52 protein-coding genes and 1 tRNA gene (1 of these 53 running past the window's edge) are annotated in these 57,671 nt (G+C 37.4%); 19 read left to right on the top strand and 34 right to left on the bottom strand.

Translation table 11 applies throughout. The features are described 5' to 3' along the window. The 3 genes from BFL47_RS14390 to BFL47_RS14380 form a co-directional block, all read left to right on the top strand. On the top strand, window positions 1-1,234 hold the 3' portion of the coding sequence (locus tag BFL47_RS14390) for an AsmA family protein (RefSeq protein ID WP_139125827.1). Its footprint begins 410 nt before the window's first position; the window shows 1,234 of its 1,644 coding nt (coding positions 411-1,644); its start codon lies off the left edge, out of view; the stop codon is at window positions 1,232-1,234. A gap of 23 nt (window positions 1,235-1,257) precedes the next feature. Continuing rightward, window positions 1,258-2,274, top strand: a complete 1,017-nt coding sequence (locus tag BFL47_RS14385) for a Gfo/Idh/MocA family oxidoreductase (RefSeq protein ID WP_069660496.1) — start codon at window positions 1,258-1,260, stop codon at window positions 2,272-2,274. A 232-nt stretch (window positions 2,275-2,506) separates the two neighbouring features. Further along, window positions 2,507-3,109, top strand: a complete 603-nt coding sequence (locus BFL47_RS14380; protein ID WP_069660495.1) for a DUF4142 domain-containing protein — start codon at window positions 2,507-2,509, stop codon at window positions 3,107-3,109. A 3-nt stretch (window positions 3,110-3,112) separates the two neighbouring features. On the opposite strand, the gene BFL47_RS14375 is transcribed toward BFL47_RS14380, so the two are convergent. Both BFL47_RS14375 and BFL47_RS14370 read right to left on the bottom strand, forming a co-directional pair. Beyond that, window positions 3,113-3,997 (bottom strand): diacylglycerol/lipid kinase family protein, encoded by an 885-nt coding sequence (locus tag BFL47_RS14375; RefSeq protein ID WP_069660494.1) that lies wholly within the window; start codon window positions 3,995-3,997, stop codon window positions 3,113-3,115. A 35-nt stretch (window positions 3,998-4,032) separates the two neighbouring features. Next, window positions 4,033-4,368 (bottom strand): MerR family transcriptional regulator, encoded by a 336-nt coding sequence (locus BFL47_RS14370; protein WP_016194627.1) that lies wholly within the window; start codon window positions 4,366-4,368, stop codon window positions 4,033-4,035. 111 nt (window positions 4,369-4,479) lie between these two features. Here BFL47_RS14370 and alaS point away from each other — a divergent pair, with 111 nt between their 5' ends. Next, on the top strand, window positions 4,480-7,113 hold the full coding sequence (gene alaS / locus BFL47_RS14365) for an alanine--tRNA ligase (protein WP_069660493.1): 2,634 nt from the start codon (window positions 4,480-4,482) through the stop codon (window positions 7,111-7,113). A gap of 407 nt (window positions 7,114-7,520) precedes the next feature. Here alaS and BFL47_RS14360 read toward each other — a convergent pair whose 3' ends face one another. From BFL47_RS14360 to BFL47_RS14300, 13 genes are all read right to left on the bottom strand, one after another. Further along, window positions 7,521-9,431, bottom strand: coding sequence for an OmpA family protein (locus tag BFL47_RS14360; RefSeq protein WP_069660492.1), 1,911 nt, complete (start codon window positions 9,429-9,431; stop codon window positions 7,521-7,523). 175 nt (window positions 9,432-9,606) lie between these two features. Further along, window positions 9,607-10,230, bottom strand: coding sequence for a 7-carboxy-7-deazaguanine synthase QueE (locus tag BFL47_RS14355; RefSeq protein ID WP_069660491.1), 624 nt, complete (start codon window positions 10,228-10,230; stop codon window positions 9,607-9,609). Window positions 10,231-10,610: 380 nt separating this feature from the next. Then, entirely contained in the window at window positions 10,611-11,492 is an 882-nt protein-coding gene (locus BFL47_RS14350) for a bifunctional 5,10-methylenetetrahydrofolate dehydrogenase/5,10-methenyltetrahydrofolate cyclohydrolase (protein WP_069660490.1), read from the bottom strand. A gap of 36 nt (window positions 11,493-11,528) precedes the next feature. After that, window positions 11,529-13,316 (bottom strand): translation elongation factor 4, encoded by a 1,788-nt coding sequence (lepA, locus tag BFL47_RS14345; protein ID WP_069660489.1) that lies wholly within the window; start codon window positions 13,314-13,316, stop codon window positions 11,529-11,531. Between the two features lie 300 nt (window positions 13,317-13,616). Next, a complete protein-coding gene (locus BFL47_RS14340; RefSeq protein ID WP_083257200.1) occupies window positions 13,617-13,811 on the bottom strand; it encodes a hypothetical protein in 195 nt (64 codons plus the stop codon). 73 nt (window positions 13,812-13,884) lie between these two features. Then, on the bottom strand, window positions 13,885-14,520 hold the full coding sequence (locus tag BFL47_RS14335; RefSeq protein ID WP_083257197.1) for a DUF3291 domain-containing protein: 636 nt from the start codon (window positions 14,518-14,520) through the stop codon (window positions 13,885-13,887). Between the two features lie 158 nt (window positions 14,521-14,678). Beyond that, the gene (locus BFL47_RS14330) at window positions 14,679-15,212 is read right to left on the bottom strand and encodes a ferritin (protein ID WP_069660486.1); all 534 of its coding nucleotides are present in this window, start codon (window positions 15,210-15,212) and stop codon (window positions 14,679-14,681) included. Between the two features lie 92 nt (window positions 15,213-15,304). Then, window positions 15,305-15,658: a hypothetical protein gene (locus BFL47_RS14325; protein WP_139125826.1), complete on the bottom strand. Its 354-nt coding sequence runs from the start codon at window positions 15,656-15,658 to the stop codon at window positions 15,305-15,307. 535 nt (window positions 15,659-16,193) lie between these two features. Further along, window positions 16,194-17,537: a DUF6600 domain-containing protein gene (locus BFL47_RS14320; protein WP_069660484.1), complete on the bottom strand. Its 1,344-nt coding sequence runs from the start codon at window positions 17,535-17,537 to the stop codon at window positions 16,194-16,196. A gap of 427 nt (window positions 17,538-17,964) precedes the next feature. Continuing rightward, window positions 17,965-18,996: an L-glyceraldehyde 3-phosphate reductase gene (mgrA, locus tag BFL47_RS14315; protein ID WP_069660483.1), complete on the bottom strand. Its 1,032-nt coding sequence runs from the start codon at window positions 18,994-18,996 to the stop codon at window positions 17,965-17,967. A 273-nt stretch (window positions 18,997-19,269) separates the two neighbouring features. Next, complete coding sequence (locus BFL47_RS14310) at window positions 19,270-20,124, bottom strand: ATP-grasp fold amidoligase family protein (protein WP_069660482.1); 855 nt, start codon at window positions 20,122-20,124, stop codon at window positions 19,270-19,272. A 178-nt stretch (window positions 20,125-20,302) separates the two neighbouring features. Beyond that, on the bottom strand, window positions 20,303-21,121 hold the full coding sequence (locus BFL47_RS14305; RefSeq protein WP_069660481.1) for a ferritin-like domain-containing protein: 819 nt from the start codon (window positions 21,119-21,121) through the stop codon (window positions 20,303-20,305). Window positions 21,122-21,131: 10 nt separating this feature from the next. Beyond that, window positions 21,132-21,839: a ferritin-like domain-containing protein gene (locus BFL47_RS14300; protein WP_069660480.1), complete on the bottom strand. Its 708-nt coding sequence runs from the start codon at window positions 21,837-21,839 to the stop codon at window positions 21,132-21,134. A 138-nt stretch (window positions 21,840-21,977) separates the two neighbouring features. On the opposite strand from BFL47_RS14300, the gene BFL47_RS14295 reads away from it, so the two are divergent. Together BFL47_RS14295 and BFL47_RS14290 are read left to right on the top strand one after the other, a co-directional pair. Continuing rightward, the gene (locus BFL47_RS14295) at window positions 21,978-22,526 is read left to right on the top strand and encodes an RNA polymerase sigma factor (RefSeq protein ID WP_069660479.1); all 549 of its coding nucleotides are present in this window, start codon (window positions 21,978-21,980) and stop codon (window positions 22,524-22,526) included. Between the two features lie 3 nt (window positions 22,527-22,529). Then, window positions 22,530-23,357 carry an anti-sigma factor gene (locus BFL47_RS14290; RefSeq protein WP_069660478.1) on the top strand — a complete coding sequence of 276 codons (828 nt, stop codon included), beginning with the start codon at window positions 22,530-22,532 and terminating at the stop codon, window positions 23,355-23,357. Window positions 23,358-23,385: 28 nt separating this feature from the next. On the opposite strand, the gene BFL47_RS14285 is transcribed toward BFL47_RS14290, so the two are convergent. Beyond that, on the bottom strand, window positions 23,386-26,763 hold the full coding sequence (locus BFL47_RS14285; RefSeq protein ID WP_069660477.1) for a DEAD/DEAH box helicase: 3,378 nt from the start codon (window positions 26,761-26,763) through the stop codon (window positions 23,386-23,388). A gap of 104 nt (window positions 26,764-26,867) precedes the next feature. After that, on the bottom strand, window positions 26,868-27,122 hold the full coding sequence (locus tag BFL47_RS14280; protein ID WP_069660476.1) for a putative signal transducing protein: 255 nt from the start codon (window positions 27,120-27,122) through the stop codon (window positions 26,868-26,870). Window positions 27,123-27,605: 483 nt separating this feature from the next. On the opposite strand from BFL47_RS14280, the gene BFL47_RS14275 reads away from it, so the two are divergent. Beyond that, window positions 27,606-27,842 (top strand): hypothetical protein, encoded by a 237-nt coding sequence (locus BFL47_RS14275; RefSeq protein ID WP_069660475.1) that lies wholly within the window; start codon window positions 27,606-27,608, stop codon window positions 27,840-27,842. An 89-nt stretch (window positions 27,843-27,931) separates the two neighbouring features. Here BFL47_RS14275 and BFL47_RS14270 read toward each other — a convergent pair whose 3' ends face one another. Further along, a complete protein-coding gene (locus tag BFL47_RS14270; RefSeq protein ID WP_211480973.1) occupies window positions 27,932-28,690 on the bottom strand; it encodes a hypothetical protein in 759 nt (252 codons plus the stop codon). Window positions 28,691-29,651: 961 nt separating this feature from the next. Between BFL47_RS14270 and BFL47_RS14265 the strand changes: the two genes are divergently transcribed. Together BFL47_RS14265 and BFL47_RS14260 are read left to right on the top strand one after the other, a co-directional pair. Further along, entirely contained in the window at window positions 29,652-30,617 is a 966-nt protein-coding gene (locus BFL47_RS14265; RefSeq protein WP_069660473.1) for a hypothetical protein, read from the top strand. Window positions 30,618-30,746: 129 nt separating this feature from the next. Beyond that, window positions 30,747-30,821: transfer RNA gene (locus BFL47_RS14260), tRNA-Val, on the top strand. Between the two features lie 53 nt (window positions 30,822-30,874). On the opposite strand, the gene BFL47_RS14255 is transcribed toward BFL47_RS14260, so the two are convergent. Together BFL47_RS14255 and BFL47_RS14250 are read right to left on the bottom strand one after the other, a co-directional pair. Further along, a complete protein-coding gene (locus BFL47_RS14255; protein WP_069660472.1) occupies window positions 30,875-31,636 on the bottom strand; it encodes a hypothetical protein in 762 nt (253 codons plus the stop codon). A gap of 78 nt (window positions 31,637-31,714) precedes the next feature. Next, entirely contained in the window at window positions 31,715-32,212 is a 498-nt protein-coding gene (locus BFL47_RS14250) for a hypothetical protein (RefSeq protein ID WP_069660471.1), read from the bottom strand. Between the two features lie 172 nt (window positions 32,213-32,384). Here BFL47_RS14250 and BFL47_RS14245 point away from each other — a divergent pair, with 172 nt between their 5' ends. Continuing rightward, entirely contained in the window at window positions 32,385-33,038 is a 654-nt protein-coding gene (locus BFL47_RS14245) for a TetR/AcrR family transcriptional regulator (protein ID WP_069660470.1), read from the top strand. A gap of 652 nt (window positions 33,039-33,690) precedes the next feature. Here BFL47_RS14245 and msrA read toward each other — a convergent pair. From msrA to BFL47_RS14215, 6 genes are all read right to left on the bottom strand, one after another. Continuing rightward, a complete protein-coding gene (msrA, locus tag BFL47_RS14240) occupies window positions 33,691-34,182 on the bottom strand; it encodes a peptide-methionine (S)-S-oxide reductase MsrA (protein WP_069660469.1) in 492 nt (163 codons plus the stop codon). Window positions 34,183-34,248: 66 nt separating this feature from the next. After that, the gene (locus BFL47_RS14235; protein WP_069660468.1) at window positions 34,249-35,040 is read right to left on the bottom strand and encodes a CHAD domain-containing protein; all 792 of its coding nucleotides are present in this window, start codon (window positions 35,038-35,040) and stop codon (window positions 34,249-34,251) included. Window positions 35,041-35,181: 141 nt separating this feature from the next. Continuing rightward, window positions 35,182-36,354 carry a chromate transporter gene (locus tag BFL47_RS14230; RefSeq protein WP_069660467.1) on the bottom strand — a complete coding sequence of 391 codons (1,173 nt, stop codon included), beginning with the start codon at window positions 36,352-36,354 and terminating at the stop codon, window positions 35,182-35,184. A gap of 8 nt (window positions 36,355-36,362) precedes the next feature. Continuing rightward, a complete protein-coding gene (locus BFL47_RS14225) occupies window positions 36,363-36,890 on the bottom strand; it encodes a hypothetical protein (RefSeq protein WP_069660466.1) in 528 nt (175 codons plus the stop codon). Window positions 36,891-36,933: 43 nt separating this feature from the next. After that, on the bottom strand, window positions 36,934-37,791 hold the full coding sequence (locus tag BFL47_RS14220) for a chromate resistance protein ChrB domain-containing protein (RefSeq protein WP_069660465.1): 858 nt from the start codon (window positions 37,789-37,791) through the stop codon (window positions 36,934-36,936). Next, complete coding sequence (locus tag BFL47_RS14215; protein ID WP_069660464.1) at window positions 37,772-38,224, bottom strand: hypothetical protein; 453 nt, start codon at window positions 38,222-38,224, stop codon at window positions 37,772-37,774. Before BFL47_RS14215 ends, BFL47_RS14220 begins: the two co-directional genes overlap by 20 nt. A gap of 176 nt (window positions 38,225-38,400) precedes the next feature. On the opposite strand from BFL47_RS14215, the gene BFL47_RS14210 reads away from it, so the two are divergent. From BFL47_RS14210 to BFL47_RS14190, 5 genes are all read left to right on the top strand, one after another. Next, entirely contained in the window at window positions 38,401-39,012 is a 612-nt protein-coding gene (locus BFL47_RS14210) for an RNA polymerase sigma-70 factor (protein WP_069660463.1), read from the top strand. Beyond that, a complete protein-coding gene (locus BFL47_RS14205) occupies window positions 39,002-39,955 on the top strand; it encodes a FecR family protein (RefSeq protein ID WP_069660462.1) in 954 nt (317 codons plus the stop codon). The genes BFL47_RS14210 and BFL47_RS14205 overlap by 11 nt, the downstream gene beginning before the upstream one ends. 2 nt (window positions 39,956-39,957) lie before the next feature. Beyond that, on the top strand, window positions 39,958-41,631 hold the full coding sequence (locus BFL47_RS14200) for an LA_2272 family surface repeat-containing protein (RefSeq protein ID WP_069660461.1): 1,674 nt from the start codon (window positions 39,958-39,960) through the stop codon (window positions 41,629-41,631). Window positions 41,632-41,711: 80 nt separating this feature from the next. Next, window positions 41,712-44,075 (top strand): TonB-dependent receptor, encoded by a 2,364-nt coding sequence (locus tag BFL47_RS14195; RefSeq protein WP_069660460.1) that lies wholly within the window; start codon window positions 41,712-41,714, stop codon window positions 44,073-44,075. A gap of 10 nt (window positions 44,076-44,085) precedes the next feature. Next, window positions 44,086-44,919 carry a DUF4249 domain-containing protein gene (locus BFL47_RS14190; RefSeq protein ID WP_069660459.1) on the top strand — a complete coding sequence of 278 codons (834 nt, stop codon included), beginning with the start codon at window positions 44,086-44,088 and terminating at the stop codon, window positions 44,917-44,919. Between the two features lie 50 nt (window positions 44,920-44,969). Here BFL47_RS14190 and BFL47_RS14185 read toward each other — a convergent pair whose 3' ends face one another. From BFL47_RS14185 to BFL47_RS14170, 4 genes are all read right to left on the bottom strand, one after another. Beyond that, the gene (locus BFL47_RS14185; protein ID WP_069660458.1) at window positions 44,970-45,467 is read right to left on the bottom strand and encodes a DinB family protein; all 498 of its coding nucleotides are present in this window, start codon (window positions 45,465-45,467) and stop codon (window positions 44,970-44,972) included. 59 nt (window positions 45,468-45,526) lie between these two features. Continuing rightward, window positions 45,527-46,480, bottom strand: coding sequence for a helix-turn-helix transcriptional regulator (locus BFL47_RS14180; protein WP_069660457.1), 954 nt, complete (start codon window positions 46,478-46,480; stop codon window positions 45,527-45,529). A 4-nt stretch (window positions 46,481-46,484) separates the two neighbouring features. Continuing rightward, window positions 46,485-46,826: a cyclic-phosphate processing receiver domain-containing protein gene (locus BFL47_RS14175; protein ID WP_069660456.1), complete on the bottom strand. Its 342-nt coding sequence runs from the start codon at window positions 46,824-46,826 to the stop codon at window positions 46,485-46,487. A 241-nt stretch (window positions 46,827-47,067) separates the two neighbouring features. Continuing rightward, window positions 47,068-47,529: a hypothetical protein gene (locus tag BFL47_RS14170; protein ID WP_069660455.1), complete on the bottom strand. Its 462-nt coding sequence runs from the start codon at window positions 47,527-47,529 to the stop codon at window positions 47,068-47,070. 247 nt (window positions 47,530-47,776) lie between these two features. On the opposite strand from BFL47_RS14170, the gene BFL47_RS14165 reads away from it, so the two are divergent. The 3 genes from BFL47_RS14165 (at window position 47,777) to BFL47_RS14155 (ending at window position 51,604) form a co-directional block, all read left to right on the top strand. Then, entirely contained in the window at window positions 47,777-49,366 is a 1,590-nt protein-coding gene (locus BFL47_RS14165) for an oleate hydratase (RefSeq protein WP_069660454.1), read from the top strand. A 591-nt stretch (window positions 49,367-49,957) separates the two neighbouring features. Then, the gene (locus tag BFL47_RS14160) at window positions 49,958-50,977 is read left to right on the top strand and encodes a helix-turn-helix transcriptional regulator (RefSeq protein ID WP_069660453.1); all 1,020 of its coding nucleotides are present in this window, start codon (window positions 49,958-49,960) and stop codon (window positions 50,975-50,977) included. A gap of 120 nt (window positions 50,978-51,097) precedes the next feature. Then, complete coding sequence (locus tag BFL47_RS14155) at window positions 51,098-51,604, top strand: 3'-5' exonuclease (protein ID WP_083257195.1); 507 nt, start codon at window positions 51,098-51,100, stop codon at window positions 51,602-51,604. A 598-nt stretch (window positions 51,605-52,202) separates the two neighbouring features. On the opposite strand, the gene BFL47_RS20585 is transcribed toward BFL47_RS14155, so the two are convergent. The 4 genes from BFL47_RS20585 to BFL47_RS14140 form a co-directional block, all read right to left on the bottom strand. Beyond that, a complete protein-coding gene (locus tag BFL47_RS20585) occupies window positions 52,203-52,604 on the bottom strand; it encodes a transposase (protein WP_449371656.1) in 402 nt (133 codons plus the stop codon). Window positions 52,605-52,621: 17 nt separating this feature from the next. Continuing rightward, window positions 52,622-53,185, bottom strand: a complete 564-nt coding sequence (locus tag BFL47_RS20580) for a hypothetical protein (protein ID WP_449371655.1) — start codon at window positions 53,183-53,185, stop codon at window positions 52,622-52,624. A gap of 71 nt (window positions 53,186-53,256) precedes the next feature. Next, window positions 53,257-54,045 carry a carbon-nitrogen hydrolase family protein gene (locus BFL47_RS14145; RefSeq protein ID WP_069660452.1) on the bottom strand — a complete coding sequence of 263 codons (789 nt, stop codon included), beginning with the start codon at window positions 54,043-54,045 and terminating at the stop codon, window positions 53,257-53,259. Window positions 54,046-54,097: 52 nt separating this feature from the next. Next, window positions 54,098-55,969, bottom strand: a complete 1,872-nt coding sequence (locus tag BFL47_RS14140) for a CocE/NonD family hydrolase (protein ID WP_069660512.1) — start codon at window positions 55,967-55,969, stop codon at window positions 54,098-54,100. 1,341 nt (window positions 55,970-57,310) lie between these two features. Here BFL47_RS14140 and BFL47_RS19820 point away from each other — a divergent pair. Next, entirely contained in the window at window positions 57,311-57,553 is a 243-nt protein-coding gene (locus BFL47_RS19820; RefSeq protein ID WP_170827328.1) for a hypothetical protein, read from the top strand. Window positions 57,554-57,671 lie beyond the last annotated feature (118 nt).

Below are 57,671 nucleotides of genomic sequence, written 5' to 3'. Positions count from 1 at the left end.
TGATTATGAACGCCCTAAAAAGGAAACCAGCGTTTATGATGTGGTTCACAAGGAAATTGGGAGCTTTGCATTGAATTCACTTGATCTCAAACATGTGGAATTTATTTATCATCATGTGGCATCCAAAGTGCAAACCAGCTTCAAAGATTTAAACGTCAGCTTGAAAGATATTCTCATCGATTCCAATACTCAATCTGATACTTCACGGTTTTTATATGCTAAAGACGCTACCCTATCTTTAAAGGATTTTAAACATAAAACTGCCGATAGTCTGTACAATTTTAAGCTGGACAGTATCACCATCCTGGCTGCAAAAAATGAGGTGCAGATTCAGTCGCTCAGGATGGAACCCCGGGTTAATAAGGCCAACTATCCTAAAGTGCTAAAGTCCAGGAAAGACCGGTTTGATATCTTAATTCAGCACGTCGTTTTAGAAAATATAAACTGGTGGGCATTGCTTGCCGATGAAGGGATGTATATCGACCATGCCTTCCTCTCTAAAGGCAAGATCGAAGTGTATAGCGATCGTACCATTCCGAGTAATAAAAGTAAGCTAGGCAATTATCCGCATCAGCAATTATTTAAATCAGACCTGCCTATTGGGGTTAAAAAAATTGATGCTACTAACTTTGATATTACCTTTATTGAACGAAGTCCGGAGACGATGAAAACCGGACAAATCGACTTTGTCAACACCGCTGCCACCCTGACAAACGTCACCAATATTCCGTCCTGGATTAAGAAAGATGAGCTACTTAAGATAGATGCCACCACACGTTTTATGAATGAAGGTAAATTAAAGACCAGTTTTCGTTTTAATCTCAAACGCCAGAAAGAGGGTGTATTTACAGTTTTTGCAGATATGGGCCCTATGTCGGGCCTCAAGCTGAATAAGGCCACCATCGGATTAGCAGCCGTTGAGATCAAGCAAGCTAATATCACTCATCTAACGGTAGATATAAGTGCAAATAATGTGGAGGGAAGAGGGAAAATATTAGTAACTTATTCTGATCTTAAAGTGGATGTGTTAAAAAAAGACAACAATGGTAAGTTCAAAAAGCGTGGTTTGATTACCTTTATAGCAAATAACTTTAAAATTAAACGGGAGAATCCGAAGAAAGGCAAAAAAGCCGAACCAGTGGATGCTTATTACAAAAAGCCACCTGAAAAATCGTTTTTTGCTCTAATCTGGAAAACGATTTTTGCAGGAGTCAAGGAGTCTGCTGGATTATAATTGAATTTAAATAAATTAAAAAAATGAGCCAACCAATCATTACAGGAATCATGTCGTATGGCATGTCGGGAAAGGTATTTCACGCTCCTTTTATCCATTCAAATACACACTTTCAGTTACGGGGCGTTACTGAAAGGACAACCAAGAAAGTGAAGGAGGTCTATCCTGATGTAATCAGCTACGATACCATTGAGGAGCTGCTTGCTGATCATAAAATAGAGTTAATTATTGTCAATACTCCCAATAACACCCATTACGAATTCGCCAAAAAGGCATTGGAGGCAGGGAAACATATTTTGGTGGAAAAACCTTTCGCTGCCAGTTCAGAACAAGCAATGGAACTGTTCGAATTGGGCCGGTCAAAGGGATTAAAGGTGCTGGTATACCAAAACAGAAGATGGGATTCGGATTTTAACTCCGTAAAATCAGTATTGGAAAGCGGTAAACTAGGTACCCTGATCGAGATCCATTTTCGTTATGACCGATATAGAAGTGAGATTAGTAAAAAGTCGTTCAAGGAATTGCCTTTGCCGGCAAGTGGCTTAACGTACGACCTTGGCCCCCATTTGGTAGACCAGGTGATTAGTTTGCTGGGTAAACCGGAATCATTCCAAAAGTCTACAGGGGTTTTTAGAAAAGGTTCACAGGTAGATGACTATGTTAATTTTCATTTTAAGTATCCCGGGAGTCTGAATGTTTTTAGTACAGCGAGTCTACTAACCGCAGCACCTTTACCTGCATTTGTGATCCATGGCACGAAGGGTACATATATCAAATCGCGATCTGACGTTCAGGAAGATCAGTTACTGGCAGGAACTTCGCCTACAGTGGTAGATTATGGGGTTGAAAAGGAGGGAGCGGAAGGTCAGTTGACCACTATTAACGATGCAGGTAAAGCTATAGTAGAATACATTCCATCCTTAAAAGGCAATTACAGCCGTTTATTTGATGCAATCTACAATACGATCCGTAAAGATGTTCCTTATCCGATCGCTGAAAATGATATCATTCTGCAAATGCAGATCCTTGAATCTAAATAAAATATACATCCCTGCATTTTATCTTTGTAACAGATTGTATATATTTCTATAATGACTCTATAAATAGTCCATGATAAGTCCATGTTTTAGTACTAATACATGGACTTATCATGGATTTAATATACTTTCATGTTAAATTAGATAAGATTTATATAAGAGTTTTATATTAGAATGAATTAGTGTGAACAATTAACACATTAAAGATGTTACCCGTAAATTAATCCATTTTGACATGAAAAAGCTATCTCCTGTACTTCTTTTTGTGGCTTTAATAGTCACAAGCTGTAGCAACAATTCATCCTCAACCAATCAGGAAGGATCTGATAGTACTGCTCAAAATTCGTCACTGGACCGTAAAGACACTAAGTTTTTAAATAAAGCAGCTAATTCTTCCATGATGGAGTTTGAACTCAGTAAGATGGCATTGGCAAAATCAAGGAATGAACGAATTAAATCATTTTCTTCTATGCTGATGAATGATCATACGAATGCTGAAGAAGAACTAAGGACGATTGCCAGTCAGAAAGGCCTTACGTTGCCCACTTCATTATCTGCAGGCAGTATGAAAGAGGTAGACAAATTGCAAACCAAAGAAGGAGTACAGTTCGACAAGGATTTTATTAAAGTTGTTCTTTCATCGCACCGGAAGGCTGTGAGAGATTTTAAAGAGGCAACAGAAGATACTGAGGACTCGGATGTGAAAGATTTTGCCTCCCGAACACTGCCTATATTAAATATGCATCTTGATTCAGCTAATGCTATAAATAAGGTTGTAAAAACATTCGTAGAGCCCAATAACATTACAGAAGGAATGAAAATTAATCCTTTAAAATAGGACCTATTCTGCCACAGGAGGCGGTACAAGGAGAGTTAAACAGGAAGATATTATTTCAGCCTGTATTTCTCTTACTTTTCCTATTATTTCGCCGTCAATTTGCAAGGTAGTTGATTTGGAAGCATGAATGTGTAATTTGCTGCAACTGTAAACCTGTACATATTCGGAGGTATGGAGGTTATTTGTAAACATCTTCCAGGCGATCGATAGAAGCTTAATCCTTGGAAAGGGTTTTACTACGACGAGTTCAAATTTGCCATCATCAATTTTTCCAATGGGGTTAATTACAGCACCAGTTCCATATTTTGATGCATTGGCAAAGGTTAACGATACGGCATGAAGTTTAATCTTTTTGCCGTCTATCGTGATGATAAACTTGTTTTTCTTGATTAGGAAGACCTCTCTGAAAAGGTATTTTGCGTAAATCCAAATACCTCTTTCCGGATCTTCCTCAAAGCGCTTCACAATCCGGGCATTTAAACCTACATCGGCTAAGTGAATGCAAATTTTATTATTGATTTTCAATACATCAATATGCTGCTCAACTCCATCTGTGAGTAAGCTAAGGGCGTAATCTATTTTATTGCCAATTTTAAGTTCACTGGCCATTCCATTTGCTGATCCGGTAGGGATTATAAGCAGCGGTAAAGGAGTCTTGTGAATTAATGAGGCAATCAGGTTAATCGTTCCGTCTCCACCTGCAGCGGCAAGTACATCGGGTTTATAGAGATTGATTTTTTTAAGAATTTCTTTTTCTAAAATAGGATCCGGGAGGTCGTAAATTTGGTATTCATAGTTTTTATTTTCAGCGTCTGACTGAATAATGGTTTTAAGATTATCTTCCAGACGGCTCCCTGATTTGGTATTGACTACAAATAAAACTTTCACAGCTTGATACGTTATGTTCGACGACGTTGATGTTTTTATAACTGATCCTTAACCTCTAACAGAAACTTCTTTAACTTTTCCAGGGAATCAATTACTTTCTGATTCTCTTTAATTTCAGTTTTGTTTGTTTTTAGGTGGTCCTTTGCGCCAGACAGGGTGTAACCTTTATCTTTCACTAAGTGAAAAATTATTTTAAGATTTTCAACGTCTTCCGGGGAGAACAACCTATTGCCTTTTTTGTTCTTTTTAGGTTGGAGGATTTCAAATTCACGCTCATAAAATCTTATCTGTGAGGCATTAACCTGAAACATTTCAGTAACTTCCCCCATGGTGTAATAGAGTTTGGTGATTTCTCTCTCTTTGTATGGCATATACAAATGTAGTACGATTTAGTAATATTTGATAGGAGTTTTGCCGAATTATGAATTGTGATATTTCAAAATCCAAATCTGCTATTAACTTTGCAAGTAAATAAGTATAGGATGACAACGAAGGAAATCAGAAATGGATTTTTAGATTTTTTTGCAGGGAAGGGACATCAGGTAGTGCCATCTGCGCCAATTGTGGTAAAGAACGACCCTACATTGATGTTTACCAATGCGGGAATGAACCAGTTTAAAGATATATTTCTTGGTGAAGCAGCCGTAAAATATCCCCGTGTGGCTGATACGCAACGCTGTTTGAGGGTTTCGGGTAAACATAATGACCTGGAAGAAGTAGGAATCGATACCTATCACCATACGATGTTCGAAATGCTGGGAAACTGGAGTTTTGGTGACTATTTTAAAGAGGACGCCATTGCCTGGAGTTGGGAATTGCTGACTAAAGTGTATGGCATAAACGAAAATCAAATATATGTTACTGTATTCCAGGGAGATGAAAAGGAAGGCTTGCCTAAAGATCAGGAAGCTTACGATTTCTGGAAGAAGTGGATTGCAGAAGATCGCATCCTGCTTGGTAATAAGAAGGATAATTTTTGGGAAATGGGCGATACAGGACCATGCGGACCTTGTTCAGAAATCCATGTGGACTGTCGTCCTGATGAGGAGCGTGCTTCAGTAGATGGCAAAACGTTGGTAAATGCCGATCATCCACAGGTAATTGAAATTTGGAATAATGTATTCATGCAGTTTAACAGGCTCAAAGACGGTTCTCTACAAACGCTTCCGGCGCAACATGTGGATACAGGAATGGGACTGGAGCGACTGGTACGGATTCTTCAGGGTAAATCATCCAACTACGATACGGATGTATTTCAACCGCTAATTTCGTTTATTTCTAAGGAAAGCGGTATCCCGTATCATCAGGGAGAAAGTTTAGCTAAAACTGATATTGCCATGAGGGTGATGTCTGACCATATTCGTGCTATTGCATTCGCGATAGCAGACGGTCAGTTGCCTTCAAATGTGAAAGCTGGATATGTGATCAGAAGAATACTTCGACGGGCTGTGCGGTACGCATATAGCTTCCTAGAATTTAAAGATCCATTTATCAATAAACTGGTACCTATTTTGGCTGAGCAGTTTGAAGGGGTGTTTCCTGAGTTGAAGGCGCAGCAGGATTTTGTACAGAAGGTGATTCTGGAAGAGGAGATTTCATTCTTAAGAACTCTTGCAGCAGGGATACAGCGTTTTGAAAAATATAGTTCTACGGATCAGGTAGTTGAAGGCAACTTTGCTTTTGAGTTGTACGATACCTTTGGATTTCCTATTGACCTGACTGATCTGATGGCGCGTGAAAATGGAATGACCGTTGATATGGAGGGTTTTTCTAAGGCCTTAGAAGCTCAGAAGGCTCGTTCAAGAGCTGCAACTGTTGTTGATACGTCGGATTGGATTATAGTTAACCAGGGTGATTCAAATGAGTTTTTAGGGTATGACCAGGCAAACTCACCTGCTTGGATTTTGAAGTATAGAAAGATTTCAGCAAAGGGAAAAGAACAGTTTCAGCTGGTTTTAGACCGAACACCGTTTTATGCAGAGAGTGGCGGACAGGTGGGTGATACAGGCGTATTAGTTGCTGAAGACGGACAGCAGATCCTGATTACAGATACCAAGAAGGAAAATGCGTTATTTATCCATTTTACGGATGAACTTCCTTCTTCATTAAACCTGGAAGGGGGCTTTACTGCGGTTGTAGATGCCGATAGGAGGACTTCTATCAAGAGTAATCATTCGGCTACACATCTTTTGCAGGCGGCTTTGCGCCAAGTGCTGGGTACGCATGTACAACAAAAAGGCTCGCTGGTTAATGCAGATACTTTGCGGTTTGACTTTTCGCACTTTGCAAAGGTTACGGATGAGGAGTTGGCGCAGGTTGAGGCAATAGTCAACCAAAAGATCAGGGAAAATATTTTTCTGAAAGAAGAACGAAATGTTCCTATTCAGGATGCTGTTAAAAGAGGCGTAACGGCCTTATTTGGCGAGAAATACGGTGAATTTGTACGGATTATAACTTTTGATGATGCCTATTCAAAGGAACTTTGCGGAGGCCTGCATGTTCAGGCAACTGGTGAAATAGGTTATTTTAAAATAGTTTCGGAGAGTGCTGTTGCTGCTGGTGTGAGAAGAATTGAAGCAATAACAGGTCTGCGGGCAGAGCAGTACTTTATTGACCAGACTCATCTTTTGAACCAGATCAAGGCACTATTAAAAAACCCAAAAGATCTTTCCAGGTCAATCGAATCTTTGTTGGAGGAAAACTCCCTCTTAAAAAAGGAGATCGAGAAAAGTGTATTTGAACGTGTAGCGAACCTGAAAGATGAGTTAGCGGCCAAAGCTGAAAATATTAATGGGATTAATTTTATTGCACAGCGTATTGACTTTGCTCATCCTGATGCGGTAAAAAACCTTGCCTTTTCCTTAAAGGAGATAGTGGAGGACTTATTCCTTGTTCTTGCTTCGGAAGAAGCTGGTAAACCTGGTCTAACAGTCATCATTTCAGATAATTTGGTAAATACCAGGGGTTTGAATGCAGGTAACATTGTTCGTGAATTAGCTAAAAATATTCAGGGTGGAGGCGGTGGTCAACCTTTTTACGCAACTGCCGGTGGTAAGGACAGTTCGGGTTTAGATAAAGCAATCTTACAGGCAAAGGAGCTGATTAGTAAAGTTTAAAGTTTTATAATTAAGTATATTTTCGAATCCTCAAAATTAAATAGCTGTATGGCTTATATTTTGAGGGTTTTTTTATTCTATCCTGTTTTTAAGAAAGATTTTGATTTTATAAAAGGAACAGGTTGCTCAAGATAATTTGAAACTATATCATGGAGCTGAACAAACACATTCAATGCGTATACTGCCCGTTTTTGATCGTTATTTTTCGCTTCCTTAAAATACCTTCTGACATGGACCATGTAGCAGATCAAGGTGAAATCTTCGTTTACGGCAAGAGTCTCAAACAATGGTATTCGTCCAAGTATAGATAGGTCAGTTATATCGATCTGAAAGAAGGTTTGGATTAGTTCAGTCTATGGGATGTTATCTTTGGTTTACTGCCAGAGAAAAATTAACAATAGCTAATATCAATTAATTGATTTAATAATAAACGCGGTTCTCCGGTTTAATTGTCTGCCTGTTTCTGTAAGGTTATCTGCTATAGGGCTGCTTTTTCCATATCCTTTATAGCTTAATCTGGATGAATTTATTTTGTTACTGATCAAATAGTTATAAACTTCTTTAGCGCGATTTTCTGAAAGTAATAAGTTAATTTTATCGGTACCGACGTTATCGGTGTGACCATTTATTTCAATGCTCACTGTTGCATTTTCATTTAGAAAACGAATCAATATAGCTAGGTCAGATTTGGATTCCGGCAGTAAGCTATACTTATCGGTGTCAAAGAATATGTTCTTTAATGTGGCTTCTTCCTGTACCTTAATAGGTTTCAGTTTTACATCTAGAATAAAAGGTGCTCGATCATTCTGAGTTTCCAATGCTAAATTTTCAGAGTATACCATATATCCTTTTTTGAATATAGTCAGTGCATATTTAGAATCCTGAGGTAAGGTGGCCAGGAATTTTCCATTATTGTCTTCGTCATCTTCAAATGCTGGCTTTCCAGTTTTAAGATCGACTATCGTAACCTGTGCAGATAATGCCTTTTGGGTATCAAAATCAGTGATGCTACCCTTTACGTAGGTTACTTTTTTAGGTTTGAATGCATCATTCAATTTGAATGAATAGATATCCATACCGCCATAACCACCTTTAATATCTGAGGAGTAGTAGGCTGTATTTCCATCAGTGCTTACCATAAACCCACTTTGTTCTTTGGCTGTATTGATGGGGTATCCCAGATTTGTGGGTTGCTTCCATTGTCCGCTATCTTCCTGTACGCTCATAAATATGTCCTGCTTCCCTAATCCAGGCCAACCTTCGGATGAAAAATAGAGGGTTTTATTGTCGGGATGTATATATGGTGAATGCTCATCATAAGGGGTATTGATATTTGGACCCAGGTTTTTGGGTTCAGACCACTCTCCGTCAGGTTTGAGTTCTGCACACCAAATGTCATTACCTCCATAGCCTCCTTTTCTGTTGCTTACAAAGTAGAGCCTTTTGCCATCTGCGTTAAGTGCAGGTTGCGATTCCCAGGACTCTGTATTTAATGGTGAACCGGGATTATAGGTAACACTCCAGTCTTTACCATTCTTTTTGCTGAGGTATATATCGCAGCTTCCTTGTCCGTCGGGCCGGTTGCAAGCAGTAAAAAATAAGTAAACACCATCAGGAGAGATGCATTGAGCACCTTCATTGTAGGACTCTGTATTGATATTGGAGCTTAACGAGGTAGCAGGTTTCCACCCTTCTGAAGTCTTTTCACTTTCATAAAAATCCTCATTGTTTTTGGTTCGCCTGGTAAATATAATTTGTTCATTATCGGCAGTAATGCTGGGAAAATACTCTTGGTTAGGGGTGTTGATACTAGCACCCAGATTGATGGGATCAAAAGGAACGGGCTTGCGGACTGCATTCATCCCGTACCTGCAGTCCTGAATATATTTCTCTATTTGTAATTTGCTTTTGTCTGTCAGTTTGGGCGATTGGGCATATTTAGTAAACCAAGGCAATGCTTCGGCGTAGTTGCCGCTGTAGAAATTGCTAATAGCAAGGCCATAAAAGGTTAACGAATTAAAGTTCGGGTCTATCTTAAGCACTGATTCATAGCTTGCCTTAGCCTCTGTATAGGCTTCAGTAAGCCGGTATATATCACCTAATTGCTGGTAAGCTGATGCGAAGTGAGGATCTTCCTGTACTGCTTTTTGCAGCAGCGTAATCGCATTGCTGTATTGTTTTTTACGAATATGCGAGCCTGCCTGCTCATAGGCTTGCTTAGCGGAACGAACTTGTGTGATTTCTGGTTGCTGCGCATCTATCGTCAGGCTATATAAGACGAAGAATCCTGTTAATAAAAGCTGATGCGAATAGAACATTTCACCTAATATAGGAGAGTTATTTTACATATAGTTAATGAAGAATTAATTTCATATGTTCTCATATCCTGGCAGTAGCTGTAGGGCTGATTTTCATTAGCCGGAATGATGCTTTAAAATTACCAGACAGTACCTGTAGAATGGGAAGCTACACCTTTTGAAGGATCATTTCCCACTAAGGAATGTTCAGGAATTTGTGGGTTTGCAGAGAAATCTCCCATCTTGGGTTTTCTTTCACGTAATCAATAATCAAAGGGATGATTTCCTTCGACTTAGACCACTCGGGCTGTAGATAAAGCTTGCAGCCTTCTGAAACCAGGTCCGCATGAGTTTCCGCCCAGGCAAAATCGCTTTTGTTAAACACGATTACTTTAAGTTCTCCGGCATGTGGGTAAATAGAAGAATCAGGTGATTTGAATTTCTTTGGAGATAAACAAATCCAGTCCCAGAAGCCTGATAAAGGGTAAGCACCTGACGTCTCCACAAAGGTTTTAATGCCTTTGTTCTGAAGTTCAGAGGTCAGATAATCAAGATTATACATTAAGGGTTCCCCACCTGTAATCACTACGGTCTTTCCGGGGTACTTTTTCGCATTGGCTACAATTTGATCTACTGGGGTAAGGGGATGAATTGATGCATCCCAGCTTTCTTTGACGTCGCACCAATGGCAACCTACATCACAACCTCCAAGCCTAATAAAATAGGCTGCTTTTCCACTATGGTAACCTTCGCCCTGTATGGTGTAAAACTCCTCCATTAATGGGAGTAAGGTTCCGTCTTCCGGTACTTTTTGAATCATTTTATTGTTAAGGCTGCAAATGTACTTATTGAAATAAAAGATATAGGCAGTGAAATGTCATTATTATTTTAGTAATGGCGATCCTAGTAAAGTAGACCTTATTTAGATATTCAGGATAACTTAGATATTCATCTATTTATAAGTTGATTGAAGTGATTTTGCTTAATCAAATTGGCTGAACTATATAATAGTATACTATATTGTTGTTTTGTTACACTTAATCAAACCAGCGGAAAGTTAGAATACGTTACCTTGTTTTTGGTTTCTTAAGCTCAATCAAACAAAGGGAACGTAACTTATTATTAGTCTTCCAAGCTCAATCAACCCAAATCCATTAGAGGTAATAGAAGTTTTCCAAGTATCCCTGCTTCTAAAATAAATTAAGGATAGATCTCTTTTTTAGCAGAGGCTAATGTATTTTTCAATAAACCAACAATCGTCATTAATCCAACTCCCCCTGGTACAGGTGAAATCCAGGATGTTTTAGGTGCTACATTTTCAAAGTCTACATCACCATATAACTTAAATCCCGATTTAGTCTTAGTTGATACCTCTGTGTTAATACCTACATCAATAACTACAGCTCCTGGTTTGACCATGTCTTCCGTAATGAAGTTCTTTTTGCCAATTGCTGCAATAATAATATCTGCAGACCGGACAACATCTTTCAGGTCTTTGGTGCGACTATGTGTTAGCGTTACTGTACAATTGCCCGGGTAATCATTTCGGGCCATGAGGATACTAATGGGACTGCCTACTATGTTACTTCTGCCAACTACCACACAATGTTTTCCTGATGTCTCTATTTTATATTCTTCGAGCATCATCAGAATGCCATAAGGAGTCGCCGGAACAAAGCAAGGAAGGTTTCGCATCATTCTTCCCAGGTTAACGGGATGGAAACCATCAACATCTTTTCTAAAATCAATTGCTTCTGTAACTTTTTCAGGGTCAATATGTTTAGGTAATGGTAACTGAACAATCAGTCCATCTACTTCTTCGTCCTTATTGATTTCTTTAATCTTAGCTAATAGTTCAGATTCAGTTACGGAATTATCGTAACGGTAGAGGGAGGATTTAAATCCAACCTTCTCACAGTTCCTCATCTTACTGGCAACGTAAGTTTCACTTCCACCATCATGACCCACTAAAATGGCAACAAGATGGGGTTTCCTGCCAAGGATTGCCAATACTCCGGCAGCCTCAGCTGTTATTTCTTCTTTAAGTTTTTCGGATACGAATTTACCGTCTAATAACTGCATGGTTCAATTATAGAAATGTGCTGAATTTAATATGATCTAGTCTAATTTAAGTACGGCCATAAATGCGGATTGAGGAATCTCTACATTTCCAACCTGGCGCATTCGCTTCTTACCCTTTTTCTGTTTCTCAAGCAGCTTACGCTTACGTGAAATATCACCACCATAACATTTAGCAGTAACATCTTTTCGTAGTGCCTTTACTGTTTCACGGGCAATTACTTTAGCACCAATTGACGCCTGTATAATAATCTCAAACTGTTGTCTTGGGATAAGCTCTCTCAGTTTTTCGCAGATGCGCTTTCCGAAGTCATATGAATTTGCCCGGTGAATCAATGAGGATAAAGCATCAACAGGCTCACTGTTTAAGCGGATATCCAATCGAACCAGGTCTGACTTTCGGTAACCAATCTGATGGTAGTCAAATGAGGCATATCCTTTGGAAATAGTTTTCAGTCGGTCGTAGAAGTCAAATACAATTTCTCCCATCGGAAGTTCAAAGATCAACTCCACACGATCTGAGGTTAGGTAAGATTGATTGATGATGATTCCTCTTTTTTGAATGCAAAGGGACATGATCGGACCAACGAATTCTGATTTTGTAATGATGTTCGCTTTTATATAAGGCTCTTCAACAGAATCTATCTTACTTGGATCGGGAAGATCCGAAGGATTATTAACGTGAACTACTTCCTGACGGGTGGTATGCGCAATATAGGATACGTTGGGGACTGTCGTAATTACAGTCATGTCGAATTCCCGTTCCAGTCTTTCCTGAATGATCTCCATATGGAGCATGCCAAGAAATCCGCAACGGAAACCAAACCCTAAAGCGGCAGATGATTCAGGTTCAAATACAATAGAGGCATCATTTAGCTGAAGCTTGTGCATGCTTTCGCGCAACTCTTCAAAGTCGTCAGTATCCACTGGATATATTCCTGCAAATACCATGGGTTTTACTTCTTCAAAACCTTGAATGGCATCAGTAGAGGGACGATCAACCTTAGTGATCGTATCACCCACTTTAACTTCACGGGCTTCTTTGATTCCAGAGATGATATATCCTACATCACCTGTCCTTACTACATCCCTTGGTTCCTGATTGAGTTTCAAAATTCCAACCTCATCTGCAATATATTCCTTGCCTGTAGCAATGAATTTAACTTTATCACCCTTTCTAATTTCTCCATGCACAACCTTGAAATAGGCAATGATACCACGGAAAGAGTTAAATACAGAGTCAAATATTAATGCTTGCAACGCACCTGTTTCATTTCCTTTAGGAGCAGGAACGCGGCTTACAATCGCTTCCAGTATTTCATGAACGCCTAGTCCGGTTTTACCCGAAGCCGGTATGATGTCCTCTCTCTTGCAACCTATAAGTTCGATGATCTGATCTTTCACTTCTTCAGGCATTGCTCCCGGAAGATCCATTTTATTTAAGATGGGAATAATTTCCAGGTCATGCTCCAGAGCCAGATAAAGATTAGAGATAGTTTGAGCCTGAATTCCCTGAGAAGCGTCTACTATTAATAAGGCGCCTTCGCATGCAGCGATAGAACGGGAAACTTCATATGAAAAGTCGACGTGTCCCGGTGTATCAATCAGGTTAAATATGTAGTCTTCGCCATTAAGGCTATAGTTCATTTGTATGGCATGGCTCTTTATCGTGATTCCTCGTTCACGTTCCAGATCCATATTGTCAAGCAATTGAGCCTGCGCGTCACGCTTGCTGATGGTATTAGTATATTCTAATAACCGATCGGCCAAAGTACTCTTGCCATGATCGATATGTGCAATGATGCAAAAATTACGGATATTCTTCATTCGTAGTGCAAAGATAATTGATTGATGTTACATTTTCGTCAGATGTGACAGAAAGGCGTATAAACTCGTAAAAGGGCCTAATTATAAGAATTAGCGCTGCGAAATTATATTTTGTTTTATTTGTAACTTAATGTTAATGAACATATTGTATTATATTAAATCAATCATCACTTCATGTAGGTATAAAATAGAGTGAGTTTAGAGCTACAATGGCCAAATTAAATTCTGATTTGTGAATTAATCTACTATAATATAATGTTTTATATTAAGATAGGTAAATGATTAGTTTAATGCTATTTACTAGGTTTCATATCGATGCCATGTGTTTGAAAAGTCATCATTCATCCTTTCAAACCTGCTTACTACGGTAGAAATGAACTCTTCATCCAACAGTTCAAAGACTCCGTTTAAGCCATTCAATAAATCTATTTCAGCTAATTTATAGGTTTGCTCCAGATTTCCTTTCTCAAATTTAATGATGAATTTACTGTTCATTGAAAAAATGGTAATCTTACAATCCGGTCTGGGTAACTCAGCAACTACTCGCATAAATCAAAGATATGTATATTTAGATGATGTTCTCCAAAGGATCTTTCCCGGATAATGCACCCATGCTTTTGATGATTTTAAACCTCGCAAAAAGCTCTTCACTATACCAGTTTTCCTCTCTTGTCTTTTTGATTACTTCTCTATGCTCTGCAGATCCATAAGCAAATGCTTTAACGTCTTCCGCAGATTGCCATACCGAAAATGTGGCTTGTTTATAAACTGGCGCTTCTCCAATACCAAAAGAAGTAATATACCCTTTTGCTTTAAGCATGAGCTGAGCTACAGGATCTACATTGGACCAAAATCCTTTCAATTTAGAAAGTCGTATAGTGGCGCGTGTTAACACGGCGATTGGACCATTGTAAGTAGTTTGATTGAAATCTTTTCCAAAAGGTGTTTGGTTATCCCAGGTGCCATGACTGATGAGCGGTTCACATAATACCGTCCATTTCTCCTGAGTGAAATTGGTCCACCAGCGACTTATAAAGGATTTAGAATAAAAGGCATCAAAGTCTTCCTGGTTTTTCCAAACTGCTAAAAGTGCCCATTGCTGCAAATCAGGAGAAAGATCAAACGTTCCATTGCGACCAGAGCCCATTAACCGATAGAAGGTGCATTTTTTATTTAAAGACATTGGAAGCCGGTGTATAGCCATGGCTAAAAAAGCAAAGGGAATATATCGACGGGGGTATCGGATTATAGTAAGAGAGACAATCATCAGGTTTTAAATAAATCTTAAGATTTGGTATAAAAATAGGCATAAAAAAAGGGCCGTAAAGCCCTTTTTAATATCATAATTCTAATTAAATAAATTTATTCACCAGAGATACCAAAACTAACTTTAGGAATATGTTTGTCTATTTCCCATCGGCCGGTTCCTTCTTCACCAATAACTTCGAATAACTCAAGAATTCTACGTGCAACATATTCCTCTTCCACTTGTTCTTTAAGGAACCATTGTAGAAACTGGAAGGTGACATAATCATTCGCCTTCTGACATCTGTCCGCAATTCGGTTAAAATTTGAAGTTACCTGAATCTCCTGTTGAAGTGCCATTTCAAATACTCCTTTAAAGGAATCAAATTCCTGAGGGATATTTATAACTTCGGGAGAAACTGCACTTCCTCCAAGATCATTTACGTATCGAAACAATTTAAGCATGTGCTCTCTTTCTTCTCCTGATTGTTTTTCCAGATAACCTGCGCTGTTATCATAACCATTCCGGTCGCACCATGAAGACATGGCAAGATATAAAGAAGAGGAATATGCTTCCACTTTGATTTGCTCGTTAAGTAAGGTTTCTATTTCTTCTGTAAGAGAAGTTCTTAATCTAAGAAGGTCTTTCATAGTCGTATACTTTTTATCTAATATACAAAATAAAAAGAAAATGTTTTAAAAGTGGGTTGGTATTTGTTATTTGGGGTAAGTCCAAATCCCTGTCAAGCAAATTGCAGCTGACTGGTTTTAAGAAGAGTATTAAGATGAAGGATAGTTTTTGCTCCTCCCAGAATGCGCTGTAAGCGGATTGTATCACTCATCGTTAATAGGAAACAGGTTTCCGTGTACAAAGGCATTAAAATAGCGATATCAGCATGTCGCGCAGTGTTTGATGCCATATCATGAAGATTTATTGCAAACACGCGTTTAGTGAAATCAATGAAATTAGTAGGTTTGAATGCAGTAAACCGCCCAGCATATTCCAATATGAAATGATTGGTTTGATCACATTGATAGATAGATCCAAATTCAGTTTTGAAAATCTCAATAAGATGAGTATTAATTTTGGCTTGCATTCCTGTATACATTAACACAAACTTACTATTAGTTTATAATTGATCCAAATAATAATAGCGCTTTTTTGTAATTATTCTAAATAAAAGTTTTAATTGAATGTTTTGTGGTTTTAAATGATGAGGCATTTACGTCTTACCTTCTTTTATCAGATAGTTTTAATTGAATGTTTCGTGGCTTTAAATGGGATATCACGCTTTTGAAGCTAGACAATATCAACAAAGATACATTATACTCAATGCTTTTGAGAGAAGCTTTGCTTTGGCTTTATTTTGCTAAACTTTTATGAAAGAGGAAAAAGAAGCTGTTTTTAAGAGCATGTATAAAAATCATTAAATAAATGTATCATGCCTATAAATCATCGGTCTACAGATTAAATTAGTTAAACAAATTACTAATTTTCAAATAGAAATCAATTTTTTAAAAAAATATCCTCAAAATACCAGCATATGATCATGGGCATGTTGAGGATATAAAATATTGATTACTAGCTTTCTGCAAGCTCATAGCAGCCAATATCTTGTTTCAATTAAACCACTAATCCCTTGTGGACCTGCTTCCACTTCTGGTAGGTCTGCTATTGGAAGAAGAGCCTCGGCTGTCATTAGATCTTTCGGGACTTTGAACTCTCTCAGCAGGTCGGTTTACCTGAGGCGTTGCCTGACCAGGTCTTTCCTGTGGTTGACCTTCTTGAGTTTGAGTCCTTCTTTGTTGCTCTACCTGCCTTTGCGGAGGAGTTTCTGCAGAAGGTGTACGTTGTGGTGTCCGTGTAACTCTATCTGGAATTTCCCTTGGAGTATTCGTTTCAGCTGGTCTGCTCGTCTGAGGGGCTCGTGTGACTCCATTAGAATTTTTATTAGAGGTATTCGTTTCAGCTGGTCTGCTTGTCTGAGGACTGCGTGTAACCCTATCGGATGTATTATTTGGAGCATCGGTTCTGTCAGTTCTCAATGGTCGGTTTTCCCAGCGATTAGTGGAATTTCCATTTTGACCTCTTGGAGTGGCATCCGTGTTGTTGCCATTCCTGTTGACTGTACTGGGGGTCCTACCGGTAATAGTGCCAGGACGGGTATTCCTGCCATCCCGATTGTCTCTATCATTAGTTGGACGACCATTCCGGTTATCTTCGTATCGGTTCGAATTGTTTCTACCGGTCACTTCCGGACGATAAATGCGTAATGAACCTCTGTCGGCAACTGCTCTTCCCGGTCTGTTAGAGCCATATACCTGATGTACATCTACTCTACGCCTTGTAACCCGTTCCATTTCTCTACGGTCGGGACCTGAAAAATAACGATGGTTATTGTTGACGTATATATTATTAATTACGGTTGTTCTTCCATAGATACCTGAATATCTATGTCTTGGTAAACAATAATTGTAAACCGAACGATTGGTAATATAAAGTTGTGGCACAAAGATCCAGCGAGATAATGGAATATTGATATTGATGTCGATCAAAAGACCAGGACTCAAGGGAGCCCATCCATAGTATCCTCCACCAGAGCGCCAGTTTACCCATGCCGGTCCCCATTCAGATCCTGGAATCCATAACCAGCCATAATAATCGTCAAATATCCAGCGTCCATAATGAAAGGGAGCCCAACCCCAGTCATAATCAGATACCCATGTATTTCCATACTCAGTGACAACCCATTGGCCTCTTGTTCCGTAAGGTTGAAAATCTTCCTCTACATCCGGTACCCAAACCTGGCCGTAGTCTTCGTAATTAACCCATTCTCCATAAGGATAGAGTTCGTCATAAAAAGTTTGGAAAGATACACGGGCACCGGGCTGTGACACCATGCCTGCTGTACCTTTCGTGCTGCCGATTACTGTAATTAGTAATCCTAGCATTAATAAGCGTTTTAAATCTTTCATCTGTGTGTGTTTAAATGATTAGAGAGGAATTGAGTATAAAGGTTTATTCCCAGTTTCCTTTTAACTAATTTGTTACGTGTGTTACATACAAGACGAAAGAAAACAGCATTAGGTTACAAGGTAAATGGGATATATACTATTTAATAAGCGCGAAGAAGCAATTTGATTTTAATCTTTTAATTGGGTATTGGGAAAACATAGTTGTGGCATTCAACAGTAATAAGCAAGTTTAGTTTACTCCGATAATAATATATGAGGAAAATAACGGATTTGAAATTAAGATCAGTATGCAATTCAAGTTTAACCTTGTAATAGGATATCGAACTGTTTTATAATAACTTGCAACAAAAAGAGATATTGAAAAAGCAAAAATAAATGTATTTAAAGCGCCCTGTCAGGAAAATAACCTAACACGGAGCTTTATAAATTAAGCCAGTTCAGCAGATTTTGCCCATAAATTTATAGACGCATCTACTGCATACTGATCAATTTGTGCTAGTTCATCAGGAGTAAAGCTCATATTGTCAATAGCTTTTACACAATCTACTACTTGCTCCGGACGACTTGCACCAATCAGCGCCGAAGTAATGCGCCCATTTCTTAGTACCCAGGCAATAGCCATTTGCGCTAAAGTCTGACCCCGTTGTGCAGCAATTGCATTCAGTGACCTGATATTATTCAAGTTTTTCTCATTTAGAAACTCGGGCTTCAGAGATGAATTTTGAGTCACTCTGCTACCTTCAGGTACTTCCTTTAAATACTTATCTGTCAGCATTCCCTGAGCTAAAGGAGAAAAAACTATCGATCCGATTCCTGCGTCTTCCAGAGTATCCACCAAACCATCCTCTTCAATCCAACGGTTCAGCATAGAGTAACTTGGCTGATGAATGATGAAAGGTGTTTTCAAGTCCTTTAAAATAGAAATGGCCTCAAGCGTACGTTGAGAATTATATGAAGAGATGCCAACATATAAGGCACGTCCCGACCGTACGATATGATCAAGAGCCGTCATAGTTTCTTCAAGTGGGGTATTGGGATCGAAACGATGCGAGTAGAATATATCTACATAATCCAGACCCATCCTTTTAAGGCTCTGATCGCAACTGGAAATAAGATATTTGCGACTTCCCCATTCCCCATAAGGACCAGGCCACATACCATAGCCTGCTTTCGAAGAAATAACCAGTTCATCACGAAGATTAGAAAAATCTTCCTTTAAAATACGCCCAAATGCTGTTTCTGCACTTCCTGGAGGTGGCCCGTAATTATTAGCAAGATCAAAATGAGTAATCCCAAGATCAAAAGCCTGTCTGCATATCGCTTTTTTGTTTCTATGATCAGCGTCTTCGCCGAAGTTATGCCATAAACCCAAAGAGAGGGCAGGTAATTTTAAACCGCTTTTTCCGCAATGATTGTAAATCATTTTGTCATAGCGATCTGGAGAAGGTGTCCATTCCATAAAATAAAACTTTTAATATATTAAGATGCAAATTGACGAAAAGTTTTGTCATTTTAACTTAAAAGGTTCGTCTCTTTATTGATTCGCATTAAACTTTTCTCTGTATTCTGAAGGAGGCATAACCATGTTTTTTCTTAAAGGCCTTTGAATCATTATATTCAGAACTAACAATCACTTCCATCGTGTGCAGATCCGTTTGCACTAAAAGCTTATTAGCCGCTTCCACACGGGTCTACTTTACAAATAAATATAGCATTTTTGTTTTATTGAATTTTAAACTAATCCCTTACAATACGTATCCCAATAACTAATCATTAGCTTTTTTCCGTAGCTACTAAAGTGTCTTCCCATTCCCGGAGTAGGTGTAAACTCGCCAAATACCGCTCCCTTAGAAGAAGCATAGAAGTCTAAACGTACAAAAATACCATATGCTTTGCTTAATATCTTAGCCTGAGAAATAATTTCATCCCAACATTTTGGTGGTTTTTGTCCATCTACCACTGGGTATTTAAGATGCAGGGCTTCCATTTTGTTCCAGTGCTCATCATAGAAATTACCTTGTCCTTTACTGGGACTAAACCTCTTAATCGCATGGCAACTAGCTATTTTACCATTGAAACAAAGAAGCTTATAGTCATCCAAAATAGCGTGCTCTCCATCTTCGTTTTCCAGAAACTCTTCAATAAGAAATTCTAAATCAGGATTTTTAGCTACTTCAGCACTTAGAATACTTCTGATCTCTTCTGCTGTATACCTTTTTTCGTTAAAGAGATTCAATCCATACTCCATCACAAAAACAAGATTTGAAGAGTGACCAACAGTAGGACGTATCACATAGTATGGGGGCAAGGTTTCAAAATTAATCTGTTGCACATCCGAACCTTTCCAATATAAGTCAGCTACTTTGCAGCCATGTTTTATGGCGAACTCTCTTGCATTATACTTATTACTTAATTTCCGCTGCCAGTATGGTACATCTTTCCATTTTTCCATGGAGTCCTGAGCGCGCATAGGCGTGTTCCTAATCCGCTCAGCATTAGTGTCACTCCAAAATATATGGTGGCGATGTTGAATTCTTTTAGGTACTTCTCCAAGATTGCTCAAGTATTTTTTGATAGGTTTAAACATACTAATTGAAACTATGTATTGGTAGATATTGAGGCAAATGCAGATTTATTATAAAATTTATAAATTCAATAACTTATTATAAAACTCAGACATTTAAACGCTTCAATTGTTTTTGTAATCTGAATATAATAATTGCCGCTCTAACGAAGAGCGGCAACTTAACCTCAAAACTAAAAAATTACGCTAAAAAAGGAGTAACAATTTGAAGTACCTGATCTTTGGTTAGTGGCTCATCAAACGCTTCTGAAGCGGCATTTGCAGAAATAGCCTGACCGTTAATATTTGTTATTTCTAGCATAGCCTGCATAGTAGTTTCTTCACCGGCATACACGTTATTGACAACCGCGCCTATACCTGAATTGTTAAGCGTAATCCATGGTTTAACATCAGCTCCTTGAGCTTTGCGCATCTGCCTGATATGAGAAGCATGTCTGGCTTCCACAGAATGAATATTCAAAGCAGCTGTTAACACACCAGCATTACCTTTCAAATTTCCAGCCTGGCCTTTATAAGCCCGTACACCAGTGTCTTCAAAAGCCTGAGCTACCGCTAAAAAGGTATCATAATTACTAAAAACAGTCGGAAATGTTCCCTTAGCCGTAAAATCAAAAGAAGGTTTAGTAACTGGTGTTGTGCCTAAAGAAGTGATCGTATCCTGCAAGAACTTCACATGCGCTTTTTCATGCTGACAGATTGTAGTAATGGCGCCCATTGGTGCACCAGAAGGAATTAATCCTGCACTTTTTAACCCAGTGTCGTAAAAATCAGACTCCAGATATTCCAGTGTTAAGGCAAACTGAAGTACATCAACTATAGTACCAGTAGTCTGTCCGTATGCCTTATTAAACATAGAACCCAATGCCAGCGGTACTGCCGACAAAGCAACCTTAGAGCCAATATTGAAGAAGTTTTTCATTGCTTTTCTTCTCGGACTGATACGATCATAAATGTTTGCATCAACCTTTTCAATTTCATCAATAATATTTTGAATGTTCATAATGGTAGTTTTATCCTGGAAGTGTATTTAAATTTAGTTTAGTAACAACATAAGCGCCTGCAATAGCAAACACTTCTTGGGGAGTACGCGATTTATCCAAGCCCATAGCATCAATTACTGTATTATCAGCAAATGTGCCATTACTAATCAAATCACGAATTAAGGCTGCATGCCTGCCTTCAACCGATACTATTTTGCCTGCAAGTACCAGATAATCACCCAGAGCAATATATTGTCCGGCACCATTATAGGCAGATACCCCTAAATCTTCAAAAGCTTTTGCTGTTCCCAGAACGCTGTCCCGGCTATTGAAATTAATTGTACTAAAATTTACCTTCAGCTCAGGAATAGCATTTGCACCGATAGCAGATTTAAAGAATTCACGATGAGCAATTTCGTGATCACGAATATCTGTTAAAAGTGATTTTTCGTTAGCATTCATTGACTCATACGGAAAATTGAGAACCTGAATATAAAAAGCAGCTTCCAGTTGCTCTAAGGCGTAAGCATAGTTTAAAACAGCTGTATCTCCTGTACCAAAAGATACACCCATATCATCACTGTTCATGTCTTTTTTACAACCTGCAGCCAGTAAAGCAATACTTGCGGCACCGGCACCTGCATATTTTAAAAACGAACGCCGTTGAACATTCGCTGTTAAGAATCCATCCACTTTTTCTGAAAGTAGTTGATCTTCTTCATTCTTTAGGTTTTTCATAATTTGATGTTTTAGTTTATTACATCTACGAGAAATTAACTATGTTCGGTTTTAAAAAATATTTATTTTAAAAAAAAATATGAAAGCTTAAAAACTAATAATTAAATATTTAGTTATTGTGGATGAAGTCATTCCATTTTGAGAAAAGATAATATTAAAATAGCGGAGCATGAGCTTATTGAAGGTATTCGCCGAAAGGACAGAATGGCTGCAGAAGCTTTGTACGATATGTATTCTGCTGCAATCTTTGGGGTGATTATCCGTGTGGTTCAAAATCAGGAATTAGCAGAAGACTTACTACAGGATACATTCGTTAAAGCCTGGAATTCATTTACTTCTTATGATGAATCTAAAGGTAAATTGTTCACCTGGATCAGCAATATTGCACGTAATAGTTCAATCGATAAACTTCGTTCAAAAGATTATCGTAACCATAGTAACATCGATAAGATAGAAAATAACGTATATGCTATTGACGAACAGCAGTTCGTAGAGATAAATTCGGATAGTATGGGCGTAAGAGAACTGGTAGAAAAATTAAAACCTCAAGATAAAATAATATTAGATTTGATTTATTTTAAAGGTTATACGCACGTAGAAGTTTCAGATGAGTTACATTTACCCTTGGGAACAGTGAAAACGAGATTACGGTGTGCAATAAATACATTAAAAAGTTTTTTTAATTAAAGAGTGGAAGATATTAAAGCATATATCGAAAGCGGGGTCTTAGAGCTTTATGTTCTGAGAAACCTGACTGATGCCGAAAGACGTGAGGTAGAAGATATGTGCCTTAAATTTCCAGAGTTAAATACGGAATTAAGTCAAATCGAAAACTGTTTATTACAATACTCAAACGTCTATTCGGTTGAACCTCCGATAGCTTCGCGCGATGAATTTCTGTCTTCAATGAATTTTGAAGTGCAAGCAGAACCGCCACAGGAAACTGCAATTGTTAAATTGCCCTCCAGAGATAAAAGTATTAGGTTTTATAAATTTGCCTTCGCTGCCTCTGTCACCTTATTATTAATCTCACTCTTTACTATAGTCAATTTAAATAAAGAGCTAAAAGAGTCTAAAAATGAAATTATAGCACTTCAGAGTTCAAATCAAAAATACGCTTCTCAGGTTAATTACATCGGTAAGGAATTACAGGATAACAAAAAGTTCCTGCAGGTATATCAAAATCCGGAAGAATATAAGCTGGTTACTTTAAAGGGAACGCCGAAAGCTCCTGAAGCAAGTATGAAGGTTGCCTTTAACAATGGCAAACAAGAAGTGCTGATTGATGTTTCATCCTTGAATTTACCGGCTACTGATGCTAATCACCAGTACCAGTTATGGGCCCTTGTTGATGGCAAACCGATAGATCTTGGGGTATTCGATTATACAAGCGGACAACCAGGTTTAACTCAAATGAAGTCTATCGGCAAAGCTCAAGCCTTTGCGGTAACTTTAGAGAAAAAGGGAGGAAGTAAGACGCCAACCTTAACTGAGATGGTCGTTATGGGAGGTGTTTAAGTTTACTTAAACACCTCATCAAGGTCTGTTAAGCACGTAATAACGCTAGCAAATCCTGTTTATTCAATATCTTAACTCCATTATCTGTACGGATTAGTTCATTCATCAATCCCTTTTTCGATTCCTGCATCTCCATTATTTTTTCTTCTATAGTATCCTTACAGATTAACCTCACAGCTACCACATTCTTTTTCTGCCCAATGCGGTAACATCGGTCTATAGCCTGATTTTCCACTGCAGGATTCCACCATGGATCTACGATATACACATAATCAGCAGCTGTTAAGTTCAAACCTGTTCCGCCAGCCTTTAAGCTGATCAGGAATACCCGCACCTCCGGATTATTCTGAAATTCCTGAATCAGCACTTCTCTGTTTCGTGAGGCTCCTGTCAGATAAGTTAAGCCAATTTTTCTTTCATCAAGTTCTTTTCTAATCAAGTCAAGCATCGTTACAAACTGCGAAAAAATCAAAATCTTGTGTCTGCTTGACTTCGTTTCAATCTGTTCAATCAGCGTATCAATCTTGCAGGAAGCGTCCCCTTTCACTTTTTCACCTTTCAGCAGCAGAGGCGAATCACAAATCTGCCTCAACTTAGTCAACCCTTTCAGCACATGCATGGATTTCCTTGGAAGCTCCGAATGGTCAGTAGCCGAAATAAACTCCCTGAATTCCCGCTCATAATCATCATACACCTTACGCTGTTCAGCTTGCATCTCACAGTAGAGGATCATTTCCGTTTTATCCGGCAATTCATTAGCAACCTCTTGTTTAGTGCGCCTCAATATAAAAGGCTTTACTTTCTTCTGCAGTTCGGCGGCCCGTTTACTCACCTTAAATTTATCAATCGGTGAGGAGTAGATATCCTTGAAATACTGCTTGCTGCCTAATAAACCCGGACAGGCAAATGAAAGTTGACCATACAAATCGAAGGTGTTATTCTCAATTGGCGTACCAGTTATTGCAATCTTATTCCGGGAGGTTAGTAGACGAACAGACTTGTACCGTTGCGATTCCGGATTCTTAATATTCTGCGATTCATCCAGAAAAATGTAGTTAAAAGAATAGTCTTTAACAAAGTTGATATCCGATAGTAACGAGCCATACGAAGTTAATATCACCTCATACTCATCAAACCCATGACTGTTTTTCAACCTGTTGCCCCCATAAAGCGTCAACAATTTTATAGAAGGAGCAAACTTTTCTATCTCTGCCTGCCAGTTAAAGATTAGGGAGGTAGGCACCACCAGTAGATTAGTGTTTTGCTTCACCTTCTTTCTTTGTGTAAGAATAAAAGCAATAATTTGAAGCGTTTTACCTAGACCCATATCATCAGCCAGACAACCGCCAAAACTAAAGTCATCCAAAAAGTTCAACCAGTTTAAGCCTTGCAACTGATAGGGGCGAAGCGTAGCCAATAAACCCGCTGGTATTTCTACAGGAGCAATTCCTTCAAAATCAGGTAGCTTCTGCTGAAATAAGAGTAGCTCATTCCTGGCCTCAGCTGTAAAAGCATCATCATCATACAGTTCGGCAAGCGCAGAAAAGTTAATTTTAGGCGTACGAATGGTCTCATCGTCGATTACTTCGCCGGCATGAAAGTAATTTGTAAATTTTGCTATCCATTCCGAAGGTAAAATGCCCATAGTACCATCATCCAGTTGTACATATTTACTTTTATTCCGGATCGCTTTATGCACTTGTTTCAAAGAAGCCTTTCTTTTGCCATAGCTCACGTTAATCTTACTATTGAACCAGTTGATCCCACTTAAAACCTGTATCGAGATCTTCACCTTATTGGCATTCAGTTTATTACCCTCAATTTCATTAAACCCTAAAATAGTGATATGCCTCTCTTTCCAGTCTTCGAAAACCGTCAGGAACCATTCCTCATCCAGAAAATACCGTTTGTGCAAAAAGTAATATTGCAGGCCATTATCCAATTGTTCCTCAAAATGCGCATGCTGCTTTAACAGGAGGGAAGTAAACTGAAGTTCCGCTTCTTCATCACGCTGCACCAAAAAAGGACGACCTTTCGAATCTTCCCCAAAGATCTGCTTCCTGCTACGGATAGGAATCTCAACTTCCCCATAACGAATTACCGGGATAAGCATCACATGCTGGCCAAAGTCAGACAAAAATATAATCCGTTCAATGTCCGCATTAAAACCCTGTTCCATAATCTGTTCCGGAGAAGCCACCTCGATATCTGTATAATTGATACTTACCCGTTCTTCCAGTTTACTTAAAATGGTGTTTTTGAAATCTTTATACTTAGACTGATGAATTAGCGGATGATTCGCCTTTCTTTTAAGGAAATTGATGATGTCTAATGTATTCAGAAAATCAATCAGGTAGAGCGTATTTTCAACTAGTATAAAATAAGTATGTTTAATAACCAGGTCTTCAATATCATATGTACGGGCCCCAATCTCCAGGCTTCCAGTCACTTCATAAAACTGGCCTTTCTTGCTGACCATTAATTTGATTTCACTTACCGTGGTTGTACTCACCCGTACTGATTGCACAGATAAGGCATTTATGCTCTCCGCAATATCACTGTTATGAATATAAAAAAGGAAGTTGAGCGGATTTTTTACAATAGCCTTTAAGCTGTTGATGGCAGGTTGAGTAACCTTTGAATCGACATTATTCTGAAACCTGGAAAGCGCAGTGAAGAACTTAATTGCATCCGCTTCGTCCGTTTCCCATATTAAATCAAGCGGATTTACTGGTTTTAGTGGATTTTTAATCTTACCATCTTTAGTTTGCTGCGCCTCATAGAGTTCAATAAACAGATGTTTATAATATTTATGCTGCTTGAGGACAACCATTCTTAAACTACCTTCAGCCAAATAATCCTTCGGCATAACAGGCTCCTGTGTGGACGTTAATTGATCCTTTAAAAGAGTCAAACTCTCTTTGGTTACCGGCAGAAGGGTATTTAAAATCGGTCGGATGGCCAATTTTTTATCTATATATTCGATCAGGAAATAACGATCCAGATCAGGATCATGCTCCAAACCATAATCCAAAGCAAATTTTCTTAATTTTTCATGACGTAATGAACGGTCAAAAAATACCCGCAATTCATTGCGCTGTAATACACTAGCTAACACCAGCGATTGATGCTCGCACAAATTAGTTTTTTTATCTGCACAAGTGCAGGAGATGCTCAGTTGATTTAAGCCCTGCTTTAATTTGATTACAGGAAAAGCATCTGCACTATATTGAAGCATAAAAGAACCTTCATCTACAACAAGATACTGGGGAATAACCAGATTGATGGATTGAAGTAGGAAATCCGCATTTACACTATGCTGAGTAATTAGCTCTTCCGACAATGTCGGTAAAGTAAGACCACTAAATAGGTATTCGTCGTCCTGATCTGTTGTTGCTATTCCCAATTTATACCTTTAAATATATTCCTTTATGTGGATCCGTAATAGGTTCCGCTACAAAGATGCATTCAAAGAAACCTCAAAGGAAATGAATCTGCAAATTTATATTGCTAAACTTCTTCGCTTGGTGCAGTATTGTTAAATTCGTCAATAAGGTGTATTGCCCGCTTATAGTCCACATCTGACACAATCAGTTTAAAAGGATTTACACCACCAGCCGAAACTACCCAAGGCTCAATAGTGCCCATTAGTCCGTTTTTGATATAGGACTGAATTTGGTTGTCCTCTAAAACATGCTGTATCATAGTCGCTTTCCATAATTCGCCTTCAAAAACTTCAACTAACTTGGTTTTATCTTGTTCCATTTTAATATTATCTTGTTCCAATATTAAATAAAAAAAACAGCATGATTCAGTTTTTTTCACTTACTTGCCTTTCTTTGTTCTCCTACAGCTTCATTTGTCTAAATCTACCTACTTAAATCTATTATGATGAATAAGAACGCTATAAAAAGCTTTAGCATGGTACCAGGCTACAAGGTTTTGGTAATTTTTGTCTTGTTTTTTTATTGCTTTACCTCCATTGCACAGGAAAATAAGATGGAAATCCGAATATATCATGTAATAATCAAGACAAAATGAAGATCCGTTCGCGGTGATCTTGAGCGATGCACGCCAACGAAAGTTTTTGTTTTAGAGAAGAATGATGTTTATACTGCTGTTAATGCCTCCGAAATAAAAAGCATCAAAATAAAGGAATACCCCAGCAAGCGACGCACAATTAAAATCCCGGTTTTAGAACCCAAGCCTTCAGACTATACATCAGAAGGCCTTTTAAGCAAAGAGTATTTGGATTCAGCGCCATCTGTGGGCGATCAGATCGCTTATACAACAGTGGGTATATTAATTACAGGTATTTACGGTCTTTTATACAATCAGTTTAATAACCTTGCTGTCTTTAAACCTAAATCAAATCTAACGAATTATCAGAAGCAGGTCCATGACATGAGCCAATATGCAATATATAACCAAAATAGCCCGCAATATGACATTGAGTTGCTCAGGAAGGAAAGTTCTGCACTTTAATGGAAAATCGAGGTAACAATAATTCAATCACATTCCTATAACTAATTTGAAAACTTAAAAACAAATGGCAGTTTTTTAATCTAACTATCCTATACTATTATTAGCGTTTCAGGTAAAATTTCATCTGTGGGTTTATTTATACGCTTGAGTCTCCATAACCAATAAATTCCTCCCAATGGTATCCCAAACGCCCAAAATGAACTCAAATAACCCATTAAGCCAAAACTAAATCCAAAGAGAAGCTGAAAATTAAAATAGGTGATTGAAAGTCCACCGACTGCTTTGTATGCTATTGTTGGACAATTTAAAACAATTACTGCTATATATTTGACCCATTTCTTCTTTAACTCACTTTGTTTGATTTGCCTGATTACAAAAATGTTAAAGATAGGTATACATAAAGCTAGCAATCCAAATAACCAAAATTTGACCATAGATGGGATAGGTATTCCCATTTCAACAATGTTGATATTTAATATTTTTTTTGACTTATCATCAAACAGTACCCTGAATACCCCAAATTTGTCTTTATCAGAAAACTGGATAAAAACTAATGTGGTATTAGGAGGAGTGTTATCTTCTCTACCAGATGAAAATGTCTTTTCAGCCTTCATAAATGAATATTCTAGCTGCATACCTGAATTACGAACAAGTAATCCTCTAAAATTCTTTAAGCCATTTCTTAGCGTATTAATTTCAGTCTTTGTGGCCATATCATGTTTCATTGCCATTCCTATGATGCATTTGTTATAATCTCTTTTTAATAAATTATCAATGAAAAGTTTGGTTGTATCTTTATACTTGAAGGTGTTACTAATAAATTCACAGCTTGTCAGTGATAGGCACATTAGCGCAATTAGAAAGATTTGTTTTAATTTGAGCATCGATTTATAATCTTTAATGGGTATGATTTTAGGAGTTAAAATAATTCCAGGCCTTTTAAATAATTAGAATGTAGAATTAGTACTTGCTTTTCAAAGGACGATGTTGTTCTGCAAACATTTAAAGGAGAGATTTTTTTTATAATCTGAAATGTCAAGATTTCATTTGACGAAACTAGATAAATTTCTAACCAACGGGAAAACGCTTCGTAACATTGTTGATACTTATTTTTAATACTAAAGACTCATATACTGTTTATAATGTTTCAATTTAGTATACTTGGAACTAAAGATTAGCTATAGAAATAGGTATCTGGAGCTTTTGGCTATTTAAAAAGTAAAGATCATGTAGCCTTTAACCGGGTCATAAAATCCTTTGTAAGTCAGGGTGGAGAGCTATACTAAACGATTTTAGAGCGGGGAAAGCAACATCCTGAGTTACCTTATAAAACGCACAGAAGCGGAAATAATGCTCCATTTAATTGATTGAAGGAACGGTGCAAATGTTTACTTGTTCAATGAAGGTTTTTAATGCCATAGCCTTAAGCTGATCTCCATTTGTATAGCTCAGTAACTTCATTATAATTCCTTCTAATATGATTGGGATAAGATTCCGGTATAAGTCCAATGATAGCTACTTTAAGTTGGACTCAACCCAGATAATTATTGCTTTGTTTATGCTTACAATAATAATCTGTTTACCAGATGTTCATTAGATAGTTACTTCCTTTCCTGATGCATTTCCTTGGAATATTGGATTAACAAAATATTAAAATTATAGATCCTCCTTATTCTCTATAGCCTTGGTTTGGGTCATGATGCTATGTAAAGGAAATTTATGTCGTATCATGGAAGATTTGAGAAGAATTAGCGTTTATTTCTCTCTTAAGAATCTTTAGTGATTACTTTATGCAAATAATATGAAAGTATGGCAACTATAGACAATAAAGGAATGGTACACGGAACCGCAGGTTCAGTGATTTATCGAGAGTATCGGGGAAAGAACATTATCCAGGGCAAAGCAAAAGCATTTAAACAAACCGAAAAAACGATCAGGAGCGCTACCGAATTTGGGCTTTCAAGTTCTGCTGCAGCAATAATCCGGACTGCATTTGAACCGGCTTATTTTTTCAAGGATGGAACGGCAGCTTACAGGAGCACTCAAATGGTGTATCGGTCGATACTGAATAATGTGAGCGGCGAGAAGGGAAAAAGGGATCTACATGACGGGAATCTTTCTATGCTCGAAGAATTAGACTTTAATACCAACAGTAAACTGCATGAAATGCTGCAGATAAGCCATTCTGTAAGTATAAGTGTGGAAGGTTTAGTAAGTGTTAATTTAGGTTCTTTAAACACCAAAACAGACATTAAAAGGCCTAAAAATGCCAGCGGAGCCTATATGAAACATCGAATCCGGTTGATGCTGGTTGCTTTTAACTTCAGGGAAGAGTATTTTGAAAACCTGGGGGTTCAGGATCTAGATTTGGAAGGTTATCAAACTATCGAAAGTCAAGTGGTCACCTTTACAGAAACAGTTCCTGAGAACTGTCTGGCACTAGTAAGTATGTCTTTAATGTTGTACTCCACTGTTGCCCAGACTAATGAAAGTATCCTATTGAATAGTAGAGAGTTCAGTCCCTGCGCTATAATTGGAACATTTCAATCCGCAAACCCCTGCGATTACCCTTCAATAGAGGTTAACTATCAGCCATTCAATTATCCTGGCAGAGAAGAAAAGATCACAGAGATGTTTTATAAAGGCAATTCACTTATGGTTGGATTAGTTAATAAAATCAGCAAAAAGGCTATTTCAACTAACAAAAAGCAGGAAGTAAAGGAGGTAATTCCTAACCTTTTACAGAAAGGCAGGGTTTCTTTCAAAAAGTTATAACGCTTAAATTTATTTGAATCACTATCTGGATACATCCATTTATTGAAACTATGCTGATTTTTTTTGTTAGCGCAGCATTAGGGAATGTAACATTATCTAAGAAAAAATATTATATTTAGACGATCCTATGGGAATTTAGCTCAGCTGGTTTAGAGCACTACCTCGACAAGGTAGGGGTCGCTGGTTCGAGCCCAGTAATTCCCACTATAAGGAGGAATTGAAAATTATTATCAATTTCCTCCTTAACTTTTTGTTAGTCAAGGAAATAAATTAACTAACTCTGGAAGATACCATTTAATATATTGTGTGATGATGACTTTTTGGATCCCTTTATTCTCTGGATACAAAGTTTTGTAATAAGCCGTTAAATCCTGTTTTAGTCCCAATACATCTTCGTTTTTAACTGGTATTATTTTATATATTTTTTGAGTAGCAGGGAAATTTAACTCTAGAGTAAGGTCATGTAAACTAAAAGTTCCAGCGATGATTACCGAAGGATTGCTAAGCATTAAATGCTTGAAAGAACCAAGTTTATTTCCAGTTGATACTTTGCCAAATTCAATCGCATACGGTGCGTTTGCTTCCAGCAGAAGTTGCTCTTTTAAATTCTGAGCAAAGGTTTGATCATTTGCCTCTACCACCACGTTAGTTTTATAGGTTTCGTTGCTAACCACGTTTTTCCAAATATATCTTAGTTGCTTTACATTAATATCACGTTTTGCTATACGGTTGGACACGTCTGTAATCAAGACATTGGTTGATCCTAAAGCACCAGCTGTTAGCTTTATGTTATTGCCTTGAATTATTGCTTTTACAATCTTATCATCTGATGAGCTAACTTCTATAACTTTGGAGAAATCATTTATAGTGATTATGGAGTCTTGTCCAGGCCATAAAAAGATTAACTCTGCCCAAAGAGGATCTGGTCCAGTAGTTTCAGGTCCCTGGTCATCTTTTAAACAGGACTGTAAGATCAAACAAAAACTTAAAACGATGATAGAAAAATGAAATATTTTCATTAGATTAACATAGAAGCTATGTTTGTTAATTATAATAATTGGATAAGATGCATTGTGATACTGGTAAGGATAAACCTATCATTCCTTAATATATATAACCCTAAAAACGGTTTGAATTTTCTGCTTGCCGACCATATAATAGCTTAACTTGGGTCGTATTTTATATGGACTGTTATTCAATAAATAGTTATCATAAAGATAATATGATCCACATGCACTGTTAACAACAGTAAAGTCATACTTTAAAGAATTTTCCTTGTTCTTTACACTAATTTTTAGTTCATTGGTGCCTAGCTTATCAATGATGGGGATTGAGATGAACCTAGCTTTCGTACCCGTAGAGTCCAGAAACACGCTAAACTTTTGAATGCTTCCCTTATCGTCTTTAATGGAAATATCCGTGGAATCAATAGTCTTATTCTCCAGTAGGTTGGTGCTGTCTGCATCAATAAATGAGAACACCAAAGGTGAATAATCCATTACGTCATTCACATAGTTCGGACAAGGACTTTCTTCTTCATCTCTGAAACAACCTGACAAGGTTGCTAAAATCAATAAACAAAAAATATATTTCATAGGAATGAAATTATTGAAATTACAACATGTATAATTATCTGATTAACAACAAATATATACAAAATTCTCTTTGATGAGAAAATTTTAAAAGCTAAATTTATTGTAATACAGGGTATCTTAAAAAAGGAAATATTGGGTTATTACGTACATTCGTTAAATTAGTAAGTTACGCATGACAAAGAAACCATACCAGGGTCAATTTAATGATAAAGAAAAGTCTAAGCAAAGACTTGTTGAAGCGGTGGGGGAAGTCATAAAATCAAAAGGATATACAGGATTAAACGCTACTAATATTTCAAAGGAGGCCGGATTAGACCGCAAACTAATTTCTCTTTATTTTGGTACGATTGATAATCTGATAGAGATATATGTACGAGGTAAGGACTATTGGATAGCCGCTTCAGGAGATGCCGTTGAAATGATCAAAGAGAACAAAGGTGAAAATACGCAGCAAATATTGGAATTCCTCCTACAAAACCAATTGAGTTACTTTTTTAACAATGAAGAAATGCAAAAAATTGTATTGTGGCAAATCAGTCAGACCACCCAGATCATGAAAGAGGTCTGCGATGAAAGAGAGCTGCTTAGCTTAGATTTTTTTGCACTTTCTGATAAAGAACTTGAAGGAAAAAATATTGACATACGAGCTGTGAGCGCTATACTGGTAGCAGGTATATATTATCTGGTACTTCATGCGAAATCCACTGACTCCCTTTTTTGTGAAATTGACATAAATAAACCTGAAGGAATGAATAGAATAAAAGAGGCTATTCGCTTGATATTAAAAAACACCTACAATAGTCATGTTAATGTCAATGCATCTTAGTTTCCCCTTACCTTTTAGCTGATCAAGGAGATTTTGTTTGCTTCAGTTACGACTGATTCATGAAGGGCAATACCTTTGGGAAATACTACATTGAACCTGATAGGTTAATTATTATCAGGCCTGAGTGAATGATTAATAAAAATATACAGCAATTGTGTTATAGCTGAGCTGATTAACTACTACTCTGGTTTTATTTTTACTATTTTGTTGTCTCTCATTACAACAAGCTCATTTTTTTACACTTCTTAAACTCAATTAGCTTTTCATAGGCCTTTCAAGACCTAGCATAATTTTGTTTCTAAGTTCGATTCGTTTTTCATCTGTGGTCATAATATCGTTTAAGTTTGTTGAACGTTGTTTTGTCAATGAAGTTTAGTTGTCCTTTATCCATTTTTTAGGCCAATAGCTCGTGTTTTCTATTTGAGTTGTTGAATACTATTGCTTCATCAACAATTGGCAAATAATCGTCAATTTTCATTCCGTTACTATAACAACAATTTCGTTCGTTTTAATAGCTGTTATTTTACCCTTATGAGTGATAGATATACGTACGAGGCAATGATTATTGATTGGCCGCTTCACGTGATGCCAATGAAACGATCAAAAAAGAGCGAGATTAATGTAATATAAAAATAGTAGATCATCTTTTAAATTACCCCAGTTTCCAATCAGGTCTTTCAAAATGACAAGTGTATCCGTACGGGTTCTTTTGTAAATAATCCTGATGTTCGACTTCTGCATTCCAAAAATCTGTTTCTGGAACTACCTCTGTAACAATCTTACCAGGCCACTTGCCAGATATATCCATTTCAGAGATTAGTGCGTTCGCAGTCTCGCGCTGACTTTCATCTAAATAAAAAATTGCAGAACGATAAGAGGCACCTATGTCGTTTCCCTGCCTGTTTCGGGTGCTGGGGTCATGGATCTGGAAGAAATATTCCAGGAGTTTGCGATAGGATAATTGTGCTGGATCAAATAAAATTTCTATAGCTTCAGCATGTGTTCCGTGGTTCCGGTAAGTGGCATTCGGCACACTGCCGCCCGTATAGCCCACTACTGTTGAAATAACCCCAGGATAATTCCTGATCAGTTCTTCCACACCCCAAAAGCAACCACCAGCCAATATGGCTTTTTCAGTATTCATATAATATATTATTTAAACAAGACTTAATACGTTACCAATATAACTTTATTATTGATTGAATGGTTTTCATATCGTTTTTTCCAGTGATAGTTCTTCTACAGTGGTTGCACGCATATAAAAATTCTTAACCAATAAAGTGATTTTCCTTTTCAGTTTAATCCGTTCCTTTTTCAGCAGTACCGCAATATCTGCATCGCCGACTTCTTCGCCACAAAAGAGATCAATAGCAATCTGTTTATCATGCCAGTCTCCGATAGTGATTTGCACTTGTTCCAGGTAATCCTCATTGAGGTCTAAGTTTAGCACCGGTTTCACCAGTGCATAATTATAAATCAGTATTTTCAATTGCTTTCGGCAGGCATGTAGTGTTTCGTCAGAATGAGGAGGTTTCAGGTTAAGAGCGATTTGCTCCAATTGCTGCTGGTAATACATTGTCACGTGTTGGTTGCTCAGATGAGGAAGTTTCTTTTTAAGACTCCTCCGCGTTTTGCGCAAGTCGTGTATATGTTTATTCGTGGCCGACCTAAGTTTAGCCGCTGATGTCTTCATTAAGTGCCGTTGAATGCGCACAAAAGGCGAGGATCCTAATTGATGGTCCTTAATCATTTCCAGATTTATATAGGCGTTTCTGATCTCGCCCGCTGCCTTAAAGATTTGGCGTACAGGCTTTAGTTGTTTTTCCAGTTTCGCTGTTTTTTTTTCGCGATCTACCATTATAAGGAAAGCGCGGACTTTCTTTACCTGAATTCGGAATTGGTGCAGCGAATCTTGTTTGCCTTCATGATCAAAAGATTTCAAATGGGCTTTGAGTTTCGTCCATTCATGTTTTAAATAATGCCATTCGACCTTTTTCTTCATCTCTTGCTATATAACAAGCTATCTACCTTTTAGTTTGTTGAACGAATTACTGTCATTTGACCATATACCTGGCTTTTGCTTCAGTTACGCCTTTAATTTAAATTTTACTGAGTTTATTTTGTCTTTGCTATGAAAGAATTTTTATTGAAAGAATGACTTTAGCAATAAACCACAAACTGCTGATAGGAGAATTAAATAGGGTTCTTTTATCTTTTTGATATAGATAAGTGCCAGCATGGAAAGAACAGCAATCAATGCTGTTGGAATATCAATAACAGAACGCATTCCAATAATAATCACCGCACCAACTAGTGCACCGATTACAACAGAAGTAATGCCATCCACAAAGGCCCTGATACTATTGTTTTTCGCAATTTTTTTAAATGATGGAGCGAATGCCACAGTAAATACATAACAAGGTAAGAAGGTTGCAAGCGCTGCGACACAAGCACCAGGAAATCCAGCAACTAAATATCCAATAAAGGCAACAGTAATCACTACAGGGCCAGGAGAAATCATTGCTACGGCAACTGAATCCACGAATTGTTTTTCATTGAGCCAACCAAATTCATTGACTACGCCACCATGCAGGAAAGGAACAATTGCAAGTCCGCTACCAAATACAAAAGTACCTGCTTTAAGGAAGAACCAGCCAATTTCTTCTAAAGTCTCTCCTTTATATTGCCAGAATCCTATTCCCATTAATAGGATTGAAGGAATTACAGACGGTTTTTTTATCCATGGGGGTGGTGCTTTTACGAGCATATACACTAGTCCGCACGCAAGGAATAATAAGATGCTCTCCTGCTGGGTGACTACTGTTACTACAATCCCTGCAATATAAAATATCCACAATAACCATTTAGATTTTATCGCTTCTAAATTTAAGCTGCTGACGGATTTGATAGTTAATTTATAGGCACTTATCGCGATAATCCCAATCACTGAGGCGCTTACACCATAAAAAACGGCTTGCATACCCGGCAATCCGCTATAAATTTTATACGCCATTCCAAGCAGGACCACCATGATAAAGGATGGTAATATAAAAGCAAGTCCGGCAAGTGTAGCACCTAAAAAGCTATAATGTATAAAACCCATATAAATGCCGAGTTGAGCGGCCATTGGACCTGGTGCAAGCTGAGAAAGTGCAAGTCCTTCCTTGTATTCATCCTCTGTAACCCATTTTTTGTTTTCAACAAGGTCACGATGCATATATCCTACCAAAGCAACTGGGCCGCCGAATCCCCATGTGCCCAGCTTTAAAAAATACAGCGTCATTTCACTTAGCGTATAGTTAGGTTTCTCTTTCATAGTAGTTTTTAAAAGGCTAACCCAAATTGAAGGCCTAAGCCATAAGTAGCGGCTATATTATTCCCAAAACGGACTGGCATGGGTAGAGCTATAAAAAAACTGCTACCCTTGTTTTTCTTTACAACTTTATTAATGGCAGGGGTAATACCATATCTGCCGGAAGTTTCAAATGCCAAACGCCCCATAAAGGTAAAGCCATTTCCTAATGCCACTAAAACACCGGGATGAAACAACAAGTTGTTAGTCTTACTTCCGGAAGGAGTGGCTTTGATAAAAGGAACCATCTCAAATGAAAAGCCTATTTTGGGACTTTTCCAGATGTTTATCCCCGTTGGTAATCCTACTATGTAGCTGTCATTGAAATTGGTATGTGTGCCTTCTGAATTGAAGGTAACGATGGGGTGAATAATCGCAACATAGCCCGTGATTTTGGGACAGGTTTGCTTAACTGTTTGTTGTGAATATACTGTGATGGAAGTAAAGAAAACACTTAAAAAGAGTACAAAGAATAGGGGTTTATAAATTGGAGTTTGCATAGTACAATTGTACGCAAGACCTCAAATTAAAAATAGAATGGATTTAACTCTTAGAACGTATTTTACTTTTTAACGTATTCTTTTTGTACTCCGATGGGGTAATCCCTTTTGCCTGTTTAAAAATGCGGGTGAAATGACTTTGATCAGAAAAACCGGTCAGATAGGCAATTTCGGATAAAGAATAGGCACTGGTTTCAATAAATACAATGGCTTTATCGATCCTAAGTTTCCTGATATATTCACCAAATGAAAGATTGTTAAAATATTTGGAAAATTCTCTGGATACATAAGTTGGGTTTACGTTGAGCTCAATTGAAATATCTGTGAGGCTCAGGGTAATATTCGTGTCAATTTGATCCTGAATAATAGTTTTTAATTCCGTTGCCCAGACAGGTATTTTATCATTACTTCCTTTCTTCAGAAACTTTTTGTAAACATCAACTAATAATTGTTCTACAGGACTTTCAGTATGTTTTATATTTTGGAGGTGTTTTGCCCAAGTGTATAAGGCATCATAGATAACGGATCCTGCTTGCACCAACTCTAAATCATCTTTAATATTATGCGCCATTCCAGCCGCTATGGCCCATAAACCAGCGCATTGACTTGCAAGATTGTGTTGATCCGTATCTGCACCTCTGACTATTGGTGCCATAACATGCAGTGCAGGATCAGTCAGCTTATATTTTTTTATTAAGGCATCGAAAGTACACAGATTGTTTTGATGTGTAAGCTCCACACCGGGTACGTCAAAAGGGATCGCTTTCAGTAATTTAGATTTTTCAATAACCTGATCGAAGGGCACGTAAAAAAAACATGCATCCTTATCGATGAATTTCCTGATTAGCCAGGGACAGGCAATACGGTCTATTTTGGGTCTTTCACGTGTGATCCAGTTCATTTCGATAGTTGTTTTTTATCCAGTCAAGTGATTCCTGGTTAGTCTCTTCAAAGCGCCAGTGTCCGGAAATAGGGGTGTACGTTTTGCCTTTATATTCTGTGCTTACCAATAATTCACGGAAGCCTGGTTGTTTGCTGGTGCCAACTTCTAGTTTTCCTTGGCCTTTTTTCAAGGTTATGCTATTTTTTTTATCAGCTGGTAGCATTTCAGGCCCTGTTTCATAGCTGATGGAAACATTGTTCATTGGGACACCAAACTTTAAGACACTGATTGTTACTGAGGCATTTTCATTTATCGTGTAGTTCCAGTCCTTTGCATCAGGTGTGAGTACAAACTCAATTAGTTTGATTGGAGAAGGTGAGTTTTGCGCCGACGTGCTTGCAAAAAACGTCACGAATGGCAATAATAGTAAACAACGGGATATGATTTTCATTTTTATCGCTTAACTATTCTTTTGTTGAATATTTTAAATATTCATAAGATGCCAAAGGTCGATAAATAAAACTATCTAAATAGATCTGGCAAGCTTTTTAAGGTCATAAAGTACAGATAACATGACCCATAATACATAGCTAAATCTTACATTTACAGCGAAATTTAATCCATATTTTGGAGATTACCCCTAAAACAAACATAGAGTTAATTAAAGAAGGCAACGAGATTGCCTTTGAGCAGGTGTTCAAAGAACATTTTAAACAGCTCCATTCCTATGCTTTTTCGTTTTTAAGGGATGAAATAATGGCTGAAGAAATAGTTCAGAATGTGTTTTGTAAAATTTGGGAAAATAGGGATCAGTTGAAGTTAAACAGTTCACTTAAATCTTATCTCTATCGTTCCATACATAATGAAAGTTTAAATTACATCAAACATCATAAAGTTAAAGCGGCATACGAGTTGTATTACATTAATCATGTAGAAGAAGGGTATCATCATACTGAAGAAAAGGTAATGGTTTCAGAATTGGAAAAGCATATTTCGTTAGCACTTTTGACATTACCACAACAATGTCGTACCATATTTCAGCTGAGCAGGAATGATCAGTATAAGTATCGGGAGATCGCTACCCATCTGAATATCTCGATAAAAACGGTAGAGAACCAAATGGGTAAAGCTTTGAAAATTTTAAAAACGAAACTGGTAGAGTTTCTCCCAGCTCTACTACTTTTTATGGTTAAATATTTTGGTGTTTTAGCATGTGAAAGGAGTTGGTATGAAAGATGATTTACTGGTAAAATATCTTGCTGGAGAAACTGATGAAGATGAAAAAGCAACAGTTATTCAATGGATGGAAACGAATGCTGAGAATGAACGCTACTTTAGGCATTTAAAACTGATCTGGGAGAAGAGTGATGAGGTAGCTTACAAAAGTAATGTAGATGTGAATGTTGCATGGGATAGATTCAAAAAGAGAATTATCTTAAGGCAAAAAAGTGGTAATAGGGTTTCTACTTTGCCATCATGGATCAGAATCGCAGCTCTCTTTTTACTTATCTGCACTGCAGGCGCCATTGGGGTATCTAAATATTTCAGCTCAAAAACTGTTCAATTTGTTCATTTAAATAGTCGTCAACAAATTCTTTCAAAAACATTACCTGACGGTTCTATAGTTACCTTAAATAGAAATAGCACGCTCAGCTATCCATCACGTTTCAAGGGGGCTCAAAGAAACATATCTATGCAAGGCGAGGCATTTTTTAATGTTTCAGCTGACAAGGGTCATCCGTTTATTGTCCGCATAAATAAGGTTACTGTTACCGTAGTTGGAACGTCTTTTAATATAAAAAGCAGAAAGGGAAAAACGGAAGTTATCGTTGAATCAGGAATTGTGGATGTACATAAAAATAATGATTATGTGCAGCTAGTGGCTGGTGAAAAAGTGATTGCGAGTCAGGAGGATAGTTTTATAAAAGGAATGAATAGCAGTACTTTTTATAAGTCGTATAAAAATAGGAGGTTTGTTTGCCGCAACACGCCTCTTTATGAACTGGTTGGGGCAATTAATGATACCTATGACGTACATATTGTAATTGAAACGAAAGACCTTGAAATGTTAAAGATCAATACCACCTTCTCGAACGCCTCTCTTGATGATATCTTGCATGTGGTTAGTGAAACATTCAATATTCAGGTTGAGCATAGAGGTAACACTATTATTCTTAAATAAGGATGTTAAACAGAAATTGGAGATTTCTTTTGACTATCATCCTATTTGTATTTTGTTTCCCGCCTAAAGAACTAAGCGCTCAGGGTTTATTGTCTAAGCGAATTTCAGTTCAGGCGCAGCACTTACATCTGGAGGACGTATTGGCTAAAATTGGCCAAAAGTGTGGGTTTAGATTTTCTTATAATAGTGCTATTGTACCCCTTGACAGCATAGTAAGTCTTTCTGTTACCGATGAAACGGTTAGGGATGTTCTTGACCATCTGTTTGGTGATCAATTCGAATATAAAGAAACTGCGGGATATGTAATTCTTCGTTACGCACCACTTAGATTGTCATTAATTGCCGATAAAGTTCAAAATATAAATGGATTATATTTTATCAGCGGAGTAGTGATAGACGACCGTACTGGAAAGAAGATTTCTAAGGCAAGTGTATATGAAAAAAAACTGCTTCGCTCTGCTTTAACAGATAATGATGGAACTTTTGACATTAAAATCAATACACAGAATAACACAATAGCACTCACCGTAAGTAAAGAGAATTATCGTGATACAACTGTCCTTATTCTCTCTTCTGTAAATGTAAATTCAGATGGCTCTATTCATGAAAATGATGAATATTGGTCTGAGAGTGGATCTGTTTCGGATAAAACATTCTTAGGTAGGTTATTGGTCAGTTCTAAACAAAAAATCCAAGACTTGAATGTACCTGGATTTATAACGCAAAGTCCGGTACAGGCTTCTATAGTTCCAGGCCTCAGTTCTCATGGCATGTTAAGCGGGCAAGTTATCAATAATTTTTCCTATAATTTATTGGGAGGATATACTGCAGGAGTGGAAGGCGTTGAAACTGGTGGATTATTTAACATAAATAAGAGATATGTTAAGGGTGTGCAAGTAGCAGGGCTTTTTAATATTGTAGGGGAGTCTGTAGCTGGAGTTCAGGTTGCAGGCTTGGGCAATGGAGTACTTGGTGCTGTTAGAGGAATCGAGGTAGGAGGGGTTCTTAATATAGCTTTAGGATCGGTAATGGGCGTTCAGGTGGGAGGAATTGCTAATTTTTCGAGTAAGAATGTTGGGGGACTGCAGATTGCTGGAATTGTTAACATCGCGGGTAAGGAGATGAAAGGGGCGCAAGTGAGCTTGCTCAATATAGCAAGAAAACAAAAGGGTTTACAGTTTGGTTTGGTCAATATAGCAGATACAGCATCGGGGATTAGTCTTGGTTTAATTAATATTATTCGTAAGAATGGTATCCATTCGCTGTCTGGGTCATCAAATGAAATAAACAGCAAAAATCTAGTTGTAAGAACAGGCACAAATCAACTGTATACGATTATTCAGTTCGGGAAAAATCTTAATGGATTAGGGCTTGGGAAAGCCTATCAGGTTACCAATCATCTATCTATAAATCCGGAGATTCTTAACCTTTACGTTTATCAGGGTAGTACAGACTATACCAATTCGCTCAATAGATTTAATCTGAATTTGTCTTTTAAATTAAACAAATACATCTCTGCTTTTGCAGGTCCATCTTTCAACCTGTTTTATTCTGATCAGGATAAAGAATTCGATGGATATAAGTTGATTCCCCATAAAATAAAAACTTTTAAGATCTCTTCCAATGACCGCGTTCGGGGTTGGGTAGGCTGGAGTGCTGGAATATCAATTTTTTAATTAATCTGCTAAATATTTACAAAGTGCGTAGGGGTAAAGCCTGAAGACGTTGTACTATATGAAAACAATTACTTAAAATTATGAAAATTCTTAAACTGTTCTACTTGGCATTGCTTATATTATCAATGCAAACAACAGCGATTGCGCAAAAGAGCATTACCTTAAGCGGTTATCTTAAAGATGGTGTAAGTGGCGAAAGTCTTACTGGTGCGGTGGTATCTATTGTTGGTATTGCTGCTAAGGCTCCAGCAAATAGTTATGGATTCTATTCATTAAGTATTCGCCCAGGTACATACAAAGTATGGTTCTCTTATGTAGGATATGAGAGGATGGAAATGAATCTTACTTTGAAAAGAGATACTTCTTTAAATATTAATCTAATGCCTGCTTCAAATGTGATGGATGAAGTTATAATTAGCTCAGTTTCAAAACGGGATAATGTAAGCAGACCTGTTAATGTGGCTCCTCTTTCCATGGTTGAAGTAAAACAACTGCCTGCTTTTCTTGGGGAAGCTGATTTAATCCGCTCTTTCCAACTCCTTCCTGGAGTCAGTACAGTTGGTGATGGAGCATCAGGATTTAATGTAAGAGGTGGAGGAGTCGATCAGAACCTTGTTTTGCTTGATGAGGCGCCTCTTTATTTTACTTCACACTTGTTTAACCTCTTTTCTGTTGCCAATCCTGATGCGATAAAAGAGGCTTCTCTATATAAAACCGAGATGCCGGCTAGATTTGGAGGGCGCCTTTCTTCTGTTCTGGATACACGGATGAAGGATGGAAATAATAAAGAATGGAACTTTGCAGGTGGATTAGGGCTTATAGCAAGCCGTTTCACTGCAGAAGGTCCGTTAAAGAAAGATAAAAGTTCTATGATTGTTAGTGCAAGGCGTTCCTATACGGATGTTCTTACCAAACAATCATCAGACCCGAGTATTCGTGATAATTCTATCTATTTTTATGATTTGAGCGCTAAACTGAACTTCGCTTTGTCAGATAATGACCGTCTTTTTGTTTCAGGTTATTTTGGAAAGGATAAAATTGAAGCTGCAAATAGATTTCTTCTTCAGTGGGCAAACGGAACAGGTACAGTTAGATGGAATCATATTTACAGTCCGCGCCTTTTTTCAAATACAAGTCTGATTTATTCAGATTATAAATATCGCTTAGGTGCAATGGAGAATCCTGCAACTAGTTTTAATTGGGATGCATCTATTGTTGATTACACGCTTAAGAACGCCTATAGTTGGTATCAGAATTCAAAAAGTACCGTTTATTTTGGGATAGAAGCTAGTCTTCACGATTTCCGTCCTGGAAAGGCTACACCTCAAAGTGATAATTCCATTTTTAATACTATAGAGATGCCCGGAAATCGTGCTGCTGAATATAGCTTATATTGGGATCATGAATTGGAAATATCTAATGTTTTCTCCGTGGAGTACGGCTTAAGATATACTGCATTTCAAAATCTAGCCAAAGGAACAACTCTAGTGAGTGACTATGAAGGAGTTACTGGTGAACGTAAATTGCCCGTAAATCAAAAGGTTTTTGATGACTGGGCAACCATCAAATGGTACCAAAATTTACAGCCTCGGTTATCCATGAAGATAAAAACAGGGGAAGATGCCTCAATTAAAGCATCTTACAGCCGTACATCTCAAAATCTTCATTTAATTTCGAATACCATTTCGTCAAGTCCACTTGATATTTGGACTCCCAGTTCTTATAATGTTAAACCCGAGACCGCAGATCAGGTATCAACAGGTTATTTCCGCAACTTCTTTAATGATAAATATGAAGCATCGGCAGAGGTTTATTACAGAAAGTTGAATAATCAGATCGATTTTATTGATGGAGCTGAAACCTTATTAAATGAGGATTTGCCAGGCGACATGTTGTTCGGGAAAGGGCGTGCCTATGGTTCGGAGTTTTACCTAAAGAAAAATAGCGGACGACTGAATGGCTGGGTAAGCTATACATTCAGCAAAACGGAAAGACAAATTGAAGGAATTAATAATGCTGCGTTTTATCCGGCTAAGTATGACAAAACACATGCACTTTCTGTGGTTGCGGTATACCAGTTGAAACCAAGAATTCTACTCTCTGGTACCTATAGCTACGCCACCGGAGTGCCCACTACACTACCTGATGGAAGGTTTGAGTTTGATGGCTTGCCGGTTCAGTATAATTCAGGGAATTTTCGAAACAATTACAGGATCCCTGATTACCATCGACTCGACGTATCAGCAACTTTTAAAAAGAAAGTGATACCAGGTCGAAAATTTACAAGTGAATGGGTCGTATCCTTATTTAACGCACTGAACCGTAAAAACGCATTTTCTGTTTACCCCCGTCAGGTTGAAGATCGACCAGCTGATCTGGAAACAATTCGCTTTTCAATGTTTGGATCCGTAATACCATCAGTAACCTGGAATTTTAAATTTTAATACACATACCATGAAAATAGTAAACTTATTAATAGTGATGTTCTTCTCTTCGCTCCTGTTTTCCTCATGCGAAGATACAATAGATTTTAAAACAAATGAAGGTACTCCGGCGCTTGTTGTGGAAGGCTGGCTTACAAATCTTCCCGGAAATCAATATGTTAAATTGTATTTGACAAAAACATTGGCAGAAAAAAACAGCTATCCACCTGTAACTAATGCCACTTTGACCCTTAATGATGACGCTGGTAATAAGGAAGTGCTTAAAGAAGTAAGTCCGGGTAAATATGAAATAGCAAATTTGAAGGGAGTAGAAGGTAGAACGTATACCTTGCGAATACTATGTTCAGAAGGAAGTTATGAAGTAATTTCTAAAATGCCACGGATCTCTATGGCTCCTGATTCTATTCGAATTAAGTACGAAGAAAAATCTATTGTTCATGAAGATGCTGGTTATTATCCATTTATTTACGGACAGGAGCTACCAGGAGAGGGGGACTATATGCTGGTTAAACTTTATCGAAACAATACTTATCTAAATAAAGCAAATGATATTAATTTTTTTTCAGACGAGTTTGTTGATGGGAATTATATTAGCGAAACCGAACTTCAGATAGATACGCCGTTTGTAAAGGATGATGTAATAAAAGCAGAAGTATGGTCACTGACTCGGGGTGCTTTTGACTTTTGGGCTGACTTAAGCACTCAACTTCAGAGTGGTGGGATTTTTGCTTCTCCTCTAACTAATTCACGTGCTAATGTACAAAAGCTGACCGAAAGTTCAAGAAATGTGACAGGCTATTTTGGCACTTCACTAGTGGAATCAGTGGAAAGAAAGGTTGAGTAAGATCTGATAAAATACCACCTCTTGGAAAAGGGAGGTGGTATTTTATTCAGTTAAAAATTCTGATCATCAGCACTTGGGCCATACGAACCGGGGATTGGGATATCCAGTAAACGGAGATATACACCCAGCTGAGCACGGTGATGAATCGTCTGGCTTAGTGCGATACGAATAAGTCCACCCTTTGTTAGTTTCTCTAAAATTTGTTCCCCATTTCTTAAGATCCATTCGGTTGAAAGATCCTCATCCTTGGCATTTTCAAGTTTTGCTTTAGCATTTGCAAAAGAATGTTCAAAGAGATCAAGTAGCTCTTCATTGTTATTCCATGGTGCAGGCGAATAAGGCACTTTTGCAAAGTCCAGTTCATCCGTATCAAAGGCTAAAGGAATCCAGTTGGTTAGATCAGCAATATGTGAGGAAAGCTGTTTGATGGTCATGCTTTTTACATGTGGTTGCCATTCGTATTTATCCGCAGGGATTATTTTCAGCATCTTACGGGTTACTACAGATTCCTGTTCAAGTTCTTCTAAAAAATTTGTTACTATCGACATTTTGTTTTTGTTTATACACAAATAAACAACAGTCCTGTGACAGCCCTATGTCAGCAGTGCTAAATAAAATTAATATTTTTTTTAATGGTATTAAATAATAGCTGTGCTTTTTTCTTAATGGAATCGGGTTGAAGGATAATGGCACAATCTGCGATAGACAGATACCAGCGGCAAAATCCTTCAGGAGATAGAGTCATAAACTTCATTTCTACGCCTTTTGAAGTTTGTTTTTCAGAAACATATCCCTGGTAATATTTTTGTTCACCCAAATGAAATGATGCCTCCTGATCAACAAGAAGGGTAATTTCTATTACTGAATATTCCTTATACTGATCAATGAGGTAGTTTTCCAGACTGATATGAACGTCTTGATAACATTCGTTTGTTATTTCGATACTTTTTATGCGATCAAAGCGAAAATCACGGCAGGCTTTTCTTTCCCTGCAATAAGCAATCAGGTGCCAGTAGTTATCCAGATAAAAAACGCCTATGGGCTCCACTAACCTTAATGTTTGTTCCTGCCGGTAATAGGCGTAATAAGTCATTCGCATCACCTTTTTATCCGCAATAGCTTGCAGTATTATCTGAAGTGGGTTAGCGTGTTCTTTGAACTCAGGATCCCGTTTGCTTTTAATTACTTTTATTCGTGTGTCCAGATCTTCCAGGTAATCCTTGTCGGTTCGTTTAAGCACTGCCCTAATCTTATCCATAGCAAGTGTGTAAGATTTACTGTTTTCCTGATCGGTTAAGGAAATTACCAGTTTCTCTGCTGTAATGAAAGCCGTTGCTTCTTCGCGTGTAAACATAAGAGGAGGGAGGCGATAACCATCAGCAAGGGAATAACCTCTTCCGGCTTCACCAATAATGGGCACTCCGGCTTCTTCGAGTGAACGGATATCCCGGTAAACGGTGCGCAAACTGATTTGGTAACGGTTGGCAACATCCTGCGCCCTTGTGTTTTTACGCGACTGTAACTGAATAAGAATTGCGGAAAGGCGGTCGATCCTGTTCATAGATTTACTCCTCGTTCTTTAGAAATTTTTGATAATTATTCAGTAATGATTCAATTTGCACTTTTGCTACAGGATTGGCTGAATGGACGTTGAACTTTAAGTTTCTGAGATCGAATTCTCTATCATAAACCAACCATTTAGCACAAGCATAACCATCAGGAAGCAGGCATTGTAATTCATCTTCGCCGAGATCATTATCAAAACTAATGAAATCGGGAAGGCCGTTTTCGGATATATAATTTACAAAATCGAGATAGCTTCTTACTATAATAAAATCATGATCGCTGAGGTCTTTATAAACCATATTTACAGATCGTAGGTCATCAAGAAAAAGTTTATATCCCATTTTTGGTAAGTATCGGATTTATTTTGTTTATTCCTAGTTATTAATCCTTTTATAAAAGTTTTTTAGCTTTTTTCTTAATATGCAGATGCCCTGCATACTTTGCTTTCATCATTGTTGCGAATTAAAAATAATGAAAGAATGAAGAAAGCTCTAATTAGCTTTTTAACCTTGCATTGTTTCCAGAGATGTATAAATTGATGATGATAAACAAAGAATACTTAGTTTTAATCTCTTTACTGAATCACTCATTTTCCACCAGATACTTTTCTTTGATAAAATCTTTCAACGCAGTCGGATCATTGCTGCCAATTAAGACTGTTTTCTTCTTGCCATCTAAATAGGATATCTCTACTGCAGATGAGCCCTGGATATTATACAACATTCCTTTGCTGGTGAACCTTATTCCTAAACCATAATACCAAGGCGTATGTACGACCCGAACCTGATAAACTTTTTCAGGTGTAATATTAATATGAATTAACCCTATTCCGAAAATTACGTGAATTCCTGATTGATCTACTTTTACTTGCAATTTATAAAAGCATAAAATGATTAGAATAAATAGTATGGATAAAGCAAGATATGCTGGAAAAGACAAAGGGTTATTGCCTATTTGAGCAAAGTACGCATAAGTTAAATGAACAGGGATTAATAGAAAGATGACCATTATAAACCATCCTATTTGAGTATTTTGATATTTCATAATTTTTATGGATAAATAGCGTAAAAATAAAATCTTTATCTTGTAAATCACTTGTTTATGTTTCTGTTTTAGATAGGGAGAAACAATTAGTAGATCCTGGTAGTTAAGTTAATATACCACAAGCCCGTTTATGCTATCATATTAGCATTCTCCCGACTCTCCCAGTCATTATTGATGCGTTCAAATAGCTGCACCAGATTAATGGACAGGCAGCAAGATGGTTTTATTAAACAAAACGTTTAAAATCATGAATGAAAACAATAAAAACAAACAAGCTTATTTCGTTGGAGGTGGTTTAGGTTCTTTAGCTGGTGCCTTATATTTGATAGAGGATGCTGGATTTAAGGGAGAGAACATTCACATTATAGAAGCCTTGCCTATTCTTGGTGGGAGTAATGATGGTTCTGGCACTAAACAAGATGGTTTTGTATGCCGTGGGGGGAGGATGCTAAATGAGGAGACTTATGAAAATCTTTGGGAGCTGCTTAGCCGGATCCCTTCCTTGAATGTGCCTCATATTTCGGTAAAAGATGAGGTATTGGCATTTGATCATGCTAACCCGACTCATGCTAATGCTCGGCTTATTAATAAAGTAGGTAAAATTCTAGATGTTCATTCGATGGGCTTTGATAACAGGGATCGTTTAAGATTGTTGAAATTGATGCGGATGGATGAGAAAGAGCTTGAGAACCGGACGATCAAGGAGTGGTTTGATGATCATTTCTTCACTACTAACTTTTGGTACATGTGGCAGACGACTTTTGCTTTTCAGAAGTGGTCGAGTCTTCTTGAACTGAAACGGTATATGAACAGAATGATTCGTGAATTTTCACGCATTGAAACTTTAGCAGGTGTGACCAGGACGCCTTATAATCAATATGAATCGATCATATTGCCTATAAAAAAACATTTGGAACAGTTTAATATAGATTATTTGTTGAGGTGTACCGTAACGGATTTAGACTTTATACCGGGGGATGCCATTACAGTCAGCGCCATCCGTTATACGGCTGCAGAGGGGAATTCAGGATCCTTTGTTTTAAAGAAAGGAGATCTTTGTATGGTGACGAATGGCTGTATTACCGATAATGCGAATTTAGGTAATTATCATACTCCGGCCAGGTACTTGCCTAATGAGCCTGTTTCGGGTGTTTTATGGAGTAACATCTCCAGGAAGAAACCTGGCTTGGGAAATCCCGCACCTTTTTTTGGTAAGCCGGATGAAACTAAATGGTACTCTTTCACAGCTACTTTTAAGGATAATAAAATGCTGAAGCTGATAGAGGATTTCTCTAATAATAAACCTGGAAGCGGAGCATTGATGAGTTTCGTCGACTCCAGCTGGCTGATGTCCATTGTTGTTTCTGCGCAACCTCATTTTGCAGCACAACTTGAGGATACTACTATTTTATGGGGATATGGATTGTATCCGGATAAAATAGGAGACTATATTAAAAAACCTATGATTGATTGTACTGGGGAGGAGATTTTGACGGAACTTATCCATCATCTTCATTTTGAGGCTTATGAAACAGAAATCAAGGATACTGTAATCAATGTGATTCCGGTAATGATGCCTTATGTTGATGCTTTGTTTCAGCCCCGAGCTAAGAGTGACAGGCCATTAGTCGTGCCTAAAGGCTCTACTAATCTTGCTTTTCATAGTCAGTTTGTTGAAATTGCAGATGATATGGTGTTTACTGAAGAGTATTCAGTTCGTGCAGCAAAGATAGCAGTTTATACATTATTGGGTATTGATAGAAAAGTCATTCCGGTTACACCACATAATAAAAATCTGGCGGTATTATTAAAAGCGGTATACACGGCGTTTAGATAATTGAGATTGTAAGAAATTGTTGGTTATGATTGAGAGAAGGTTCGAAGAAAATACCTGATGAGCAAGTGCTCATGTTAACCAATTATAAGCCATATTGTGATAAACAAGTATGATTGTCACCCAGGTCATGCTTGACGTACTCCTCGAGGAGGCTTTTTGATCGCTAATGACTGAGCAAAGTTAAATTGTCGCCCAGTACATGCTTAACTCAGTCCTCAAGGGGGTATAAGAGAATTTCAGATCATTAAGCTTTATTTACAACTTTTTTAAACTTTTTTTTAAATATGCAGATACCCTGCATACCTCGCTAGCATCTTTGTTGCTAATCTAAATTAAAAAAAGAATGAAGAAAGTTCTAATTAGCTTTTTAACTGTTGCATTGTTTTTACTTATCTGCGTATTAGTTAATGAATCTACAAATATCAAGAACCCGTCCTACTATTATTTTTTTGCCATACTGTTTTTTTATTGTGTAGGGACGTTGGTAGCTAGAGATATAATCAAAGAGTGACGAGGATCATTTTAAATGTTTTCCTGTGGGCTTCCAGTAATGATATATTTACGGGACTAAATCGGCTAACGATTAGAATTATGCCTAAAAACTTTGATGCCTTATTACGATACCATTCTATAAATACTTGTTTGCAAGAGTATACTCATGGTTGCACCCTCGATTACCTTGCTGAACGATGCACTCAAGATCTGATAGAGAAAGGAGGAAATCCAAATAGGGACACCATAAGTAAGCGTACTATTCAAGAGGATATCAGAAGAATGCGAAGTGATAAACTGGAGTTTAATGCACCTATTGAGGTTAAGAATGGAAAGTATTATTATTCGGATAAGACCTTCAGTATCAATAATGTTTCGTTGACGAATAAGGATATAATCAATGTTTCGGCTGTTGTAAAGATGTTGAAAACATATAAAGGAGCAGTATTTTTTCGTGGAATTGAGTCACTAATAGACCGGTTGGAACAGAAGGTTCATCTAAATAAGTATGAAAAGGTTCAATCTATTGTGGCATTCGAAAATATTCCTGAAAGTTCGGGGAGTGACATTATTGAGCCATTGATGGATGCGATTATTAAAAAACAGGTGATCAAAATTACTTATTTGCGTTTCGGATTGGATCAGACAGAAAGAAATCATCCTTTTCATCCTTACCTACTTAAGGAATATCGTAATCGCTGGTACGTGCTGGGAATGAATGATCAATACAAGGAAATTCAAACCTTTGCTTTAGACAGAATCAGAAATTTTGAGGTGTTAGCTGATATTCAGTATGATGAACAACACAAGCCCGATCCTGATGTATATTTTAAGGATACTATTGGTATTACCATATTCCATAATGCTAAACCTGTAGAAATCAAACTGCGCTTTAACCAATCGAAGCTTCCTTATATTAAAAGTCAACCATTACATGAAAGCCAACTGGTAATAGCGGAAACTGCAAAATATATTATAATAAGGCTTCGACTGACGCTTAACTATGAATTGGAATCGCTAATAATGAGTTTTGCAGATGAAGTAGAGGTGCTTGAACCGGCCTCATTAAGAAAATCGATAAAAAGTAGGATTAAAAAAGCAGGTGTAGTTTTTAATTGAGAGGCGTATTTAATTTAAAGTTGGTATACTTACAATTCAATGATTTTACTTTAAATCTGCTTGAGTCACAAAAAGAGAATACTTCATCTTAAGCTTCTTACTAATCTCTCTTAAATATAAATGAATTCGATCAACACTTTTACTGCAATAGATTTCGAAACTGCTCAAGGAAAAAGGAATAGCATTTGTCAGGTTGGCCTGGTTAGAGTTGAGCAAGGGATAATCACCCGAAAGATCGTGTTATTGGTTAAACCTCCTGATAACTCTTACTCTTACTTCAATACTCAGATTCATGGAATAAGTTCTGAAATGACACGTCATTCCCCTTCTTTTGATCAGATCTGGCCTTCCATAGCTCCCTTCATTTGCAATCAGAATATTGTGGCGCATAATAGTTCATTTGACGTAAGTTGTTTACAGCAAACTTTGATGTATTACCGTTTAGCAATTCCTGGATTTAATTCGTACTGCACCTATAAAATCTATGGACAAAAGTTAAATTTAGTATGTAATAAATATGGAATAAAGCTTCAGCATCATGATGCTTTATCTGACGCTATGGCGTGTGCAGAGTTGTTTATCATTCATAATAAGAAAAATAATATCTTGTCTGGCATACCTCTGTAAAAGATATTTCACATTCTGTCAGAACGGGGAGCCATTGGCTCATTCGTGGGGATTGCTCGTTTTCTGCGTGATATTTTTTTTGATAAAATTTTGTAGTCGGATCATTGCTGCCAATTAAGACCGTTTTGTTCTTGCCATTTAAGTTAAAGATTCCTACTGCTGATGAGCCCTGGATATTATATAGCATTCCTTTGCTTGTGAACCGTATTCCTAAGCCAATTAAGAGGTAATACCAGTTACACAGCATGATAAAAAGATGGCAGCATTATTAAAAGCTGAATATACAATGTTTAAAGGATTAAGAAATATGGGTTGGAAATTTACTTGGATGATTAAATTGAAAGTTTAAAAGAAAACACCTGATGGGCAGGTGCTCATATTAACCAATTATAAACCACATTCATAACTACAAATATGATGCCAATTGCAAATGTTTAGCAAAATGTTGATTTCTTCGCATTTCTTAGCCGCTTTGTTTAAAATGAAGAAATTTTTAGTCTAAATCAAGACGAATCTTAGTACATATTCCTAAATGATATACATCTATCTGTAATCGGGAAATCAAACAAACATTGATATAAATTAACGTGTTGTGCGATTAAAAAGCGAGGGCATATTTAAGCTGATTAATTGGCTTGTTGTTTTTAATATTGATAGACTGTAAGCAAGTAACTGCGGCAAGTTTGGCAAATATTCTCATCGCTAACCCCTTCAAAGATTTAGCATAATTTCTCTTGAGCATGAACTGGTCACATAGCTGAGCGAATAAGGTCTCAATCCTTTTTCTGCATTTCCTAAATACAGGCTCAAATGGCTGTTTGTCTTTTTGATTATTACGCATAGGAGTCTTTAACTGAATTTCAACTGTATTGAATAAATCTAACTGGCTGGTTTTGGATAAATAGCCCCTGTCGCCAATTAGTGTGCAATTATTTAATCCAGAGTGCTTTATGTCATTCAGATAATGGATGTCATGTACGCTTGCTTTACTAATGTCCATAGAGTAGAATACCCCTTTTACAGATTAACCAGATGGAGTTTATATCCAAAATACCAAGCCTTGTTGACTGCGGAATATCCTTTATCAGGAGCCGTATCAAAGTTTTCCCTGCATATCTTAGAGGATTTCTCCCGAACGATTTTACAGATTGGAATAGGAATAGAATCCACAATAAATACATTTTCACCTTCGTTCATTTGCCTGGCCAGGTGTTCATTGAGCTGCTGCAACCAGGGAAAGATTACTTTTCTTCTCCGGTTAAAATTGCAGCGATGTATCAACCGTGGGAATTCAGCTGAATAATCGTGCTTAAGCTTGCCAAACAAGTAATTTTCTGAGTCAATGCCTAAAGCTTCAGCAGTCAACACCAAGGCAATAATCTCACAATCAGATAGTTTTGGTTTTCTGGGATAAAATCGAAAGTTATTGTCCTGATTGATAGAGGATTTAAAAACAGATTTGGTTATTTCTAAAAATTGATTGAAATTAGTCGAAAGGTTGTGCATAAAGAGTAATTTACTTGGTTGTAATTCCTCTTTAAGATACTGATTTTCAGTATTATGCATAACTTTTTTATCCATTTTCTTTTCTTTTTTTTAATCGCACAACACGTTATAAATTAAGTTAATTTAATCAGGGACTTGACCATTATTTAAACATACAGCTTCTTCTTAAACCTTTTTGCCAGGGAGCCTGTAGCAAGATCAAGATCAATGTCAGCTACAATTACTCCTGTTTTGCCGTAAGTTTCGTGGGCTATACAAGTTCCATGAGGGCCAATTAATGAGCTGGCTGATTCAGGGTATTGAAATGCGTAATTAGAACTAGCAAAGTAAATGGTATTTTCTAATGCCCGCATCATCATTGCTTTTTCATAATAAGGATTGTCTTTATTGCCCCACTCTGTAAGTTTTACTCCTTGAATATCGCTACCAGCACAGTGCGGATGAAATACAATTTTAGCCTCACGTTGCGCTGCCCATCTTACCGATTCTGGATATCGAAATCCTGCATGGCAGATTGTAATACCAAATTTAACACCATTGACTTCAAAAATACTGCGTTCAGTACCTGGGATCCATATATTGTCTTCAGTAGGATCCAACTGGTTTTTGGTCTGATAACCTAGTATTTCTCCGGTATTTGAAATGACATGGGCTACATTTAAAAGCCCTTTTGGATGATACCAATCCATAGGTATGATAACAGATATGGAATTTGCAGCAGCCATCTTACGTACTTCATTTAAGGCTGATACTAGCTTTTCTTGTGAATGTTCTTCTACCTTATAGTCTAGCCCTGAATAGCCCGGAATATAGGATTCAGGGAAGCAGATTATTTCAGCTTGTTTGTCGGCTGCTTCAATAATTAGTTTTTCAACCCATTGTAAACCGTCCCAGATAGATTTGGGAAATGGCGGAGATGCTATTGCTACTTTCATAATAGTGTTATTTGCTTGCCTTCATGAATATTCGGCTAAATGAAGTATGCTTTTATTTAAGTACAGAGACGGTTATGTAAGAACTATTAGATGTATCATGGTAAATTCGATGGGTGGCTTTTTGGAAATCCTTAGCTTCTGCCTCGTAGATATTCATAAATTTTTGAGGGTTTCGATCGGCTATTGGGAACCATGAATTTTGAATTTGAATCATGATACTATGTCCTTTTTTAAAGGTATGAGCTACATCGGGCAGTGTGTAATGAACCTTTGTAATTTGTCCGGGTATGAATGCCTCAGGATTTTCGAAACTGTTACGGTATTTACCGCGCATAATTTCTCCGCGAATCAACATTTGATATCCACCCATCACTAAGTCTTTGGGGTTAGGAACGGGATTAGGGGTATCTTCAGGATATACATCAATCAGCTTAACAACATAATCAGCATCTGTACCTGTTGTAGATACTACAAGGTTAGCTAAAACCGGACCGGTTAACGTAATATCTTCTGTTAAGATCGGGGTTTGATAGGTTTTTACGTCCGGACGACGAGCAGCAAAGCGCTGGTCATCGATCATATATTCACGTGTACGTCTTTGTTGTACACCTTCCTGGTAGGGTACGGGGCTCGCTGGATCACTTACATACTCATCCCAACTAGCTGTTCGTGCTTCTTTTTCAAAGCTGAGCATACCATTCGGGTGTAAATATAGGTTTTTGTCTTCTGTATCCTTCGGTGGCCAGGTATTGAACTTTTTCCATTCGTTACTCCCGGTTACAAATATGGTTGCTTCTGCAGGATTAAAATCACCTTGACCTTTTAAGTAATGTTTAAAGAAGGGGAGTTCAAATTTTTCCTGGTAATAGGTGCTTGTTGGCTGACCGAATTCAATATCGCCAAAACTGCTTCCATCGCTGCGTACCCAACCGCCATGAAACCATGGTCCCATAACCAGAATATTGTTGGTGCCTGGGTTTTGTTTCTCGATGGATTTATAGGTAGCGAAAGTTCCGTAAGCATCTTCGGCATCAAAAAAGCCGCCTACAACCATCACGGCTGGTTTAACTTCCGTTAAATAAGGCTGAATATTCCTTGCTTTCCAAAATGTATCCAGATTAGGATGAGCAAACAAATTGTTCCAGAATTGGATGCTATCTGCAAAATACTTTTCCTTCAAGTCTTTAACGCTACCTGATTTGAGAAAAAAACTATAATTATCTGTAATGGAATACTGGAAGCCTTTAGGTCCTTTTTCCACTGTAATGGGCTTTAAACGGGGAACTCCGAACGTAGACATGAAGCCAAAGGCATCGGTTAAAAATAAAACACCATTATGGTGAAAATCATCACCCATGAACCAATCGGTTACTGGGGCTTGCGGGGAAACTGCTTTAAGCGCTGGGTGGGCGTTTGGCAAAGATGCTGTGGAATAAAACCCAGGATAGGAAATGCCGTATATGCCTGCTTTGCCATTATTATTCTTTATGTTTTTAACTAGCCAGTCTATGGTATCATAGGTATCTGAGCTTTCATCAATATCTTTTTTGTTTTTCTTGTTAGCGACCTGAGGCCTGACATCATCGAAATTACCTTCACTCATCCATTTACCTCTGACGTCCTGGTATACAAATATAAATCCTTCCTTCATCATTGCCGGGAAATTACCCAGACTGGTTTTATATTTTCCATCTCCGTAAGGAGCAACGGTATAAGGTGTCCGATTAATTAAAAAAGGATATTTTTTGCTTAGGTCTTTGGGGATATAAATGGATGTGAAAAGTTTGATGCCATCGCGCATAGGGATCTGGCGTTCTGTTTTTGTGTAGTTTTCTCTTACATAAGCTGAATCTGTTTGCTGAGCAGCTAGTTGATAGGAGATAAGGAGCGAAAAAAACAGGATTAAGGTCTTTTTTGTATGCATTTGTATCATGATTTGCTATTAAAATGGCAAATATAAGTTTTGAGTAATAAATATACCCTATTGGATACTAAGTAATCACATTAAAAGGATTGTTTTAATCCTTTTAATGTGATTACTTAGATAAAATAACTTTTTTTGATCCAGATATATAGTTAAAGCCAATCTATTTAAAATATACTGGTTTTAACTGTCAAAGTTCCGCACTAATTGGTCTTCCCTACGATCAAGAATTAATGGTATGTAGTATCCATATTTATTATTGAAGCAGTTTATATCTGCTTGTGTTTCATTCTCCGTAATTAAACAGCAAGATTATAGCCGATCTTTACTTATATCCTTTTAAACGTTAAAAGTGAAAAAAATTCTTGCCAGATATAATTAGTGCAACAGCTATTGCGCTGTATAATAGCATCATTATAATGACTAAGATTCCCAAAAATGTATAGTGCATTCGTAAATATTTAATTGAGATAGATAGATTTTTTGTGTCATGATGAGTAATTGCGAGTTTTGAATACCTAGAAAATTGAAATAAATAATATAATGGGAAAAAGTAAATTACAGCTATTAATAGCATTGGTAGGATTGATAAGGACAAATATTTTCCGTTTGACATTAAACTTGGAATTGTTGTTATTAAAAAAATGATCAACATAATAACTAACATAAATAATCCCAATAAGGATAAAAATTTAGTCCATTTACGTGTTCTTCTTAAATTATCAATGCATACGCTGTCAAAATTAATACCAGTGGGCTCGATTTGATCTGAAGGATTTTCCATACTGTTAAGGTTTAGGTTAAATTGAATTGGGTTTAGATTAAAAACAGTCTAATATAACCAGTTGCGTTTAATTTCCAATTAGAAAATAAATTAAGGGCTATTTCGCTAATAGATTCAATTTGAATGGCCTTACATCACATGCTAAACTTGTTGTAGCAGGGTGGATGATTGTATATTTTTTCTTTATTGAGTTATAAACGCATCAAAAATTAAATCTTATATATTGTGTTTGTGCCAGGCTGCGCTATATGATTATACTGTCAATTGCTCCTCCCGGAATAGAAACAATTCTGATGTGGATAGGTGTGAAGTAGTTTTACTAGAAAAAGTAAGGATTGTTAATTCAGGGAAGGTTTCGCTGAATAGCTTTTTAGAGCATATTACAGAAAGCACAATAATTTTCTGATGAATAATGATTCCTTAATTTTATCTGCGGTTTATTTAAGATAAAGAGTGGTTTGTTTAATTTAAATAAAAGGATAATTTTATTCTTTTCGGTTTTTCTGAATCAATTTCAGAAAAATATTGATCGTAAATAGTTGTTTGTCAAAGTCTAAGTGAAAGTTTTTGTTTATCCTGTTCAAAAGACTGCGAAAAACTTGCAGGACTGGGATAGAATGCGCACTTTTGCAATCCCAAATCGAATGGGGAAAAGCAAAGCGCGAGGCAGAGCGGAAGATGAAGAGAGAAGGAAAGAGGAGCAAAAAAGAAAATCATTTTTTTCTTGCAAATATGAAAAAGCTTCTTACCTTTGCAATCCCAAATCGGGGATAACAAAACGCTGCAAGCGCAAGGCTTAAAGCAAAGTAAATGAAACGTTTGAAACTAAGGATAACCCTTAAGAGAAAACAAAAAGATTGAAATAATTCAAAAGCGTAAAAGCTTAGATTGAAATATAAACAGCCGCACCGCGATGGG

It is taken from the genome of Arcticibacter eurypsychrophilus, from assembly GCF_001730525.1.
GTDB classification, from domain to species: Bacteria; Bacteroidota; Bacteroidia; order Sphingobacteriales; family Sphingobacteriaceae; genus Arcticibacter; species Arcticibacter eurypsychrophilus.
The sequence above is the reverse complement of the archived record's forward strand: the minus strand, read 5'-3'. Positions and strand labels throughout refer to the sequence as shown.

Coding starts and splice junctions, on each gene's coding strand:
- BFL47_RS14335 (WP_083257197.1), bottom strand. CDS start 14,520: ATGGCTATACACCGGCTTCCAATGTCTTTAAATAAAAAATGCACCTTC.
- BFL47_RS14225 (WP_069660466.1), bottom strand. CDS start 36,890: ATGCAAACTCCAATTTATAAACCCCTATTCTTTGTACTCTTTTTAAGT.
- BFL47_RS14325 (WP_139125826.1), bottom strand. CDS start 15,658: ATGCAAGCCAAAATTAATACTCATCTTATTGAGATTTTCAAAACTGAA.
- BFL47_RS20580 (WP_449371655.1), bottom strand. CDS start 53,185: ATGGATAAAAAAGTTATGCATAATACTGAAAATCAGTATCTTAAAGAG.
- BFL47_RS14305 (WP_069660481.1), bottom strand. CDS start 21,121: ATGAACATTCAAAATATTATTGATGAAATTGAAAAGGTTGATGCAAAC.
- BFL47_RS14330 (WP_069660486.1), bottom strand. CDS start 15,212: ATGAAAGACCTTCTTAGATTAAGAACTTCTCTTACAGAAGAAATAGAA.
- BFL47_RS14215 (WP_069660464.1), bottom strand. CDS start 38,224: ATGAAAATCATATCCCGTTGTTTACTATTATTGCCATTCGTGACGTTT.
- BFL47_RS14360 (WP_069660492.1), bottom strand. CDS start 9,431: ATGTTCTATTCGCATCAGCTTTTATTAACAGGATTCTTCGTCTTATAT.
- BFL47_RS14160 (WP_069660453.1), top strand. CDS start 49,958: ATGCCTAAAAACTTTGATGCCTTATTACGATACCATTCTATAAATACT.
- BFL47_RS14250 (WP_069660471.1), bottom strand. CDS start 32,212: ATGAAATATATTTTTTGTTTATTGATTTTAGCAACCTTGTCAGGTTGT.
- BFL47_RS14155 (WP_083257195.1), top strand. CDS start 51,098: ATGAATTCGATCAACACTTTTACTGCAATAGATTTCGAAACTGCTCAA.
- BFL47_RS14165 (WP_069660454.1), top strand. CDS start 47,777: ATGAATGAAAACAATAAAAACAAACAAGCTTATTTCGTTGGAGGTGGT.
- BFL47_RS14230 (WP_069660467.1), bottom strand. CDS start 36,354: ATGAAAGAGAAACCTAACTATACGCTAAGTGAAATGACGCTGTATTTT.
- BFL47_RS14140 (WP_069660512.1), bottom strand. CDS start 55,969: ATGCATACAAAAAAGACCTTAATCCTGTTTTTTTCGCTCCTTATCTCC.
- BFL47_RS14170 (WP_069660455.1), bottom strand. CDS start 47,529: ATGAAATATCAAAATACTCAAATAGGATGGTTTATAATGGTCATCTTT.
- BFL47_RS14385 (WP_069660496.1), top strand. CDS start 1,258: ATGAGCCAACCAATCATTACAGGAATCATGTCGTATGGCATGTCGGGA.
- BFL47_RS14270 (WP_211480973.1), bottom strand. CDS start 28,690: ATGTGCCTATCACTGACAAGCTGTGAATTTATTAGTAACACCTTCAAG.
- BFL47_RS14145 (WP_069660452.1), bottom strand. CDS start 54,045: ATGAAAGTAGCAATAGCATCTCCGCCATTTCCCAAATCTATCTGGGAC.
- BFL47_RS14200 (WP_069660461.1), top strand. CDS start 39,958: ATGTTAAACAGAAATTGGAGATTTCTTTTGACTATCATCCTATTTGTA.
- BFL47_RS14185 (WP_069660458.1), bottom strand. CDS start 45,467: ATGTCGATAGTAACAAATTTTTTAGAAGAACTTGAACAGGAATCTGTA.
- BFL47_RS14265 (WP_069660473.1), top strand. CDS start 29,652: ATGGCAACTATAGACAATAAAGGAATGGTACACGGAACCGCAGGTTCA.
- BFL47_RS14245 (WP_069660470.1), top strand. CDS start 32,385: ATGACAAAGAAACCATACCAGGGTCAATTTAATGATAAAGAAAAGTCT.
- BFL47_RS14175 (WP_069660456.1), bottom strand. CDS start 46,826: ATGGGATATAAACTTTTTCTTGATGACCTACGATCTGTAAATATGGTT.
- lepA (WP_069660489.1), bottom strand. CDS start 13,316: ATGAAGAATATCCGTAATTTTTGCATCATTGCACATATCGATCATGGC.
- BFL47_RS14310 (WP_069660482.1), bottom strand. CDS start 20,124: ATGTTTAAACCTATCAAAAAATACTTGAGCAATCTTGGAGAAGTACCT.
- msrA (WP_069660469.1), bottom strand. CDS start 34,182: ATGAATACTGAAAAAGCCATATTGGCTGGTGGTTGCTTTTGGGGTGTG.
- BFL47_RS14255 (WP_069660472.1), bottom strand. CDS start 31,636: ATGAAAATATTTCATTTTTCTATCATCGTTTTAAGTTTTTGTTTGATC.
- BFL47_RS14320 (WP_069660484.1), bottom strand. CDS start 17,537: ATGAAAGATTTAAAACGCTTATTAATGCTAGGATTACTAATTACAGTA.
- BFL47_RS14370 (WP_016194627.1), bottom strand. CDS start 4,368: ATGCCATACAAAGAGAGAGAAATCACCAAACTCTATTACACCATGGGG.
- BFL47_RS14195 (WP_069660460.1), top strand. CDS start 41,712: ATGAAAATTCTTAAACTGTTCTACTTGGCATTGCTTATATTATCAATG.
- BFL47_RS14190 (WP_069660459.1), top strand. CDS start 44,086: ATGAAAATAGTAAACTTATTAATAGTGATGTTCTTCTCTTCGCTCCTG.
- BFL47_RS14220 (WP_069660465.1), bottom strand. CDS start 37,791: ATGAACTGGATCACACGTGAAAGACCCAAAATAGACCGTATTGCCTGT.
- BFL47_RS14340 (WP_083257200.1), bottom strand. CDS start 13,811: ATGAACAGTAAATTCATCATTAAATTTGAGAAAGGAAATCTGGAGCAA.
- alaS (WP_069660493.1), top strand. CDS start 4,480: ATGACAACGAAGGAAATCAGAAATGGATTTTTAGATTTTTTTGCAGGG.
- BFL47_RS14350 (WP_069660490.1), bottom strand. CDS start 11,492: ATGCAGTTATTAGACGGTAAATTCGTATCCGAAAAACTTAAAGAAGAA.
- BFL47_RS14355 (WP_069660491.1), bottom strand. CDS start 10,230: ATGATTCAAAAAGTACCGGAAGACGGAACCTTACTCCCATTAATGGAG.
- BFL47_RS14235 (WP_069660468.1), bottom strand. CDS start 35,040: ATGAAGAAAAAGGTCGAATGGCATTATTTAAAACATGAATGGACGAAA.
- BFL47_RS20585 (WP_449371656.1), bottom strand. CDS start 52,604: ATGGACATTAGTAAAGCAAGCGTACATGACATCCATTATCTGAATGAC.
- BFL47_RS14205 (WP_069660462.1), top strand. CDS start 39,002: ATGAAAGATGATTTACTGGTAAAATATCTTGCTGGAGAAACTGATGAA.
- BFL47_RS14280 (WP_069660476.1), bottom strand. CDS start 27,122: ATGGAACAAGATAAAACCAAGTTAGTTGAAGTTTTTGAAGGCGAATTA.
- BFL47_RS14380 (WP_069660495.1), top strand. CDS start 2,507: ATGAAAAAGCTATCTCCTGTACTTCTTTTTGTGGCTTTAATAGTCACA.
- BFL47_RS14180 (WP_069660457.1), bottom strand. CDS start 46,480: ATGAACAGGATCGACCGCCTTTCCGCAATTCTTATTCAGTTACAGTCG.
- mgrA (WP_069660483.1), bottom strand. CDS start 18,996: ATGGAATGGACACCTTCTCCAGATCGCTATGACAAAATGATTTACAAT.
- BFL47_RS14300 (WP_069660480.1), bottom strand. CDS start 21,839: ATGAAAAACCTAAAGAATGAAGAAGATCAACTACTTTCAGAAAAAGTG.